Raw genomic sequence first — 57377 nt, forward strand, 5'->3', positions numbered from 1 at the left:
GGCTGATGAGCGGGCCGCCGGCGCGGCTGTCCGCGCTGCCGGCCGGGGCCGCGACGAGCGCGGCCGAGACCGTGGCGAGCGCGACCATGCCGGTCAGCAGCGGTCGTAGCTTCACTGGTTCCTCCGTGGTGGGGAAAGGCATATTGCCTGCACAGTCCCCACCCGCGAGAGGGGTGATGTCGCTGTTTCCCAAGTGACGCATCGTAGCCAGAGAAACCTTTGCCGCTACTTCGGCAGGACGCTCTTCGCCGCCTTCTTCAGCGCGGCACTTGTGGCCTTAGTGGTGAGTCGCACCTTTTCTGCGGACTTCAAGGTGGTTGTCCCGTTGGTTCCGTGGGCCCAGTTCAGCCAGCCCGTCAGCAGGGCGGCGTCCAGCTTCTCCCGATTGGTCTTCTTAGCCTTCAGCACCCGGTACGCGGTGCCCAAAGTCGATGCCTTGGTCAGCTCGGGGAAGACCGTACTGGCCTTCTGCACCAGGCTCAGGTAGCAGGTGAGCGTGGCGTCGGGCAGCTTGCCGGTGCTCCGGTGCAGCTCCACGGCCCATTTCTTGGCCGTCAGGCGGGTGCCGGTCGTGCCGCGCGTACACACCGTGGCGGGGGCCTTGGGGGTGACCGTCACGGTCACGGTCACGGTGAGGGTCGGCAGCGGGACCGGCGTCGGGCTCGTCTCCGACGGCTCGGGCGTCGGCGTGGGGCCGCTGCTGTCCGACGGGTCGGGCTCGGGGTCCGGGTCGGACGGGTCGGGCTCGGGGTCCGGCGCCGGGGTCTGGGTGATGGGCGGCTGCGGCGCGCTGCCGGTCAGCGCGGCGAGCACGTCCAGGCGCGGCGTGGTGACCTGGGTGCCGTCGGAGACCTGATAGACGTACGGGCGGCCGGTCGACTTGAGCTTGTCGATCAGCTCGGTCATCGGGGACTGCGGGGACTGCGCCTTCAGCAGCGCCAGCGCGCCCGCCACGTGCGGAGTCGCCATCGAGGTGCCGCTGTAGACGGCCGTCTGGTTGTCGGGCACCGACGAGTCGATGTCCACACCCGGTGCGAACAGGTCCACCCCGGCGCCCCGGTTGGAGAAGTCCGCGATCGCGTCGCTGTCGTCGTTGGCGCCCACGGCCACCGTGGAGGTGATGCAGGCGGGGAACGAGGTCCCCTCGAAATACTCGTTACCGGCGGCGACCACGGTCGCGATGCCCTTGGCCAGCAGGGCGTCGATCTTCGGCTTGAAGACCGTGCCTTCCTCGCTGTCGTCGCAGGAGCCCTCGGACGGCATGCCGCCCAGGCTCAGGTTCACCGCGGCGATCGGCTGCGTCGAGGCGAGCACGTAGTCCAGGGCCAGCCGCAGCGACGACTCGTACGCCAGCAGGCACGACGCCTCGCCGCAGACCGACTCGTCGTTGACCCGGCTGAACACCTGCACCGCGACGATCCCCGCGCCCGGCGCGACTCCGCCGTTGCCCGCCGCGATGCCCGCGACGTGGGAGCCGTGGTCACACAGGTTCTCCCCGTCGGCCAGGCACTTGGCCGTCATGGCGTCGGCCGCGCCCTTGCCGGTCTGCGTGGTCTGCCCGTTCGGGCACAGCGACTCCACGCCCTCGTCCACCGCGGAGAAGCACGCCTCGTCCACGATCCGGTTGCCGAAGTTCGGGTGGTCCTCGTCGATGCCGGTGTCGAGCACGGCCACCGCCTGGCCGGTGCCGACGAAGCCCTGGGCGTGCGCCTGGTCGGCGCCGATCTGGGTGAGGTTGTTCGCCGCAGTCGGGGGATAGGCGCGATCACGGTGGATCGAGGTGACGCGCGAGTCCGCGGCGAGCGCGGCCAGTTCCTCGGCGGTGCCCTGGACCACCATGAACGGCTGGCTCTCCGGCCGCAGCACGACGTCCACGCTGTCGGCCGCCGCCTGCTTGGCCACCGGCGCGTTCTGCGCCGGGTCGCTGAGCTCGACGATGGCGCGCACGGTGCCGCCGGTGAGCGCCAGGCCGTCCTCGAGCTTCTCCTGGGTCGCGCTCGGCGAGGGTGTCGGGGTAGACAGGGGGTCGTCGGCGAAGGCCGGAGCGGCCGGCACTAAGGCCAGCAGGATCGCGCACACGATCAAGGAGCGAAGTCGCACGATCCCGGAGTTTAAGGGGATTTATCCGGCGCGCACAGGGGTGGAGGGCCCCTCTCAGCGAACTCTCACTCACTTCCCAGCGCGTCGTGACGCAGCCACACGGCGCCCAGCGGCGGAACCCGCAGCGTGGCGGAGTGCGGCAGGCCGTGCCAGGGCTCCTCGACGGCCTGGACCTCACCCATGTTGCCGACCCCGCTGCCCCAGTAGTCGTAGGCGTCGGTGTTGACGATCTCCGTCCACTGCCCGCCGTACGGCAGGCCGAGCCGGTAGTTCTCGTACGGCCCGCCGCTGAAGTTGGCCACGCACGCCACCGCCGACCCGTCGGCCGCGTAGCGGACGAACGAGAAGGTGTTGCCCCGGGCGTCGTCGGCGTCGATCCAGCGGAAGCCCTCGGGTGCCGCGTCCTGCTCCCACAGGGCCGGGGTCTCGCGGTAGAGCCGGTTGAGGTCGCGCACCAGCCGTTGTACGCCGGCGTGCCCGTCGAACTCCAGCACCCACCAGTCGAGCCCGCGCTCCTCCGACCACTCCGAGCCCTGGCCGAACTCGCCGCCCATGAACAGCAGCTGCTTGCCCGGATGCGCCCACATGAACGCGAGCAGGGCCCTGAGCTGGGCGAAGCGCTGCCATTCGTCGCCCGGCATCTTGCCCAGCAGCGAGCCCTTGCCGTGCACGACCTCGTCGTGGGACAGCGGCAGCACGAAGTTCTCGGAGTAGGCGTACATGAGCGAAAAAGTCATCTGATGGTGGTGGTACTGCCGAAATATCGGCTCGTGTCGTAGGTAGCTGAGCGTGTCGTGCATCCAGCCCATGTTCCACTTGAAGCCGAACCCGAGCCCGCCCAGGTGCACGGGTCGTGACACGCCCGGCCACGCCGTCGACTCCTCAGCCACGGTCGTGATGCCCGGAGACTCCCGGTAGCAGACGGAGTTCATCTCCTTGAGGAACTCCACCGCGTCGAGGTTCTCCCTGCCGCCGTAGATGTTCGGCGTCCACTCACCCTCGCGCCGCGAGTAGTCGAGATAGAGCATCGAGGCGACCGCGTCGACCCGCAGCCCGTCGATGTGGAACTCCTTCATCCAGTACAGCGCGTTGGCGACCAGGAAGTTGCGTACCTCCCGGCGGCCGAAGTCGAAGACGTAGGTCCCCCAGTCGGGGTGCTCGCCACGGGCCGGGTCGGCGTGCTCGTACAGCGGCGTGCCGTCGAAGCGCGCCAGCGCCCAGTCGTCCATCGGGAAGTGCGCGGGCACCCAGTCGAGCAGCACCCCGATCCCGGCCTGGTGCATCCGGTCAACCACGTGCCGGAACTCGTCGGGCGTCCCGAATCGGGCCGTCGGCGCGTAGTAGGAGGTCACCTGGTAGCCCCACGACCCGCCGAACGGGTGCTCGGCCACCGGCAGCAGCTCCACATGCGTGAAGCCCATGTCCTGGACGTAGTCGACGAGCTGCTCGGCCAGCTCCAGATAGGACAGACCGGGCCGCCACGACCCCAGGTGCACCTCGTAGACGCTCGCCGGACCCCGCTGCGCGTTCTTCTCGGCGCGCTCGGTCATCCAGGAGTCGTCTTCCCAGGTGTAGGCGGACTGCTCGACCACGGAGGCGGTCTGCGGCGGCACCTCGGTCCGCCTGGCCATCGGGTCGGCCTTGTCCCGCCACACGCCGTCGGCGCCGAGGATGTGGAACTTGTACCGCTCGCCCCGCCCCAGCTCCGGGATGAACAGCTCCCACACGCCGGAACGGCCCAGCGAGCGCATCGGGTAGGCGGTGCCGTCCCAGTGGTTGAAGTCGCCGACGACCCGGACCCCGCGCGCGTTCGGCGCCCAGACGGCGAACGCGGTGCCGTCGACGTCCTCGTGCCGCATCACGCGCGCGCCGAGCACCTCCCACAGCCGCTCGTGGCGCCCCTCGCCGATGAGGTGCAGGTCCACCTCGCCCAGCGTGGGCCAGTGGCGGTAGGGATCACGGACCTGGTACGGCTCGGAGCCCGCGTACTGGACACTGAAGGAGTAGGAGGGCACCTTGTCGAGCCCCTTGACCGTGGCCTCGAAGACCCCGTGGGCCTGGTGCTTGAGATCGTGGGCCGTCCCGTCGTCCAGCACCACGCGGACCCGTTCGGCCAGCGGGCGCAGCGTACGGAAGGTGACACCGCCCTCGACGGGATGTGCTCCCAGCACGGAATGCGGATCGTGGTGTGCTCCGCCCGCGAGTCGGTCGAGCTCTGTCCTCATCGGCATGCTCCCACCCTGCCCTACGTCAGACCTACAACCCAGGCACTGCCCGCATTCACGCAGACAATCACCGAAAGTGCGAAATCTTGGGTTTATCGCGAGCCAGCGACGGGAGTAAATGCCCGCTTTGCGATGGGTTCTGGGTGATCTGTGGGGATGGCATCTACGACCGACGCCGAGGTCAGGAGCGGTCAGCACGGTGATCCGCCGCCGGTGTCAGTCGGCACGGTGGCTCGCCGCCGGTGTCAGGAGCGGTCGGTCACAGTGGTCTGCCGCCGGTCGAGCGCCGTCCGGACCGAGGCCGTGATCCTGTCGACATCGCCGCGTTCCGCCTCGGGCAGTGGGGCGCCCACCGACGCCCTGAGCGCGCCGGCCGTGTCCAGCAGCTCGGCCGCCTCCTCGTGATGACCGCCGAGCGCGTGGGCGCCCGCCAGGCCCTCCAGGGCGAGCGCGATCGCGCGCGGATCGCCCACCCGCCGCGCCACCGCCAGCCCCTCTCGCTGCCACTCCAGCGCGGCCACCGCGTCCCCCCGCTGCTCGGCGACGAACCCCAGCTCGGCCAGGATCAGCGCCGCCCCCGGCTCACCGGCCACCTCACGCACCCAGCGCAACCAGCGGCGCAGCAGCCGTTCCGCCTCATCGAGCCGCCCCTGCCGCCGGGCGACCAGGGCCAGCCCGACCTCGGCGAACTCCTCCAACGGAACATCCGACCGGGCGACGGCCAGCCGCCGGGCCCGCTCGTGCAGCTCCCGCGCCCCGTCGAGGTCCCCGGTCAGCAGCGCCACCCGGCCCAGCCTGGACAGCGCGCCGGACACCTCACTCTGCAGCCCGAGTTCCTCGGCGCCGCGCAGTCCGTCGCGCCGCAGGTCGGCGGCCCGCGCGTAGTCGCCGGTGATCTCGGCCAGCGTGCCGAGGTTCTCGGCGGCCCGCAGCTCGCCCCACCGGTCGCCCACCTCCCGGAACAGCTCCAGCCCCCGCTCCCCGTCCTGCCGCAGCGCCGCCAGATCGCCGCGCAGCAGCGCCCGCCTGGCCCGCAGGCTCAGCGCCGCCGCCGTGCCCCACCGGTCGTCCAGGGTCAGGAAGGACTCAAGCGCGCCGTCCAGCAACGCGTCGGTGACCAGCGGGTCGTCATAGCCGTACAGCGTGAAGGCCAGGAACCACCCCGCCCTGGCCCGGCGCACCGGATCCACGATCGCGGCCGGCAGTTGCTCCACACCGGGGGCCCGCCCCTGCCCGGACAGCATCCGCAGCCCGGCCAGCCAGGCACGGGCCTGCGCGTCGTCGGCGACGGCCAGCACCGCCTCCAGGGTCCGCTGCCCCTCGCCGAGCCTGCCGCGCAGCACCCAGTACCAGGCCAGCGCGTTCACCAGCCGGACCGCCACGTCCGTTGCGCCGCGCCGGAGCGAGGTGTCGATCGCGGCGCGCAGGTTGGCCGCGTCGGCGTCGAGGAGCGCGAGCCAGCGTCGCTGCTCGGGTCCGCGCAGGCCAGGCTCGGCGCGTTCGGCGAGGTCGGCGTGGTGGTGGGCGTGCCGCAGCCGGACCGTCTCCGTCTCACCCGCCTCGGACAGCCGTTCCAGGCAGTACGCGGCCACCGACTCCAGCAGCCGGTACCTGCCGCCGGGGGTCCGTACCACCAGCGACCTGTCCACCAGCCTGGCCAGCAGGTCGAGCACGTCCAGGCCCGGTTCGGCGCAGACCGCCTCGGCGGCTTCGAGCGTGCAGCCGTCGGCGTGCACGGCCAGGCGCCGCAGCACGACCCGCTCGGCGTCGGTCAGCAGCTCCCAGCTCCAGTCGATCATCGCCCGCAGCGTTCGCTGCCGCGCGGGAGCGCCCCGATGGCCCGTGGCGAGCACCCGGAACCGGTCGTCGAGCCGGGCGGCCAGCAGGCGCGGCGTGAGCGCCCGCAGCCGGGTGGCGGCCAGCTCCAGCGCCAGCGGGATGCCGTCGAGCCGCGCGCAGATCTCCGCCACACCGTCGTCGTCCGGCCCGATGCCCGCCCTGGCGGCGAGCAGCCGTGCGGCGGCGTCCGGCCCGAGTGGCGGCACGCTCCACAGGACCTCGCCGGGGAGGCGCAGCGACTCCTGGCTGGTCGCCAGCACGCGCAGCTCGGGCGCGGCCCGCAGTAGCCGCTCGGCCAGCTCGGCGACCTGTTCGACCACGTGCTCGCAGTTGTCGAGGACGAGCAGGGTCGCGCTGGTACGCAGCGCGGCGGCGAGCCGGTCGACCACGGACCCGGGCGCATCATCCCTGACCCCCAGCACGGTCGCCACCACCTCGGCCACCACACCCTCGGCGGGCGGTGCGGGCGGTGCGGGCGGTGCGGACGGTGCGGACGGTGCGGGCGGTGCGGACGGTGCGGACGGTGCGGGCGGTGCGGACGATGTGGCCGAGGCCAGCTCGACCAGCCACACCCCGCCGGGGAACGGCCGGCCGGGCTCGGCCGCCGCCTCCAGGGCCAGCCGAGTCTTGCCGACCCCGCCCGGCCCGGTCAGCGTGACGAGCCGCCCGGCCCGCAGCAGCGACCGCACCTCGGCCACCTCCGAGTCCCGGCCGATCAGCTCGGTCAGCGGGGCGGGCAGATTCGTCCCCGGCGGCCCGGTGGGCGCTCCGGCCCGACCAGAGTCCTGCGGCCCGGTGGGCGCTCCGGGCCCATCGGAATCCTGCGGCCCTCCAAGCGGCGCGGGCGAGCCGGAGTGGGGTGGTGGCGCGGGCGTATGGGGGAGCGGAGAGCCCACCGGCGATGCGGGTGGAGGGGAGCGCGGCGCGTCCACAGGTAGTGCGGGCGGATGGGAGCGCGGCGGGTCCACGGGCGGGTGGGAGCGCGTCCGGTCCATGGGCGGTGCCGGTGGGGCGAGGGTCGGGTCCTGGCGGAGGATCGCGGCGTGCAGCGCCGTCAGTTCGGGCGCCGGGTCGATGCCCAGCTCCTCAGCCAGCAGCCCGCGCAGCTGCGCGTAACCGGCCAGCGCCTCGCTCTGCCGCCCCGCCCGGTACAGCGCCCGCAGGTGCGCGGCCCGCAGCCGCTCCCGCAGCGGGTGCGCGGCCACCAGCTCGGCCAGCTCGGCCGCCAGCGCCCCATGGTCCCCAAGCTCCAGCCGCGCCTCGGCCAGCTCCTCCAGCGCGACCAGCCGCTGTTCCTCCAGCCGGTCGACGGCCGCTCTGGCGAAGTCGCCGAACTCGGCGTACGGAGCCCCCCGCCACAGGCCGAGCGCCTCGGTGAGCAGCGCCTGCCGTACCCGCGCGTCGTCGCTCCGCCCGGCACGGGCGAGCAGGGACTCGAACAGGCCCGCGTCCACCTCCTCAGCGTCCACCGCGAGCAGGTACCCCGGCGGCCGGAAGGCCACCAGTGAGCGGTCGCCGAGTGCCCGGCGCAGCTGGGAGACCTTGACCCGCAGCGCGGCGGGCGCGTCGCCGGGCGGGCGGTCGCCCCACAGGTCCTCGATGAGCCGGTCGGTGGAGACCGGCCGCCCCCGGTGCGCCAGCAGGTCGGCGAGCAGCGCGCGGACCTTGGCCTCGGGCACCTGGACCGGCTGCCCGTCCGGCGTCCACACCGAGAGGGGGCCCAGCACCCCGAATCTCATCAGCCCCCCATAACAAACTCCGAACCCGACCATAACCCCCGGCCAGCAATGTGGAGGCCGTCAACGGAAAGGACTGCTCAGCATGCGTATCTCTATCCTCGGCCTGGGCCTCATGGGCCAGGCCCTGGCCCGGACCCTCGTCGGGGCGGGTCATAGCGTCACCGTATGGAACCGTACGGAAGGCAAGGCAGAGGGCCTGGGCGCCACCGCCGTGGCGACCGCGGCGGAGGCGGTCGAGGCCAGCCCGCTGGTGATCGTCTGCGTGCTCGACTACCCGGCCGTACGGGAACTCCTCGGCTCGGTACGGCTGGACGACCGGGTCCTGCTGAACCTCACCAACGGCAGGCCCGCCGAGGCCCGTGACATGGCGGAGTGGGCGGCCGAGCGCGGCGGCGACTACCTGGACGGCGGCATCATGGCCGTGCCCCAGATGATCGGCACGCCCGGCGCGCTGATCCTCTACAGCGGCTCGCAGACTGCCTTCGAGCGCTACGAGGAGGCGTTGAGCCCGCTGGCCAGGCCCCGCTACCTGGGGGCGGACGCGGGGCTCGCCCCGCTGTACGACCTGGCCATGCTCACCGGCATGTACGGCCAGATCGCCGGGTTCCTGGAGGCGGCGGCGCTGATCGCCTCGGAGAAGCGGCCGGTGACGGAGTTCACCACGGAGCTGCTGGTGCCGTGGATGAACGCGATGGCCGGGCAGAAGCCCCGGTGGGCGGCGGACATCGAGGCGGGCCACTACGCGACCGATGTCTCCAACCTGGAGATCAACCGGGTGGGCATGGTCAACCTGATCCGCGCCTTCGAGGAACAGGGGGTGAAACCGGACCTGCTGCTGCCCATGAGAGATGTCCTCGACCGGCGGGTGGCGGCCGGCCACGGCGCCGAGGGCCTGTCGAGCCTCATCGAAGAGCTGCGTTAGCGAAAGGTCAGCGGCGGAAGGCGGCCATCGGGATGCTGATCCACGAGGGGCGGTTGCGGGCCTCGTAGACCACCTCGTACACCGCCTTCGACAGCTCGAACGCGCGCAGCAGGGCCGCGTCCGCCGAGGTGATCACCCCGCCGCCCTCGGTGTAGCCCTCCAGGAAGGCGGTCCTGTTGCGGTCGGCCCACTCGGCGGCCCGCTCCTCCAGGGGCTCGGGCTGCGAGTGATCGGCCAGCAGGTGCCTGGCCGCGTAGTCGAACGAGCGGAGCATCCCTGCCACGTCGCGCAGCGGGGAGGACAGGGCCCGGCGTTCGGCCAGGGGCTGGCCCGGCTCGCCCTCGAAGTCGAGCACCACCCAGCCGGTCGCGATGCGCATCACCTGGCCCAGGTGGTAGTCCCCGTGCACCCGTTGCACGGGGACCTCGACGGTCAGGTCCTCCACCGCGTGATAGGCGGCCTCCAGCGCGTCGACGTGCTCGCGCAGCTCCGGCACCTCGCCCACGGCCCGGCCCAGCCGCCGCCGGAAGCCCTCGGCCATCCGCTTGACCTCGTGCACCTCGATCAGGTCGGTGGGGAAGGCGGTGGCCAGCTCGTGATGGACGTGGGCGGTGGCCACGCCGAGCCGGTGCGCCTCGCCGGCGAAGTCGCCCCCGACCTCGCCCGCCGACAGCTCGGGCATCGAGCCGTACAGGTCCCGCACGCTGGCCAGGGCCAGGTCCCAGCCGTCGTTGGCGGTGGACAGGTATTCCTGCATGATGGCCAGCGTCGTGGCGGTGCCGTCGAGGTCGGTCTCGATCCAGCCGTACGGCTTGGCGATGTGCGCGGACTCCAGGGCGTCCAGGGCGGTGACGATCTCCAGCTCCGGGTTCACCCCGGGGATCAGGCGGCGGAAGAACTTGCAGATGTAGGCGTCCCCGTACACCAGGGAGGTGTTGGACTGCTCGGCGCCGAGCACCAGGCTGCGCGGCGAGGTGTCGATGGTGACGCCGGGCAGGTGGCGGAAGCGGACGGTGTCCCAGCCGCAGCCCTCGGCCATGCACTCCAGGACCCAGTGGGTCAGGGCTTGGTCGTGGACGGCGTCGTAGACGTACCACTCGGGATGGTCGGGGCCGCCTTCGAAGGCGTAGGGGCCGTGCGTGCCGATCAGCGCGTGTTTCAGCCGGTCGGGCAGCTCGGTCCGCATACCGAGCAGGATCTGGTAGCGGTCTCTCGACGCTCCCTGCCAGACGGACACGATCAGGTGGCGGAGGCCGGGGTCGTCGGCGTCGATCACGACGTCCGACTCGATCGACAGGGAGTCGATCGCGCGCCCCTTGCCGCCGAACCATCGTTGGCGACTGATCCATGCGGCAAGGAGCTCGTCAAGCACGTCTTACTCCTCCTGGGTGATGGCCGGTGGGAGTGTGAACCAATAGAACCCATGCCCGGGAAGCGTCAAAAGATACGGAAGTTCGCCAATTGCCGGGAATGGAACTCCACCCATCGTCTCAACGGGCGAGACGCCGACGAATCTGCGCAGGTCAAGCTCGACCGGCTGAGGGAAGCGCGAGAGGTTGTTGACGCACAACATCCGGTCGTCGCCCAGCTCGCGGACGAACGCCAGCACGCTCGGGTTGGAGGAGTTGAGCTCGGTGAACTCACCCAGGCCGAACACCGGGTGCCGCTTGCGGATCTCGATCATGCGCTTGGTCCAGTGGAGCAGCGAGCCGCCGCTCTTCTGCTGCGCCTCGACGTTGAGCCCCTGGTAGCCGTAGATCGGGTCCATGATCACCGGCAGGTAGAGCCGTCCCGGGTCGCAGTCGGAGAACCCGGCGTTGCGGTCGGGGTCCCACTGCATGGGCGTGCGTACGCCGTCGCGGTCGCCGAGCCAGATGTTGTCGCCCATGCCGATCTCGTCGCCGTAGTAGAGCACCGGCGAGCCGGGCAGTGACAGGAGCAGCGCGGTGAACAGCTCGATCTGGTTGCGGTCGTTCTCCAGCAGGGGCGCCAGGCGCCGCCGGATGCCGACGTTGGCCCGCATGCGCGGGTCCTTGGCGTACTCGGTGTACATGTAGTCGCGTTCCTCGTCCGTGACCATCTCGAGCGTCAGCTCATCGTGGTTGCGGAGGAAGATCCCCCACTGGCAATGTTCCGGAATCTTCGGCGTTTGGGCCAAGATTTCGGAAATGGGGTAGCGCGACTCCCTGCGTACGGCCATGAAGATGCGCGGCATCAGCGGGAAGTGGAACGCCATATGGCACTCGTCGCCCCCGCCCACCGGGTCGCCGAAGTACTCGACCACGTCGGAGGGCCACTGGTTGGCCTCGGCGAGCAGCACCCGGTCGTTGTAGAGCCGGTCGACCTCCTTGCGGATCCGCTTGAGGTAGTCGTGCGTGCGCGGCAGGTTCTCGCAGTTGGTGCCCTCCTCCTCGAAGAGGTACGGCACGGCGTCGAGGCGGAACCCGTCGATGCCCAGGTCGAGCCAGAAGCGCAGCACCTCCAGCATCGCGTCCTGCACGGCCGGGTTCTCGTAGTTGAGGTCCGGCTGGTGGTGGAAGAAGCGATGCCAGTAGTACTGGCCGCGGACCTGGTCATAGGTCCAGTTGGACGTCTCGGTGTCGATGAAGATGATCCGGGCGTCGGGATAGGCGCTGTCGTTGTCCGACCAGACGTAGAAGTCGCCGAACGGCCCCTCCGGGTCGTGGCGCGCGGCCTGGAACCAGGGGTGGGCGTCGCTCGTGTGGTTCATCACCAGGTCGGCGATGACTCGCATGCCGCGTTTGTGGGCCTCGTCGACGAGCTTCACGAAGTCTCCGAGATCGCCGAACTCCGGCAGGATCTTCATGAAGTCGGCGATGTCATAGCCGCCGTCGCGCAGCGGTGACTCGTACAGCGGCAGCAGCCACAGGCAGTCCACGCCGAGCCACTGGAGATAGTCGAGCTTGCTTATCAGGCCCTTGATGTCACCGGTGCCGTCGCCGTTGGAATCGGCGAAGCCCCTGATCAGGACCTCGTAGAAGACCGCGCGCTTGTACCAGTAGGGGTCGCGCGGCTTCTCCTCGTCGAAGGGGTTGGGAATGGGTGTGGAGCTCATGAGCACTCCCTTGGGCTCATGAAGGAGGCGCTTTCACACACGTTGAAGACTCCCCGCTGAATTCTGTGTTCTACCGTGGCGCGGCTCGTACGGTGAAGATGTGGGCTGGCTGGATGTGGGGGTCGAGGCGAACGTAGTTGTTCTGCCGCCAACGGTACGACTCGCCCGACAGTTCGTCGTCGACGACGAACTCGGCATTCCAGTCGAGACCGAGGGCCGGCATGTCCAGCTCGACCGCCGCCTCGTGGGTGTGGTGTGGGTCGAGATTGACAACCGCCAGGACGACATCGCCTAGCCCGTGCCGTCGTGTGGCGGGGTCGTAGGCGCCCGGCAGGCGCTTGGAGAAGCACACCATGTCCGGTTGGTCAACCCGGTGGAACCGTAGATTACGCAACTCCTGCAGTGCCGGATGTGCTCTTCGGAACAAATTCAGGTGGGTGATGAACGGCGCCAGGCTCAACCCTGCCCGCTCTGCCTCCACCCAGTCCCGCGGTTTGTACTGATATTTCTCACTATCTAGATATTCCTCACTACCCGGGCGGACAGGGATATTTTCCCCAAGCTCGTACCCGGAATACACGCCCCAGGTGGGTGAGGCGAGCGCGGCGAGCACCGCACGGATCCGGAAAGCAGGATTTCCGCCGTGTTGCAGGTATTCGTGAAGAATATCCGGTGTGTTAACGAACACATTGGGCCGCAGGAAGTACGACGTCTCCTGGGCGAGCTCGGTGAGGTAGGTCTCCACGTCGTGCTTGGAGTTCTTCCACGTGAAGTACGTGTAGGACTGGTGGTAGCCCACCTTGGCCAGCGTCTGCAGCATCGCCGGCCGGGTGAACGCCTCGGCCAGGAAGATCACGTCCGGGTCGGTCGCGTGGACGTCGGCCAGCAGCCGCTCCCAGAACCCCACCGGCTTGGTGTGCGGGTTGTCCACCCGGAAGATCCGTACGCCGTGATCCATCCAGTGCCGCAGGACCCGTCTCACCTCGATGTAGATGCCCTCAGGGTCCTTGTCGAAGTTGATCGGGTAGATGTCCTGGTACTTCTTCGGCGGGTTCTCGGCGTAGGCGATCGTGCCGTCGGCCCTGATCGTGAACCACTCCGGGTGCTCCTTGACCCACGGATGGTCGGGGGAGCACTGCAGCGCGAAGTCGAGCGCGACCTCCATGCCCAGCTCGCGGGTGCGGCTGACGAACTCGGAGAAGTCCTCGATCGTCCCCAGGTCGGAGTGGATCGTGTCGTGGCCGCCGTCGTCGGAGCCGATCGCCCAGGGCGATCCCGGCTCGTCGGGCTCGGGGCTCAGGGTGTTGTTGCGCCCCTTGCGGAACGTGAGGCCGATGGGATGGATCGGCGGCAGGTAGACGACGTCGAAGCCCATCTTGGCGATGGCGGGCAGACGCTTGGCCGCGGTCTGGAAATTTCCGGACTTGGAGACGCCGGACTCGTTGACGACCGCGCCCTCTGACCTGGGGAAGAACTCATACCAGGAGCCGTACAGCGCCCGGCGCCGGTCCACTCTGATCGTCCGCGACCGCGCCCTGGTCACCAGGGCGCGCAGCGGGTGCGCCTCCAGCAGCGCCGCCGTCTCCGGCAGCTGCGCGATGGACAGCCGGGCCCGGGGGTCCAGCTGCTCGTCGCGGAGCGTGGCGGCGACGGCCAGCAGCGCGGCGCGGTGGCCGCACGTGCTGTCGCCGTTGGTAGTCGGCTTCGCGCTGGTCCGGCCGGTCCTGGTGTGGGCCGCGGGATGCCCGTTCCCGTTGCCGGGGGCGGGACAGTCCGCCTGCCGTACGGCCTTGGCGGCGCGCTCGAACAGCCGGGCGCCCTCCTCGCACATGAGATCGCTGTCCATGCCCCGCGGGATCTTGATCTCCGCGTCGTGCAGCCAGGTAGCGATGGGGTCGCTCCACGCCTCCACCCTGAACAGCCAGTCACCCTCGGCCGGCAGGCACACGTCGAGGCCCCACCTGTCGGTGCCCGGCGCGAGCTCGCGCATCGGTCTCAGGCGGCCTCGCTGTCCATCGGGCGCGGTGAGCACAACGCCCGCGGCCACGGCGTCGTGGCCCTCTCTGAACACGGTCGCCGAGACCTGAAAGGTCTCGCCGGCGACCGCCTTGGCGGGCCACTGCCCGCAGTCGACGACGGGGGAGATGTCCGTGATGGGAATTCGTCCGATCATCGCATTTCAAGGTTGCGACGGCACGCTCGGTACCGCCGGAGGCTTCCGTGGTAGGAACGATCCTTGCATGTAAATTGTGGGCAGCAGTGGAGGACCTCCCGAGTGTCCCCAGGAGAACCAACATTGGTGGAAGTTGCCCCAATATTTCCTCTTCATGCTTCTTTCCGGAAGGGGTTTGAACGGCCTTGCCGAAGGTGAGGGACTGAGAGGTCCCTCCTAGCCCATAGGGTTCGAAAACGTGAGAGCAATCCGCCGGTTCACCGTCCGCACTGTCCTGCCCGCGGAGTTGGCCGCCCTCGGCGAGCTCGTGCACAACTTGCGCTGGTCATGGCACCCGGAGACGACCGACCTCTTCGCCGAGGTCGACCCGCGTCTCTGGGAGCAGGTAGGGCACGACCCCGTCGCCCTCCTGGGCGCCGTCGACCACGCCAGGCTGGCCGAGCTGGCCGCCGATCGCCGATTCCTGCGCCGTCTCGCCGATGCCGCCGACGACCTGCGCGAATACATCACCGCGCCGCGTTGGTACCAGACGCTGCCCGACGCCGCGGGCGCCATCGCCTACTTCTCCCCCGAGTACGGCATCGCCGCCGCACTCCCGCAATACTCCGGCGGCCTGGGCATCCTGGCCGGCGACCACCTCAAGACCGCCAGCGACCTCGGCGTGCCGATCCTCGCGGTCGGCCTGCTCTACCGCCACGGCTACTTCACCCAGTCCCTCTCGCCAGAGGGCTGGCAGCTGGAGCACTACCCGTCACTCGACGCGGGCGGCCTGCCGCTGACCCTCCTGAAGGAGGAGGACGGCACCCCCGTCAAGATCCGCATCTCCCTGCCCGGTGAGCGGGTGCTGCACGCCCAGATCTGGGTGGCGCAGGTGGGCCGGGTGCCGCTGCTGCTCCTCGACTCCGACGTGGCCGACAACGACGCCGCGGCCCGCGACGTCACCGACCGCCTCTACGGCGGCGGCACCGACCACCGGCTGATGCAGGAGCTGCTCCTGGGCGTCGGCGGCGTACGGGCGATCCGCGCCTACTGCCGCATCACCGGGCACGCCGAGCCCGAGGTGTTCCACACCAACGAGGGCCACGCCGGCTTCCTCGGCCTCGAACGCATCCGCGAGCTGACCGAGTCCCGCCTCTCCTTCGACGAGGCGCTGGAGGCCGTACGCGCGGGCACGGTCTTCACCACGCACACGCCGGTGCCCGCGGGCATCGACAGGTTCCCCGTCGACATGATCGAGCGCCAGTTCGGCGGCGACAACGCCTGGCCGACCGTGCCCGTCGAACGCATCCTCGCGCTCGGTGCCGAGGACCAGCCCGGCCGGTTCAACATGGCGATCATGGGCATGCGGCTGGCCCAGCGCGTCAACGGCGTCTCCGTGCTGCACGGCGCGGTCAGCCGCGAGATGTTCAAGAGCCTGTGGCCCGGCTTCGACGTCGACGAGGTGCCGATCGGCTCGATCACCAACGGCGTCCACGCGCCCACCTGGGTCGGCCGCGAGCTCATGGAGCTGGCCGGCCGCGAGCTGCCCTCGCTGATCGAGCGGGCGCGCGGCTGGGAAGGCGTCCAGAAGGTCCCCGACTCCGACCTTTGGGACATCAGGGGCACGCTCCGGCGGCGGCTCGTCGAGGGGGCCAGGGTCAGGCTGCGCAAGTCGTGGCGCGACCGCGGCGCCTCCGACGCCGAACTCGGCTGGATCGACGACGTGCTCGACCCCGACGTGCTGACGATCGGGTTCGCCCGGCGCGTGCCGTCCTACAAGCGGCTCACGCTCATGCTGCGCGACGCCGAACGCCTGTCGGGCCTGCTGCTCGACGCCGACAAGCCGGTCCAGATCGTGATCGCGGGCAAGGCCCACCCCGCCGACGAGGGCGGCAAGAAGCTGATCCAGCAGATCGTCAAGTTCGCCGACCGGCCCGACGTGCGGCACCGCATCGTGTTCCTGCCCGACTACGACATGGCGCTCGGCCAGCTGCTCGTCCAGGGCTGCGACGTGTGGCTGAACAACCCGCTCCGGCCGCTGGAGGCGTCCGGCACCTCGGGCATGAAATCGGCGCTGAACGGCGGGCTCAACCTGTCGATCCGCGACGGCTGGTGGGACGAGTGGTACGACGGCACCAACGGCTGGGCCATCCCCACGGCCGACGGGGTGACCGATCCCGACCGGCGAGACGAGCTGGAGGCCGCCGCCCTCTACGACCTGATCGAGAACGAGGTCGCCGACCGCTTCTACGACCGGGCCGGTGACGGGCTGCCGCGCCGCTGGCTGGAGATGGTCAAGCACACGCTCACCTCGCTCGGCCCCAAGGTGCTCGCGGGCCGGATGCTCCGGGACTACGTGGTGGGCCTCTACCTGCCCGCCGCGCGGGCCGCCCGCGCGCTGTCGGCCGACTCCTCGGCCGCGGCCAAGGCGTTCGCGGCCTGGCGCGTCCGCGTCACGCGGGCCTGGCCGGGCGTCCGGGTCGAGCACGTGGAGTCGTCGGGCATCGGAGACGCGCCCGAGGTCGGCGCGGCGCTCGAAATACGCGCCACGGTCGCGCTCGGCGACCTGGAGCCGGGTGACATCCTGGTCGAGGCCGCCTACGGCCGGGTCGGGCCGCACGACGAGCTGATCCACCCGGCCTACGTCGAGCTGCGGACCGAGGGCGCCGACGACGACGGCCGGGCCCACTACGTGGGTGAGGTGCCGCTGGACCGTACCGGCGCGTTCGGCTACACGGTCCGGGCGGTCCCGCACCACCCGCTGGCCGCCTCCCGCGCCGAGCTCGGCCTCATCACCGTTCCCGAGGAGCCCGCGGGGATGACGAACGGCATGCTCCGCTGAACGAGGTGATCGGGCCGGGTAAGCCGCGCAATAGGGAAAACGCTGGAGGAGCGTCATAATCGAGACCGTGGACGACAGCGCGAACGGCCTGCGGGCAGACACTCTGGTGGCGACGGTCCGCGGCGTGCTTCCGTCCCTGACTCCGGCCGCGCAGACTGTCGCCCGGCTCATCCTGGAGGATCCGGCGACGGTGGCCCGCAGCACGATCACCGAGCTGTCCGCCGCCTCCGGCACCAGCGAGGCGACGATCGTACGTACGGCCAGGCTTCTGGGCTTCGCCGGATACCCGCAGCTGCGCCTCGCCCTGGCCGCGGCGGCCGCCCAGCCGGACCGGCTGGTGCCAGGTGACCTGGCGCCCGACGATCCGCTGTCGGAGGTCATCCAGAAGGTGGCCAGGGCCGAGTCGGAGGCGATCAACGACACGGTCGCCCAGCTCACCTCGGAGCGCCTCGGCCTGGTCGTCGACGCGATCGTCGGCGCCCGGCGGGTGGACGCCTACGGCGTGGGCGCCTCGGGTCTGGTGGCCGAGGACGTGGCGCAGAAGCTGCTGCGCATCGGCCTGTCCAGCCACGCCTTCCAGGACGCCCACCTGGCGCTGACCAGCGCCGTGCTGCTCAAGCCCGGCGACGTGGCGATCGGCATCAGCACGTCGGGCGAGACGCCCGACGTGCTCGAACCGCTGTCGAGGGCGGGGGAGGCCGGCGCGACGACGGTCGCCATCACCAACAACCCCCGCTCGACGATCGCGGAGCTGGCCGAACACGTGCTGATCTCGGCCGGGCGCGAGACGGAGTTCCGTCCCGGCGCCCTGGCCAGCCGGATCAGCCAGCTCCTCGTCGTCGACTGCGTGTTCGTCGGCGTCGCCCAGCGCACCTTCGACTCCTCTCAGGAGGCGCTGCAGAGCACCAGGCGCGCCGTCAAGGAGTTCACCAGGCGAGCGACACCCGCACGTCGTCAGCCTTGACGAACATCACCCGGTGCCCGAACTGGATCTGCAGATACTTCGTCTTGCCCTTGACCACCTTGTGGCTGGCCTCGTCGAAGGTGACCGCCCGGTAATACTCGGTGGCCGCCTTCCCGGCCAGGGTGTACTTCTCACCGGCCGAGAACGTGTACTGCAGCGGGGTCACCGCCTGGTACGGGATGTCGGCCGGGTAGGCCTCCTGCTCCGGGTAGGCCCTGCCGTACACCGGGACGGTCGCCAGACCCGGCTTGGGCGTGACCACCAGGCCCGCTGACGGGACGGCGGTCGGCGCGGAGCGCGGGTTGTAGAACCAGCTCTTCTGGCCGAGGTACCAGATCGCGGTCCAGTCGCCCTGCCGGTCGGCGACGGCGAACCGCTGGCCGGTGCTCGCCCTGGCGCTGTGGTCGTAGACGCTGTAGAGCGAGTCGTTGGTGCCCGTCGGGTGCTTGCCGATGTCCTTGATCAGCGGCGCGTCATCACGCGGCTCGGTGCGCAGCCACACGGTCCCGGCGGGGAGCGGCGGGCAGGCGGCCTCCGGGTTCTTGCGGTCGCAGCCGTAGAAGTACGGCTTGTTGGTGGCGAAGTCGGGCCTGATCATGATGGAGCCGGCCTTGGGGCCGCCGAAACCATGCAGCGGCGCGCCGATCAGGTCGAAGTAGTGCTTCCAGTCCCAGAACGGGCCCGGGTCCTCGTGCATGCCCCGCACCGTGGTCGGCAGCGTGCCAGGTACGTTGTCGTGGCCCAGGATGTGCGCCCGGTCCAGCGGCACGTCGTACCTGGCCGCCAGGTAGCGTACGAGCTTGGCGGACGAGCGGTACATCGCCTCGGTGTACCAGGTGCCGCCTTCGGCCAGGAAGCCTTCGTGCTCGATGCCGATCGACTTGGCGTTGATGTACCAGTTGCCGGCCTGCCAGGCGACGTCCTTGCCCTTGACGTGCTGGGCGATGTGGCCGTCGGTGGAGCGCACAGAGTACTGCCAGCTCGCGCCGTAGTTGACGTCCTGGTTCAGCTTGATCGACGGGAGGAAGTAGCCCTCCATGTCATGGATGACGATGTACTGGATCTTCTGGCTGACGGGCCGGTTGGCCAGGTCGTAGTGGCCGTAGTCGCCGTTCGGCTTCTGCGCGTAGGCCGACGGGATCCACTCGCAGGAGATCGACCTCGGGCACTCGACGCCGTCGGGGCGCGGCGGCCGCAGGCCGAGCTTCTCCAGCCACTTCTCGATCCGCTCCAGGCCGGGGATCGGCGTGAGCTTGACCTGCTGGCCGTCGTCGGTGACCCGCTCTTCCCCGGCCTCGATCGTGCTGTAGACCTCGTCGGCGAAGACCTTGGCCGCCTCGGACTCGTCGGCGCCGGAGTATTTGGCGACCGCGCCGTACCACTCGGCCGGGTCCGCGCTCAGTGGCGCGCCGATCGACTTCTGGTAGTCGGCCAGCAGTGCCGCGCCGCCCCTGATGTTCGTGGCGGGGTCGGACCGGAGCGCCTCGTGGCTCGCGCCGGTCAGCTGGGCGGCCTTCTCCATGGTCTTGAGCGAGGCCGGGATCTCGGTGGGCGCGACCGTCGTCGCGACCGGGGCCAACGGCCGGGACTCGTCGCCGCGCGCGTCCTCCTCACCCTCGCCGTGGTGGTTGGACCCGGTGAAGGCGGCGGCGTCGGTCAGGTGCATGGGGCCGAACCCGGCGTCGTTGCTGGGCTGCCCGGCGTGGGCGTCCCAGCGCGACTCCAGGTAGGAGACACCGAGCAGGACGCTCTCCGGAACCTGGAACTCCTTGGCGGCCGCGGCGAACGCCGCCTGCCGATCCGGGGGTTGCTCGGCAGTGGTGCCGGACGCGGCCGTCATGTTGACTAATGGCAGCAAGGCGACCACCGCGATCGCCAGTGCTCTGCGCATCTACTGCTCCTCGACTGGGGGAAAAGTCGGAGCCAGCGTCTCAACAATTTCCTTCTCTTGGCGAGAGCTTTGCGAAGACATTTTTCAGCACTTATCGCTCTAGGGTGGGGCGGGTGACGTCGATCGTGACCGGTGCGGCCGGATTCATCGGCCGTGCGCTGACGTCGGCCCTGCTCGCGTCCGGCTCCCCGGTCATCGCCATCGACCGCCTGCCCGTCGAGGAACGACCCGGACTCACCGTGATCAAGGCCGACCTGCTCGACCTGGAGCCGGGCGCCTTCTCCGGCGCGGAAGCGGTCTACCACCTGGCCGGGTGCGCAGGTGTGCGCGATGCGGATCCCGAGATCGCCTGGCGGCGTCATCGGGACAACGTGCTCGCGGGCGCGCGGGTGCTGGCCCTCACGCCACCCGGCATCCCGCTCCTGATCACCTCGTCCAGTTCCGTGTACGGCGGAGCGTCCCACGGCCGGCCCAGTGCGGAGTCTGACCCGGTCCGCCCCGTCGGCGGCTACGCCACGAGCAAGGTCGCCCTCGAACGGCTCTGCCTCGACCGCCCCGACATCACGATCGTCCGGCCGTTCACCGTCGCGGGGGAGGGGCAGCGGCCCGACATGGCGCTGTCGCTCTGGTTACGCGCCGCCCAGGAAGGCCGCCCGTTGCGCGTGCTCGGCTCGCTCGACCGTACGCGGGATGTCACCGACGTACGCCAGGCCGCCCGCGCGATGACCGAGCTCATCGGCGCGCCCGGCATCGTGAACCTCGGCACGGGTCGTGGCCACACCCTGCGGGCCATGGCGGAAGCAGTCGCCACGGTGACCGGAGCCAGTCTCGCCTTCGACGTCGTGCCCGCCTCGCCCGAGGAGCCCGGCGACTCACTGGCCGACACCCGGCGCCTCCACTCGCTGCTCGGCTGGACCCCGCGTACCGATCTACTGGACCTGGTCCGGCGCCAGCAGCTTGTAATGTCCTGAGCATGGGTGATTTCGTACGCGTTGAAGTGGCCGACCAGATCGCCACGATCCGGCTTGACCGTCCCAAGATGAACGCCCTCAACGGCCAGATGCAGCACGAGCTCGGCGAAGCCGCCCGAGCCGTCGACGCCGACCCCGAAGTGCGAGCCGTCGTCGTCTACGGCGGCGAGCGGGTCTTCGCGGCCGGCGTCGACATCAAGGAAATGGTCGTCATGTCCTACGCCGACATGGCCGCCCACTCCCGCGGGCTCCAGGGCTGCTTCACCGCGGTGGCCGCCATCGGCAAGCCCGTCATCGCCGCCGTCACCGGTTACGCGCTGGGCGGCGGCTGCGAGCTGGCCCTGTGCGCCGACTTCCGGGTGGCCGGCGAGTCGGCCAAGCTGGGCCAGCCGGAGATCCAGCTCGGCCTCATCCCCGGCGCGGGCGGCACCCAGCGCCTGCCCCGCCTGATCGGGCCCGCGCGGGCCAAGGACCTCATCTACTCAGGCCGCCACGTACCGGCCGCCGAGGCGCTGTCGATCGGGCTGGTGGATCGGGTGGTGCCCGATGCGGAGGTCTATACGGCGGCGCTGGCCTGGGCGGGGACCTTCACGGGCGGGCCCGCGGTGGCGCTGCGGGCCGCCAAGCAGGCGGTGGACCAGGGGGTGGAGGTCGATCTGGACACGGGGCTGGAGATCGAGCGGCTGCAGTTCTCGGGGCTGTTCGCTACGGATGATGCCAAGATCGGGATGCGGGCGTTCACGGACAAGGCCGAGCCGAAGTTCACCGGCCGCTGACGGCTGGCCACCCGTCACTGGCCACCCGTCACTGGCCACCCGTCACTGGCCACCCGTCACTGGCCACTCGTCACTGGCCACTCGTCACTGGCCACTCGTCACTGGCCACTCGTCACTGGCCACTCGTCACTGGCCACTCGCCATCGGCCGCTGACGGACGGCCACTTCCTATCAACCACTCCCATCAACCACTCCCCATCGGCCGCTCCCCATCGGCCATTCGTCGCCGGTCGGCGGCGAATGGCCGCTTCGGGCTGCCGGGGTCGGTGTCGGTCGCCCTTCGGCGGCGGTGGTCGGAGTCCGCGTCGGCGATCATTAGCGGTGGTGGCCGGGGTCGGCCGTCTTTAGCGGTGGTCCCGGGTTGGCCTCGGCCACCCTTAGCGGTAGCCGAGGCCGATGCCAGCCACCTTTGAGAGCTGGTTTTAGGCGTGTCGGCCTGGGATGACGACGGTCGTGAGTGCCCGAGGCTGAAGGACCACGGTCCTACCGGTGACGGGACTCGCGGTGAGCGCGTTGGCGTTGTCGGTCACGTACGCGGTGGCCCGGCCGTACACACCGTGCCACGTCACAGCGGCGGTGCCGGTGTTGAGCACCTCGACCACCTGGGAGCCATCGGGGTTGCGGAACGCTGAAACTTTCAGCGCCGGATCGGCCGCCGCCGCGTCCACCCGTACCGCGCCCGGCCGGATGAACCGGCTGTACGCCGCCAGCGCCCACAGCCGCTTGGAGACGTGATACGTACCCGCGGCCTCGTCGATCTGGAGCAACGCCCGGGTGGCGCCGCGCGAGGCGCCCAGCCAGTAGACGTAGCCGCTGACGTTGCCGAGCGTGAGCGCGTCATGGACGGCCTGCGCGATCGTGAAGCCGTCGTAGCCGCTGCCGTCGTCCCAGCTCTCGTCCCAGGTGGAGCCGTTGGGGTTCCACTCCGACATCCAGGTGTTTCCGCTGGTCGGCAGCGGTCCGTCCACCGGGCTGGCGTACGTGTGGCCGGTGTGCGTCTTCACCCAGCGGCGGGCCTCGGGGTCGGCCTCGATCGCGGCCGTGTACGCCTTGGCCTCGGTCCAGCCGAAGGAGTCGCAGCAGGCCACCTTGAGACCCTTGACGCCCTTGGCGATCGGGCCGAGCACCTTGACGAACTCGGCGGCCTGCTGCGGGGTGAACCGCATGGAGGCGTACGTCGCCGTCCAGTCAGGCTCGTTGGTGAAGCCGAGGTCGGTGATCCTGATGCCCTCGCGGGCGTAGAACTTCGCGTATTGCACCAGGTAACGGGCATAGGCTTGCCGCCACTCCGGCTTGAGCGTGCCGCCGTTCTTGTCGTCGCCGTTGTCCTTCATGTAGGCGGGCGCGCTCCAGGCGTCGGCGTAGAACCGCTCGACCCCGTACCTCTTGGCCGCCTTCGCCACCCAGACCTGGCTGTTGTCCTCGCCGTCCCACACGTACTTGGGCGGCGCGTCCGGCCCGCCCGGGTCTTCCGGCTGGATGGAGACCATCTGGTCGTACGGGCTGCCCACGGGAGCGGAGCCGATGCCGAGCCGCAGAATGCTGAGCCCGGCGCCCTTGTCGCGGTCGAACCACAGGTCGAGGATCTCGCGCCGCTGCCCCTCACTGAGCGCCTTGACCAGCTCGTTGCGGCGGAACGCCTGGGAGATCCCGAACCCGTCGATGTGCTGGTGCCGGACGCGCTCGCGCACGGTGATGGCCGGGGGATCCGCCAGGGCCGGGGCCTGGATGATGGGTAGACCGAGCAGGGTGATCGCGACAACGCCTCGTAACATGCCGCCTCCGAAACTTTCGGAACTGTGATGATAGTTTCGCCCCCGGAACCGTAAACACCCACCGCCCCTTCGTCAACCTCTTCGGTGGCCGCCCACCCGTCCGCAAAGGGCTCGCCGATCGGCGCTTCGCGCTTTGAAGACTCGGCGTTCTTCCTTCGGCGCTTGCGCGCACTGCACGGCCTTCGCTTCGCTCAGACGCTCCCCTGAGCGCGGGCTCCGCCCGCGCGCGCTTCGCCATTGGTTGGCCGGTCCTGCCAGAGACGCGTGACGGGCGAGGTTCCCCGGAGGTTGGCGCACTGCGCCAAGTCAGGATGGAGAACCGCCAGCTACGAGCCGAGTTGGCGTCAGCCCGCGTATGACACCGCGCCGAGCAGAAGATCGCACTCGACTGTCGCTCCACGCCAGCCACCCACTCCGGGCGCCAAACCCGGGCCTCCCGCGAACCGTCCAGCACAACCGCCACGCGCGATCGATCGGGCCGCACCCAGCGATGTCGACGCCTGCCAGTTCGAGGAACTGGTCATTCGGGGACGGCGCCGGCCGAACTGGCCGCGCTCATTGCCACAGCCAGCGCACAGTGTCCCCCGCTCGATGATCCCCCGCTCGATGATCTCCCGGTCATCTCGCGTGCCCCATCAGCAGGGCGCTCCACATGGCATCTGCCACACGAACGGACCATCGATCACTCTCATGAATGACGCTCTTCCCAGCCCGGAAAGCTGTGCGGCGAATGAACCGCAACCCGCCGAGCGCGATCAGTTCGTATACGACCTCATCGCAATCGCAGGTCCACCGCATAACCCTGCCGTCCGCCTCACCTCCGCGTGGAGCGTTCCATACCAACTGGTCGTAGTGTGACTGCACGGCTGATACGTGCGGTGCCCTGCAATGAGGAGGAAACCGCCATGGACTTATCACCCAACTCAACCCCTCATCTGACGCCCGGTGTGCGCGGGCCCGAGCGATGCCGACCATGCGCCCTGCAAACCATCACGAGCCCGCCTCCCCTGTACGGAACGGCGCCCTCAGCGATTCCGCCGCCACAGCACTGGCCGTGAACACCTCAGCCCACACGACGCTCCCGCCCAGCGGACCCGGGTAGACACCCCATCGCGCCGACACCTGCTCCACCAGTCGCAGGCCTCGCCCATGACAGGCGTCGTCATCGGACTCACGAGGCCGGGGAACTGTCCCCGCCCCCTCATCCATCACCTCTATGCGGGACAGCCCATCACTGATCTCCGCAAGCTCCACCACGACCACCCCACCAGGCCGCGCCGAGCGAGTATGCAGAATCGAGTTCGTGACCAACTCGGTCACCACCAGGCAAGCCTCGTCCACGCCCTGATGCCCCGTCCCCGTCAGAGTCAGCTTGAGACACTGCCGGACGATCGGCACCGAACGGTGCAGCCCGGGCACCACGATCTCAACGAGAAGACGCTTGATCACCACGACACCTCCGCTCCCAACGCCGCTTGCCGGAACGCCGCACGGTGCGCGGCCCGGGCAGGCTCCGCCGCAACGTGGCAGGCGTAGAGCACCCGACTTCGCGAAGAATTCCAGCCCACACGCCACCAAAACCACGCACCGTCGCACCACACGACCAAGCCCACCCGGGCTGACACCACGGCCAAGCCATAACCAGCATGGACATCAGCCTTGATCGCATGAACCTCCTCCAAGGCGCGCCGCAGCTCTTGAGCAGCAGTCATGGCAGAGGAAGATGCGGACACCTTGAGCATTCCGGATGTAGCCACGGCACTACCTTTCGGACACCTGATGCCGATGTGGGTGCAAGCACTACGAACCCGAACAGTCACCGTACGTGTTCGCGGGGCGCCGCACGGTCTCGCTCGCATCACCCATCCTGTAGGTTGACAGTCAAATTCGCAATGTCAATCTTTGACTGTTCCGATTAATGGTTGAATGTCCAATGCCGATGGATGGCTCACGGCCACAAGCGATAGCGTTGGGATTGCCATGATCAGCGACAGACACAGCCCGACGGTTCGCCGACGTCGTCTCTCGGCAGAGTTGCGCCGCCTCCGGGACCAGGCCCAGATGACCTCTACCGAGGTCGCCGAGACTTTGGAATGGTCGCGGGGGAAGCTGAGCCGCATTGAGAACGCTCAGTGGCAGCGCCCCAATCCGCGTGACGTTCAAGACCTGCTTGACGTGTACGGAATCTCTGATGCCGAGCAGCGCAATGCGCTCATCACTCTTGCCAGGGAATCCCGCCAGCAGGGTTGGTGGATCGCCTACAAAGATGTCCTCGCGGGTAGCTACATCGACCTAGAGGCTGAAGCGTCTGTCATCCGTACCTTTGAACCGCTCGTGATCCCAGGGCTGCTCCAAACCGCCGACTACGCGGAGCGGACCATGCAGGCCGCTCTTCTGCGCGATCCCGAGGAGATTCCCCGCAGGATAGCGCTACGTATGAACCGCCAAAGCATCCTGACCAAGGATCGACACCCGGCATTCCATGCGATCATTGATGAGGCCGCGCTAATACGCCCAATGGGCACTGTCGCTATCCAATGCGCCCAGCTGCAGAAGCTTGTCGAAGTCGGCTCGCTGGAGCACGTCACACTTCAGGTCATGCCGCTCAGTCTTGGCATGCATCCCGGACTTGCAGGCCAGTTTGTGATCTTGGACTTCCCGGACGATCCCCAAATCGTCTATGTCGAGACAGGAACTGACGGCTTGTATCTGGAGAAACTCGATGAGATCGCCCGTTATACACTGGTTTTTCAGCACCTCTGCTCGACGGCGCTCACTCCAGAAGCATCAGTTGCCTACCTGTCCGACATGATCAGTAAGCTTAAGTGAGGAACCTTCCCATGGATCCCGTTTGGCGGAAGAGTTCACGAAGCCAAGGATCGACCGATAATTGCGTTGAGATCGCCCCGGTCGAGGACATGATTGCCATCCGAGACTCTAAGGATCGACAAGGTCCCAAGCTGATCTTTACAAAGTCCGAGTGGGATGCCTTTGTGGAGGCGATCAAGGCCGGAGAGTTCGACTACATGGCGTAACTCTCGATGTCATCTCGGTGGCGAAGGAAGCGTGAGAATGAGAAAGCAGGAGGGCGCGGAGGCAGAATTCTCCCGTGCGGCCTGGCGCAAGAGCAGCTACAGCAACGCCGGTGGCGACTGTGTCGAAGTCGCCCCTCTGAGCGGGGGCCGCATTGGCGTCCGCGACACCAAGGACCGCAACGGCCCCGTACTCGTGTTCACATCTGACGAGTGGCACGCCTTCCTCAAGGGCACTAAGGGCAGCCAGTTCGACCTGATCTAGCAGGACGCTCCACAACCAACAGCAAAGCGCCCGAGTCGTTTTTACAGCGGTCAGTCCGGAAGCGACACATGATCTGGTCGCTCGTGTGCTTCGTAGTAGCCGAGGCCGGCGACCCCCAGCTCGCGCGCGAGCGCGACGGCCCGCTGTCCGGCGGGCGCTCAAGGCGGCGCTGGCCTGCGGTACGGCATCAGCTGTGGAGCCGTGTATGCCTACCTACGAGACGAGAGAACCACACACTGATTCGGTGACCGCTCGCGGCCAGACGGAAGACATGGACTGATCGACGATCAGCTCTTAGTATGCGAGCAGGCGTACCCATCAAACCAGTCAATTCAGTTCACCGACCGGCAAATCCTCTTCAAAGGGAGACTGATTAATGAGGTCGCGGACCATGAAGCGCATAACCGCCGTCGCCGCCCTATGCGCTCTGTCCTTTGCCACGGTTCAGGCCACCCCGGCGGCAGCTGCTCCCACCTCAGCCCCGACCATCACCTTCTCCTTCTGTAGTACCGTCGGCAGCGTCTACAGGATGACCTGTGAGGCGCAGTGGGAGGGCGGCACGGACCCGGCCACCGCCCAATGGAGCAACGTCTCGAACACTTGGCTCGGCATCAGCCAATACAACTCGGTGACCCGCCGCACTTGGGTGGACGGCAACTGCATACCGGGGGGGTTCTTCGCGGCCAAGGTCACCATCACCGACGCCGCCGGTGCCGTCACCGAGCAGGTCGTCTCCGGCGGCCGCGCCTGCGTCCGTTAGAACCTGTCTTTGGAGATTCAAGATCCGGTGGCCGGGTCTGCCACCGGCGTTTCCATCCAGTCGTGGCGTTCTGCGTGACACTGCAAGCTCAAATTGCGAGCGCGAAGTGAGAGGAGCGCGGGGTGGCGAAGGAGAAAGTAGATCTCTCCCATGCCCAATGGCGCACCAGCAGTTTCAGCGGCTCGAACGGTGAATGTGTGCAGGTTGCCTTCGTTCCCAACCATGTGGCCGTTCGCGACAGCAAGGACCCGCACGGGCCGGTGCTGATCTTCACTTCCGACGAGTGGGCAGCGTTCCTGGCAGGAGCCAAGGACGGCGAGTTCTGAGTAAGGGCATCCGTCCTTGCCGCAGACAGCCATGAACGCCCGGTCGCCCTCTACGGCGATCGGGCGTTCACGTATTGACAGGGAGTCGCAGGCGAGGGCTCCGCTGCGGAATGACCAGGCCAGGCGAGTTAGTGTCTACGCCATGCCTGACGTGATCACGGTCCACCCCGCGGAGCCCGGTGACGGGGACATCCTCGGCGAGATCCACGCCCTGTCTTGGGGCGTCTCGCACGGCCCGTTGTGCACGCCGAAGGTCGCCGCGGCCGGGATCGAGGAGCGGCGCACCAAGTGGCACAGCATTCTGGCCGAGGGCGTGGGCGTGGATGGCATGGATGGCGTGGACACGATCCTGCTGGCGCGCTTGAACGAGCGGCCGGGGGCCTTCGCCCGGTTCGGGGCCTCCACTTCCCGCCCCGGCCTCGCGGAGATCCATACCTTCTTCGCCCACCCGGACGTCTGGGGCAGCGGCATCGCGAAGGCCCTGTTGACGGCCATCTTGGACCGAGTGCGAGGCGCCGCGTACGACGACGTGCATCTGTGGACGCTCCGGGACTCCGCCCAAGCGCGCCGCTTCTACGCCAAGAATGGCTTCGCCGAGACCGGAAGGACCCACGACCACGACTTCGGCGACGGTCCTCCGCTGGCGCTGGTCGAGTTGGAGCGAGCCGTGCCTGGCCGCTGAAACGCTCTATCGGCGACTTCGTCGTGGCCGACGTCCACGACCTGGTAAAGCGTGGACCGGCAGATACCGAACCCGGCGGCGACGGTTTCGGCAGTGAGAAATGGAACCGATTGTCAGCCACTCCTGGGACCATTCAATGATCACTCGACCATGATCTGAGGGCGTTACTCTGGGGAAACTGGGCCATTCGGTCCCCTTGCCGTCGGCTCTGGAGCGCGCCTCGATGAACTGGCTCTATCTCGTGGGGATCGTCGTCTTTCTCCTGGGGTTGATGCTCTCCATCGCATTGCACGAGATCGGCCATCTGGTACCCGCGAAGATCTTCGGCGTGCGGGTAACCCAGTACATGGTCGGCTTCGGCCCGACCGCCTGGTCACGGCGCAAGGGCGAGACAGAGTACGGCATCAAGTGGATCCCGTTCGGCGGCTACATCCGCATGATCGGCATGCTGCCGCCCCGGCCGGGTGACGACCCCACCAAGCTCAGGAGCAACGCCACCGGCCCGTTCCAGGGCCTGATCGAGTCGGCCCGCGACGCCGCGCAGGAAGAGGTGCTGCCCGGCGACGACGACCGCGTCTTCTACCGCAAGAAGTGGTGGCAGAAGGTCATCATCATGTCCGGCGGGCCACTGATGAACTTCGTGCTCGCGTTCGTCTTCTCCACCATCCTGCTGGTCGGCATCGGCCTGCCCGCCGACGCCCCGATCGTCTCGCCCGCCACCCAGGCGTGCGTGATCCCCATTTCCGAGCAGCGCACCGCCTGCAAGCCCGGCGACCAGCTCACCCCGGCCGCGCAGGCGGGCCTCAAGCCGGGCGACCACATGGTCTCCTTCGACAGCGCCACGATCGGCTCCTGGGACGACGCGCGCCGCCGGATCCGGTCCCACGGCCCCGGCCCGGTCAAGCTCGGCATCGTCCGCGACGGCAAACCGATGACGCTCGACGTCACGCTCATCGTCCAAGACCTGCCCAACCCCGAAGACCCCGAGAAGATCGACAAGAACGTCGGCTACCTCGGCGTGCTGCCTACCAAGGTGATGGAGCAGCAGAGCGTCGGCCAGGTGATCGGCTACATGGGCGGCATGACGGCCAGGGCAGCGGGCTCGATCTTCAACCTGCCGGAGAAGATGGTCGGCATCTGGCACGCGGCCTTCTCCGGCGAGGAACGCGACCCAGAGGGCCCGGTGGGCGTGGTCGGCGCGGGCCGCATGGGCGGCGAGATCCTGGCCGCCGACTTGTCCAACGAGGAGAAGATCGCCGTCTTCGTCAACCTGCTGGCCGGCTTCAACCTGGCGATCGGCATGTTCAACCTGATCCCGCTGCTGCCGCTCGACGGCGGGCACATCGCAGGCGGGCTCTGGGAGGGGCTCAAGCGGGCCTACGCCAAGGTCACGCGGCGGCCGGAGCCCAGGTACGTCGACATCGCCAAGGTGCTGCCGCTGACGTACGCGATGGCGCTGGTGATGATGATCATGGCGGGCCTGCTGGTCTACGCCGACCTGGTCAACCCGCTCACGCTCACCCGCTGAGGCCCGCCGTGTGAGCGCTGGAGCGGCTGGCGAGCTCTGCCTGGCCCTGCCCGGGAGCCACGGAACGCCTCAGCCACGACCCGACCACTGCGTCAGCGCCCAGGAATCGGCTCAATCGTCGCGCTGTTCCGCCTCGACGGCGCCGATGAGACAGATCATCGGTGGCGGTGGGAACGGAGCATGTGATCGGTGGCGGCAGCGCCGGATCGGTCACACGCTCCGTCACCGATTACGGCTGGCAGAGCCTCACCGCATAGACCGGATCCCACTGCACGGGATCCTTCATGCCGCCCCTGTACCATCCGATCGGAGTATTCCACTGGTCGAGGAACTGCGCTGTCAAGGACCCATGATTATGAGAGTCGAAGAGCCCCCCGAAGGCATGCAGATCGAACGTGTCGCATCCGGACAGCTTGAAGACCTTGTAGTTACCGGCCACTATCTGGATGGTGCAGAACGCATCACCACATTTGCTCCTGTCGTGAACCTCATCTCGCGCCGATTGGGCACCCGCAGGATTAAAAGGAAAGGTTTTGGTGCGAATGTTTCCGACACCACCCCGGACTGTGACGTTCGGGGTGGCGGCGAGGCCGGTCGACTCCGTCGACTGCGCCGCCGCCGGATAGGCTCCGATCGAAAGGCCTAAGAAGAGCGCAGCGAGCGCGACCATCGACGCCAACGCTCCCCGCAGTGAGTGTCTCGTCGTTTTTACCGCTGTACGCACTGATCGTACCTCTTTCGTTATTCGAATTTTCGAGGTCCAGCATCGTCACTAGTTGCGAATCGCCTCCTTTTCCTGCCATCGCCTAATGCGTGATTGTTAGCCCGCACTGGCAGGTGATGTCGTAGGTCAAGTGTCAAACGTCGGCCAGGGACAGGACAAGGACAAGGCAAGGACATTTCTCTGACATTTCAGCCCTAGCGGCTCGCCCGCACGCCGCCTTTCGCGCGAGTCTGCAGGGGGCGTAGTGGCGATCAACGTGGGCGAACTATTCGTCACGCCGGATTTGAGGGACGAGCTGTTCATTTTGCGTTTGCGTCGGACAATGGCCGACCTGCGCAGCTCCGGCGGCGAACTGGGCCGCCACGCGGGACGTGGCGGGAACAGCAACACCGCCCCGACGCCGCCGATTCGGTCCTTGCCCGAGCGCGGGCCCATGGCCGAACTTCTGGAGACGCTTCCTCAGCGGGAATACACCGACATCACCATCGGGCCGTTCCTGCATGTGTTCGATGGCGTGCTCTTCGGTCTGGTCATCGAACAAGGACGCGGCGACCAAGAAGATGAAGACGACTGGGCTGAGCTCTTTCCAGACCGGCTCGGATTCTGCGAACCCTGGGATGGCCAGTACTCCACCTGACGTCTGGCGACGCGACCATACTTACGCGATCTCGGTGACCTATGTGGACGACGCCGCGATGTCCCAGGCGGCGGCGTTCCAGACGGCGGTGCAGCTCAGCTCTCTCGAGGATCTGGGGGCCCTTGCTTACCTGTCGGTCGGCAAGTATTTTACTAACCGACCGGTAGGCGAACGCGTTCGCGGCAATGCCACTGCGAGTGAGAGGGGAAGGGTCGGTATGGGTTTACGAGTCGTGGGGGCGGGGTTTCCGCGTACGGGGACGACGTCGCTGAAGGCGGCGCTGGAGCAACTGCTCGGGGCGCCCTGCTACCACATGCGGGAAGTGTTCGTGCGACCGGACGACGCCGCGGTGTGGCGTGACGCCTACGCGGGCGTCATGCCGGACTGGCACCGATTCCTCGGAGAGTACGCCGCCGGGGTGGACTGGCCGGTGTCGTGGTTCTGGCGTGAGCTGTCCGCCGAGTTCCCGGACGCGCTGGTGCTGCTGTCACGGCGGGAAAGTCCCGAGCGCTGGTACCAGAGCATGGACCAGACGGTGCTGGAAGGGGCGCGCCGCCTGATGCGCGGCGACTCCAGGCGGCCTCCGACACTCGTCGATATCACCCCTGAGCAGGCCCGCGCCAAGGAGGAGATGATTCAAGCGCTGTTCGGCGGTGCGTTCGAGGACCCCTTCGATCGTGACAGCGTCATCGCGGCCTACGAGCGGCACCTCGCCGTGGTCCGCGCCAGCGTACCGGCGAGCCGGCTGCTGGAATGGCAGCCGGGCGACGGCTGGCAGCCCTTGTGCGCCGCGCTCGACCTCCCGATCCCGGACGAGCCGTTCCCTCACGAGAACAGCACGGCCGACATGCGGGCCAGGATGAACGACATGGGCGGTCAGTGATCTCAGCGCCGCGTCGGATGGCGGCGAGGAGGGACAGTCGGCTCGCATGAGCCCTCGAGGGCCTGGCCGCCGGCCGCGCTCGCGGCCGGCGCCTAGGGCGTGCGTCACGGCCCACGCCACGCGATCACTCGGCCGGTGAAGACAAGTCAGATGAGTGCCGCTCCCTGCCGAAGCCGCTGATCTCCACGTGCATCGCCCGAAGCTCGCCTATCGCGGCCGGAAGATCGCCGTCCTCGGGATAGGCGACGGCGTCCTCCCAGTGAAGATAGATCTGGTCCGACCGGGTCCATGCCAGAAGGTCGACGATCCGCGTGAACGCCGACGGGGCAAACGTCGGAACCGGATCCTCATCGTCGCCCTCGAGGTATGCCGTGGCACGCAGCTTCCGCCCTGCCAGCAGTTGCAGCCAGGCCGCCGCCGCGTAGGCTGACTGGGACACGAGGTGCCGCTCCGGGTCCTGGTCCTCCGAATAGCACAGACCCACCTCGGTCAACTGCTCGTACACCGCGTCGACGTCGACTGGCTCTCCTGCGGCAGCCTTGCGCAGGTCACGCACCGCGTCCGGGGTCGACAGGACAGGGTCGTCGCTCAGCTCCTCGTCCTCTTGCTCGACGCGGTTGAGTAAGGGAGCCATCAGACCATACAGGCAGGCCAACCGTTCCCGAGGATCAAGCCTTTCGGCGAGCTCGTCGATGATTGCCAGCCATTCGTCGTACGTCGTATCCGTCATGCACGCATGGGTACCACGCGGCACTGACAGCCGGCGCACTGCGGGCTTGATGCTCTACAGCAACGTCGTATCCGCTGTCTCCCGCCTGCACGACGTCTGTCTCCCGCCCGTTCGACGTCAGCCCCGGGACGATAGTTCCGCAGGTCAGAGCCTATGTGGCGGCAGGCGGCCGGTGTCACGTCGGTTGACGGCGTCCTACGACGGCCGCGCTCCCCAGGCTCACTCTCCAGACGGCGTGTCGCGCCGCAATGAGATGAACGGTGCCCGGGTGCGCACTAGACTTGGATAATTCGTTATCTTGTACCATTCGTGTTTATGTGGGTAGGTTTGGTCGCATGACCGCATCCAGCACTCCGACCATCGCCGAGGAGTTGCGCGGCGCCGGCCTGCGGGTGACAGCGGCCCGCGTCGCGCTGCTCCAGGCCGTCCGGGACGGTGACCACCTCGGCGTCGAGGCGATCGCCTCCGGGGTGCGCGATCGCGTGGGCCACATCTCGCTGCAAGCCGTCTATGAGGCGCTCCACGCGCTCACCGCGGCGGGACTCGTACGCCGCATCGAACCGGCCGGCAGCCCGGCGCGGTACGAGGGGCGCGTGGGGGACAACCACCACCACGTCGTGTGCCGGTCATGCGGTGCCGTCGCCGACGTCGACTGCGCGGTCGGCGAGGTGCCCTGCCTGACCGCGGCCGACGCCCACGGCTTCTCGATCGACGAGGCCGAGGTCATCTATTGGGGCCTGTGCCCCGGCTGTTCAACCGCCCGTACTTCCTGAGCTGTTCAACGCCCGTACTTCCTGAGCACATGATCCACATAGTCCGGAAGGATTTCCATGACCGAGAACCATGACGCGATCGTCACCGACCCGAAGGCGGAGGGAGCAGGTGGCTGCCCGGTCGCGCACGAGCGCGCCCCGCACCCGACCCAGGGCGGCGGAAACCGCCAGTGGTGGCCGGAGCGGCTCAACCTGCGGATCCTGGCCAAGAACCCCGCCGTGGCCAACCCGCTCGGTGAGGAGTTCGACTACGCCGAGGCGTTCAAGACCCTCGACCTCGCGGCCGTCAAGCGGGACATCGCCGAGGTCCTGACGACCTCGCAGGACTGGTGGCCGGCCGACTTCGGCAACTACGGCCCGTTCATGATCCGGATGGCGTGGCACAGCGCGGGCACGTACCGGATCAGCGACGGCCGCGGTGGCGCCGGGGCCGGCCAGCAGCGCTTCGCCCCCCTCAACAGCTGGCCGGACAACGGCAACCTCGACAAGGCGCGCCGCCTGCTGTGGCCGGTCAAGAAGAAGTACGGTCAGAAGCTCTCCTGGGCCGACCTCATGATCCTCACCGGCAACGTGGCCCTGGAGTCGATGGGCTTCAAGACCTTCGGCTTCGGCGGCGGTCGCGCGGACGTCTGGGAGCCCGACGAGGACGTCTACTGGGGCCCCGAGACCACCTGGCTCGGCGACGAGCGCTACACCGGCGACCGGGAGCTTGAGAGCCCCCTCGGCGCGGTACAGATGGGCCTCATCTACGTCAACCCGGAGGGCCCGAACGGCAACCCGGACCCGCTCGCCTCGGCTCGCGACATCCGTGAGACCTTCCGCCGGATGGCGATGAACGACGAGGAGACGGTCGCCCTGATCGCGGGCGGTCACACCTTCGGCAAGACCCATGGCGCGGGCCCCGCGGACAACGTCGGCGCCGACCCCGAGGCCGCCTCGATCGAGGAGCAGGGCCTCGGCTGGCGCAACTCCTTCGGCACCGGCAAGGGCGCCGACACGATCACCAGCGGCCTTGAGGGCATCTGGACCAACACCCCCGTGACGTGGGACAACAGCTTCTTCGAGATCCTGTTCGGCTACGAGTGGGAGCTGTTCAAGAGCCCCGCCGGCGCCAACCAGTGGCGGCCGAAGGACGGAGCCGGGGCGGACACCGTCCCCGACGCCCACGACCCGTCGAAGCGCGTCGCACCGACGATGCTGACCACCGACCTCGCGCTCCGCGTCGACCCGATCTACGAGCAGATCTCGCGCCGCTTCCTCGAGAACCCCGACGCGTTCGCGGACGCCTTCGCCCGCGCCTGGTACAAGCTCACCCACCGTGATATGGGCCCGATCGTGCGCTACCTCGGCTCTGAGGTCCCGGCCGAGACGCTGCTGTGGCAGGACCCGCTCCCCGCCGTGACGGGCGAGCTCGTCGACGCCGCGGACATCGCCGCACTCAAGGGCCAGATCCTGGCCTCGGGCCTGTCCGTCTCCCAGCTGGTGTCCGCCGCGTGGGCGTCGGCCTCGTCCTTCCGTGGCAGCGACAAGCGCGGCGGCGCCAACGGCGCGCGCGTCCGCCTCCAGCCCCAGAGCGGCTGGGAGGTCAACGACCCCGACCAGCTGGCGATCGTGCTGCGTACCTTGGAGGGCATCCAGAGCACCTTCAACGGTGCCCAGACCGGCGGCAAGCAGATCTCGCTCGCCGACCTGATCGTGCTCGCCGGCGCCGCGGCCGTCGAGCAGGCCGCCAAGACCGCCGGCTTCGACGTGGAGGTCCCCTTCACGCCGGGCCGCGTGGACGCCGCGCAGGAGCAGACGGACGTGGAGTCGTTCGCCGCGATCGAGCCGGTCGCCGACGGGTTCCGCAACTACCTCGGGAAGGGCAACCGGCTGCCGGCCGAGTACCTGCTGCTCGACCGGGCGAACCTGCTGACCCTGAGCGCCCCCGAGATGACGGTCCTCGTCGGTGGTCTGCGCGTCCTGGGTGCGAACCACCAGCAGTCGTCGCTCGGCGTCCTCACCGCGACCCCCGGGTCGCTGACGAACGACTTCTTCGTCAACCTGCTGGACCTGGGTACGACGTGGAAGGCGACGTCCGAGGACGCGACCACGTTCGAGGCCCGCGACGCCGACACGGGCGAGGTCAAGTGGACCGGTAGCCGGGCCGACCTCGTCTTCGGGTCGAACTCCGAGCTGCGCGCGCTCGCGGAGGTCTACGCGAGCGACGACGCGAAGAAGAAGTTCGTCGAGGACTTCGTCGCCGCGTGGGACAAGGTCATGAACCTGGACCGGTTCGACCTCAGCTGATCGTTTCGTTGACGTCCAGGTCGGCCGACATCGGCCGACCTGGACGTTTTGTCATATGAACGGGCAGTACCGGGTAGCCATGCAGGTATGTCACCGGGTGTCGTGAACGACGACCTCTTTCGCGGCGTGCTCGACGAGCTCGGCGCCGTGCTCGCGAAGATCGACGAAGAGTCGATCGACGCGGCCTGCCGGCTGATCGCCGACGCCAGAAAGATCGGCGTCTACGGCTGCGGCCGGGAGGCGCTGCAGATCGAGGGCTTCGCGATGCGCCTGTTCCATCTCGGTCTGCCGGTGGCGGTGGTCGGCGACATGACCATGCCGGCGCTGGGGCGCGAGGACGTCTTCCTGGCCACCTCCGGTCCCGGCGAAGCGTCCACGGTCCTGGCGCTGATGCGGACGGCGACGGCGGCGGGTGCGACGAACCTGCTGCTGACCGCCGAATCCGAGAGCAGCGCGGTGGACCTCGCCGACGCCATGCTCGTGATCCCGGCGCAGACCATGGCAGGCGACCGTCGTACGTCCGTGCTGCCGATGGGGTCGGCCTATGAAGGCGCGCTGTTCGTGCTGTTCGAGGTGATGGTGCTGAAGCTCGGGGCGCTGATCGGCGCCACGGGAGAGGCGATGCGCGCCAGGCACACCAACATGGAGTGATGGGTCACTGGGCCTTGACGGTGGTCTGGCGCATGTACGTGTCGATCAGGGTGAAGGTGGCTCCCGGCTGCTCGATCTGTGGCAGGTGGCCGGCCTCGGGGATGATCTCAAGCTGGGCGTCGCCGAAGGCGGCCGCGTACGCCGCTCCATAGGCGGGGGTGGCGATGCGATCGCTTTCACCCCAGAGCAGCAGGGTGTGCAGGTCGACGCGGGCCAGGCGGTGGGCGAGCTTGGGGTCGTACATGTACGGGTCGCCGGCCAGGACGCGTACGGTGGCCATGTTCGCCTGCCGGACGGCGAGTTGCCCGGCGGGGATGTCGGCGGGATCGACGTAGAAGCGGGCCGAGTCGTGCCAGGAGTACTCGGCGACGCCCCGGGCGTCGAGCGTGAAGATGTCTCTGATCGGCTCGGCTTCGACGTGCACGCCGACAGGGTCGATCAGGACGAGCCCGGTGATGATCCCCGCGTTGTCGTGTACGGCCATCTCGGCGGCGGTCCAGCCGCCGAGTGAGGAGCCGATGACCAGCACGTCGGACAGCTGCCGGTCGTGAAGATAGTGCAGATAGGCGAGGGCGAGATCGTCGATGCCGGTGAACCAGCCGGGGCGGTCGGTGCCGTCCCAGCCGGGGTGCGTGGGGGCGATGGCGTGGCCGGTCCGCGCGACGTGGTCGACGAGCCCGGCGACGGTGGCCGGGCCGCCACCGCCGTGCAGGATCAGGACGGGCCGGCCGGTTCCGGCTTCGGACAAGGTGAGCGGCAGGTCCGGGTAGAGCGCGATGGTGTGGCTTGCCGTAGGCATGGCCAACACCATAACTAAACTTGTTGATATAAGCTAGTTGAGTAGCTGCTAAACTCGATTCGTGTTCGGTGAACTGCAGGTCCTTGGAAGAGCGGTCAAGCAAGCCCAATACCGGCAGCATCGGGCGCTGGACAGCCGGCTCGCCGCCATCGGCACCACGCTGGCCCAGTGGGATGCCCTGCGGGCGATCAGCCGGTCACCTGGGGCACCGGCGCGTGCCCTGGCCTCGGCGACGTTCCAGAGCGAGCAGGCGTTCGGCACACTCGCCGGCCGTCTGATGGCCCAGGGCCTGATCGAGCGCCGGCCAGGCCACGGGCGACGCATCGAGCACCATCTGACAGCGGCCGGGGAGCAGATGCTCGACGCGGGGCACCGGGTCGCCGACGAGGTCCTGACCGACTGCTTTTCCCCCCTGTCGTCAGGCGACCGCGCGACCCTGCTCGATCTCCTGCGGCGCCTCAACGACGGCGGAGACGCCTGACGCCGTACACCACGCGTGTGTGGCGTACGGCGTCAGGCGTCGTCGTTCAGGCGAGTCGCCACTCCTGGTTGCGCTGTCCGATCAGGCAGGTCCACTGATGGACGTTGGCCCCCTCGGCCGTGCTGACGCCCGCCACGTCCAGGCACTTGCCGCTGTGGCGAGCGACGAGGGAGAAGTAGCCGTTGTCCTTCTGGACGAGCTTCCACTCCTGGTTGCGCTGCTGGTTGAGGCAGGTCCACTGGACGACGTTGGCGCCGTCGGCCGTGCTGACACCCGAGACGTCCAGGCACTTGCCGCTGTGCGTCGCGCGGAGGGTGTAGTAGCCGTCGCTGGTCGCCACGAAGTTCCACTCCTGGTTAGCCTGCCCGTTGATGCAGGTCCACTGGTGGACGTTGGCCCCGTCGGCGGTGCTGACGCCCGCCACGTCGAGACACTTGCCGCTGTGACGGGCCACCAGGGTCGCCGAGAACTTGGGAAGGAGCCGCAGCGCCGCGCCGGCGGTGTCGGCGTTCGCCGCCGACGCCGCCGTGAACGGGGCAACGAGCAGAGCGGCCGCGACAGCGACCGCTTGACCAGCGTGAATGAGTGTCATCGAACCTCCTGAGGCGCTCTCGAAAGATCAGCAGGTACGTCGTAACATGAATCACTCAGCGTATCGGCGAGTCGCTATCCGTGATGATATTCGTGTCGCGCGGCGTAGATGAGCTGGTTTACGAGGCGGCGGGTGCCGCGTCCAGGTGGTCCGGGTTCGGGCCGCCTCGCAGGGGTCCATGGGGTTGATCGATCAGGTAGGCCGCCCGGGATTCGCCCGTTCGGTCGGGTGGGTCGCCTGCTCGGTGACCGTCCGCTGGGTGGCTATTCTCCGGTGTGTCCATCCACTGCCTCGCGGAGGAGGTCGGCGTGGCCGTTGTGCCGCGCGTACTCCTCGACCAGATGGAACAGGATCCACCGCAGACTGGGTACCCGGCCGTCGGCCCAGGGGACCACGGCCAGCCGGTCCAGGCCGCCGTCGGCCAGCGCGTCCGCGACCAGGGAGCGGGAGCGGGCCACAGTGTCCTGCCAGAGCGTGCGGAGCTGCTCGGGGGTGTCCTCGGTGGCCGAGTGCCAGTCCCAGTCGATATCGGCGTCCCAGTCGACGGTGTCCCACGGGGGCTCCGGGGCGTTCCCGTACAGCCGCTGGGAGCACCACCAGCTCTCGACATAGGCCAGGTGCTTGAGCATCCCGCCGAGGGTCATCGTCGAGGCGCCGACGGTCGCGTTCAGGCCGGCCGCGTCCAGTCCGGCGCACTTCCACTCCAGGGTCGCGCGCTGGTACTCCAGGTAGCCGAGGAGGGTGGCGGTTTCGTCGGCCGCGACCGGAGGTTCGGGGCGGCCATGTTCGTCCAGGTCGATCACGCGCGGGGAGTTTACCCGTCGGCCCAGAGAGCTTCTAGCGCGGTCCTAGGACAGGCTCGATGCGACAGCGGACGCGGAGCGCCGAGGCTGCCCCACCGCCACGTGTCAGCGACTGCGCGTGAGCTTCAGCACGTCGGTCAGCTGCCGTGTGGTCGGCAGGGTGCGCAACGCCTCGTCGATCTCGCGTTCCGCCCACTCGCGGTGCCGTCGCTCGGCGTGCGGGTCGAGGGCGACGCGGGCCTGGACCAGCAGGAAGTGCAGGTGGGACGCGAGAAGCATGGTGAAGTCCGCCAGGTCCGTGATGCGGCCTGGACCGCCCTCGCTTAGGTACGCCTCGTACATGCCGCGCATGGCTTCGAGGTCGGCGGTCGAGTCGTCGCAGAACCAGTCGAACAGCGCCCGTGCCAGCTCCCGGCTCGGTACGGCCGGTCCGAGGTTGTCCCAGTCGACGACCACGAGCGCACCGGCGGAGTCGGCGAGGACGTTCTCCGGGTGCAGGTCGCGATGGCAGAGGATCAGCTCGGCGGGATCGACCGGCGCGACGGCCGCGCACAGCTCGGGCAGCGTGGCCAGCAGATTGGCGAGTCTCGCGGCCCACACCGCGTCCGACGCGGCCACCTCCGCCCACTCGTGCGTGGTGGGGACGCGGTCGTACCAGCGAGCGGGCGGTCCGCCGTCCGGCTCGACCGTCGCGGCCGGGGCGCACCGGTGCAGACGCGCGATCAGCGCCCCGATCTCTCCCGGCGTGGTCGGCGCCGTCAGCTCGACCGGCCGCAGGTCGATCCAGTCGTACAGGCGCAGCCACGTCCCGCCGGGCGGTTCAAGCAGGTGGCGGCCGTCGCGGTCGGGATGGCTCGCCGGCAGCCGTACCCCCGCCTCGGCCGCCCGCCGCCCGAACGCCAGCTCAGCCTGGATCAACGCCTCCGACGGCGGCTCGGCGAAGATCTCCTTGAGCGCGTAGCGTGCCGGGCCGACGTCCAGCCGCCAGATCTGCCCCAGCGCGCCCCGCGGCCCCGCGGACACCACGACGTCCTCACCCCACCCGAACGCCTCCTGTACGTGCGCTACAAGCTCCTTGACCACGATCAGACTCCTGAAGACAGGCAGGACGACACGATCAGACTCCTGGGGACAGCAGGACGAACGGCGGACGGCGGGTGGACGCGGCGACAATCTGGGCGACACTGCTGCCGCCACCACCGACGACGCCAACGAGATTCACACGGCTGAGTATGGGCGATACGAGTGGTCGGACGCCTGCCGATTTATCCGTCGCGACAGCGGAAGTTGACACCAGTCATATAGCTTGGTTGCCATTCGGAAACAGCGTCCTGGTAGCCGTGGATTTACCACTATCGTGGCGTTTCATGATGCGCGTCCTGGTCCCCGCCCGCCTGCGCAAAGCCGTGCGCACGTGGTTCGATTCCCGCTACATCTCCATCGGCGATCACCGTCAGGACATCAGGGACGCTCTTTGGGAGGTCCAGACCCTGCGCCGGGAGATGGCGAGCCTGCAGGACGAGGTCGAGCGTCTGCGAAACGCCAGACCCACCACCGCCACTCCCACCAGCGCCCCCACGGACAAAGCCCGGCTCGACGACACGCACCGCCTGGCTCAGGAGACGGCCAAGGCGCTGGATGGCGTACTCCAGAACGAGGTCCTCCTCTGGCAGGCGATCGACGACCTCAAGTCACGGACACCGCGTCCTCGTGATGCTGCGCGGACGGAGGATTCGTCATGCGCGTGAGCTGGTCGGGAGGCGAGCTGACGTTCCGGCTCGGGGCTGACGACGAGATCACCGGCAGAGCTGCCGACGAGCACCCGGTCAAGCTGGCCACCAACTCCTGCACCATCGCCGGCGTGCCCGGAGACGCGCACCCCGACCTCTTCGCCGTCGCCGCATGGACAGTGGTGGCGCCGTGGACGCGTAAGGAGATCGTGTTCGACCGGGCCATCTCCCCTGAGGTGGCCGCCGCGTTGCACGACGGGTGGGGGATCGAGGTCGGGCCGGTTGGCGTGGAGGCCCGGCGTACCGGGACGAACCTGGCGATCTCCTACAGCGGTGGCGCGGACTCCGTGGCGGCGGCGACCATCTATCCCGAGGCGCCGTTCGTGCACTTCCGGCGTGTGCCGCACCCCCGCGTGCCGAACCGGTGGCCGCACTACCGCTCCGACGTCCTTGCCAGGCTGGCCAGGCGCACCGGACGGGAACTCACTGTGGTGGACTCCGACCTGGAATTCACGCTGTCCGAGCCCCGGCCCGGATACCCGGAACACCACGCGGTCGCGGCAGGGGCATTACTCCTCGCAGACCAGATGGATCTCGGTGGACTGGCGTTCGGGTATGAACTGGGTTCACGGTGGCTCGGCGGGGATCGCTATCTCCTGCGTTACACGCCCGACAACCTGATGTGGGCGCCGCACGGGGCGTGGGGGCGGTTGTTCGCGGCGGCGGGCGTACACATCGTGCTCCCCGTGGGCGGCGTGAGCGAAGCGGTCACCATGCGACTGGCGCTGAGCTCGGAGCTCAAGGAGCACGTCCGATGGTGTCTGCAGGGCACCGACGGTCCGTGTCGCAGGTGCGGCAAGTGCCTGTACAAGGAGCTCATTCAGGCCGCCGTCGAACGGCGACCGCTCGACACGCCCTTCACCGCCGACGACCCCCGGGTGCGCAAGTGGCTCCAGCCTCCGCCGTACGGGGGACAGGAGATGGTCGAGTACGGCCTGGCGAGGGTGCCCGGCATCGAGGACACGCTGTTCGGGAAGGCGCTCGACTACTTCGACGCCACGGAGGAGTCGACGAGCTGGCTCGACCACTGCTACCCGCCGGCGCTCGACGAGATCCCGGCTCAGTGGCGTGAGCAGGCGACCGGGTTCATGACGTCCAAGGTCGGGCTCATGACCGAGGCCGAGGTCCGCCGGGTGGAGACATGGGGCACGTGACGCTCTCACGCCCAGTTCGATCCCTCTTGCTCGATCTTGCTCGATCCGCCCATGGCCGATACTGCTTCGGCCGATCTGCCGTTGGTCAATACGGTTTCGGCAGATTCGCTGTTGGTCGATACGGTTTCGGCTGGTCCGCCTAAGGCCGATACGCCTTTGGTCGATGCCGGGTGCGCAGGTGAGGGAGTGGGACTGTGAAGGTGTACTTGTCGGTCGACATGGAGGGCGTGACCGGGCTCACCGACCCCGAAGAGATGCACGCGGGCAAGCGGGGCTACGAGCGGGGTTGCGAGCTCATGACCGCCGATGCCAACGCCGCCGTCGAGGGCGCGTTCGAGGCCGGGGCGACCACGGTGCTGGTGAACGACGCTCACGGGTCCACCAAGAATCTGCGGATCGACCTGCTGGACCCGCGCGCCACCCTCATCCGGGGGCCGGGTAAGGCGCAGCGGATGGCGCAGGGGGTCGACGGGTCGTTCCAGGCGGCGTGTTTCGTGGGGTACCACGCCCGCGCGGGGGTGACGAACGGCGTGCTCAACCACACCTGGATGGGCAAGGAGATCCAGAACGTCTACCTCAACGGCGAGGTGTGCGGCGAGACGCGGCTGGTGGCGGCGTGTGCGGGCTTCCACGGTGTTCCGGTGGTGCTGGTGGCCGGGGACGAGGCCGTCGGTGAAGAGGCGCGCGAGTTGCTCGGCGATGTGGAGACGGTGGCGGTCAAGAAGGGGATCGACAAGTTCTCGGCCGAACTGCTGCCGCCGAGCGTTGCCCAGGCTCGGATTCGTGAGGCGACGGCCAGGGCGTTGGGGCGGTTGAGCGACTTCACGCCTTATCGGGTGGCTGCGCCGTACACGCTGGGGGTGGAGTGGAACTCCACTGCCATCGCGGCCGCCGTCGGGCTTGTTCCCGGCGTTAAGGCGGTGGGATCGCGTCACACCGAGTTCACTACCGATGACTTCGCACAGATCATGGCGCTGTTCGGTATCTTCGCCACGATCGGTGGTCAGATCTCCTGCGGCAGCGGCCCCTACGGCTGAACGCCACAGAGAGCAGACGCCGGCTGGTGAATGGCAGGTCAGCGCATGCGGGCCGGTGAGGAGCAAGTCGACGTACGCGGGCGGGTGAGGAGCCGGTTGGCGTGCGTAGGTCGGTGAATGGCCGGTCAGCGTACGCGGGCGGATGAGGAGCCGGTCGGCGTGCGTAGGTCGGTGAACGGCAGGTCGGCACACGCGGGCCCGTGAAGAGCAGGCCGGCACACGCAGGCCGACGGAATAGCGGCCCGCATAGTTGGGAGCGAGTGGCATGGAGGGCGCGGCGCTGACCCGGCGGGGGTTACTCGTCGGTATCGGGGCGGTGGGTGGCGCGGGAGCCATGTACGCCGCCATGGGCGCGCTGGGTCTGGCGCCGTCCCAGCAGGACAAGGACTTCGCCGCCCCCCAGCAGGGCGACTTCTCGCTGCGCGGCAAGGCGGCCGCCAAGGTGGTGATCATTGGGGCGGGTGTCGCCGGGCTGACCGCCGCGTACGAGCTGGGCAAGGCCGGCTACGACTGCACACTGCTGGAGGCCAAGGATCGGGCCGGCGGCCGGAACCTCACGCTGCGCGGCGGTGATCGGCTCACCGAGCTCAACGGTCCCGCGCAGGACGTGAAGTTCGGCGAGGGCGTCTACTTCAACGCGGGCCCGGGGCGGATCGCGCCGTGGATGGTCACCCTGGATTACTGCCGCGAGCTGGGCATCCCGATCGAGACGTTCATCAACAACAACGGCCAGGCGCTCGTCCACACCAATGGGCAGACGATCCGGGCAAGGGCCGCGCGTGCGGATATGTATGGGTATGTGGCGGAGCTGCTGGCCAAAGCGACGAATCTTGGTGCGCTTGACAAGAAGGTCGGCAAGGACGATCAGGAACGACTGCTGGAGTTTCTGCGCAGGTTCGGCGATCTGGGGCCCAAGCTCGACTACGAGGGCTCCGACCGCCGGGGTTTCATGAAATATCCGGCTTTGGACGGCGGTACCCCCATCGCGGCCCCCGGCACCCTGCACGCCGTCCTCGCCGCCGGCACCGGTCGTTCCATCACCAACGACTTCGGCTACGAGCAGTCGACCCCCATGTTGCAGCCGGTCGGCGGCATGGACGCCATTGTCGTCAAGCTCACCGAGGCGGTCGGCGCGGACCGGATCAGGACCGGCGTCAAGGTCACCAAGATCACCAACCTGGCCGACGGTGTCGAGGTGACCTGGGACGGCGGCTCGCTCAAAGCCGACTACTGCATCGCCACCCTGCCGCCCCACCTGCTCGCGAAGATCCCGCACAACCTCGGCGCCCCCGTCACGGCCGCGCTCAAGACGCCCATCCCGGTGGCGAGCGGCAAGATCGGTCTGGAGTACGGCCGGCGCTGGTGGGAGCTGGAAGACCGCATCTACGGCGGCGTGACAGAGACCGACCTGGACATCACCCACATCTGGTACCCCTCGGCCGGCTTCCACGCCCAGCGCGGCGTGCTCGTCGGCTACTACAACACCGACCAGAACGCCGAGCTCTACGGCGCCCTCACCCCGGACGACCGCAGACGCCGCGCCCTCACCCAGGGCAGGAAGATCCACGGCGACAAGTACGGCAAGGACCTGCTCTCCAGCGTCTCCATAGCCTGGGACCGCCAGGAGCACATCCAGGGCGGCTGGGTACGCTGGCCCGCCTTTGATTCGTCCTTCACTCTTCTGCAACGCCCCAGCGGAAGGGTTTACTTCGCGGGCGACTGGCTCACCTATCTGATCGCGTGGCAGGCGGGCTCCATGGAGTCGGCCCGTGGCGCCGTCACCCAGCTGCACCAACGGGTGCTGCAGTCACCGTGACGTCGCGCGCTGCTCAGGTGACCGGCGTAAGGTCCTGGGTGAGCGATCGAGGAGATGGGATGACGTTGGACTGGGTGCCCGCGACCGACCGGACCGACCTGCTGGCCGAGCCGGTGGCCCTTGCCGTGCAGGGGCTGGCGGGCGTCGAGGTGGCCGAGATCGACCCCGAGCTGGCCGATACGGCGGCGTTCTGCGAGCGCTACGGCGTGACGCTCGACGAGTCGGCCAACTGTGTGGTCGTCGCTGCAAAGCGCGGCGGCGAGACGCGCTATGCGGCCTGCATGGTGCTCGCGACGATGCGGGTCGACGTCAACGGCGTCGTACGCAGGCATCTCGACGCGCGCAAGGCGAGCTTCGCCCCGATGGCGGAGGCGGTCGAGCTCACCGGGATGGAATACGGCGGCATCACCCCGCTCGGCCTGCCCGCCGACTGGCCGATCCTGGTGGACACGAAGGTGGCCGAGCACGACAGGGTAGTGATCGGAAGTGGGGTCCGGCGGTCGAAGTTGGCCGTCTCCGGGGCCGCTCTTGCCGGGTTGAAGGGGGCGGAGACCCTCCCCCTGGCCAACTGAAGCCAGAGAACTGACGTCAAAGAAACTGAAGCCAATTCGAGACCGTTGAATGGGAAACCGATGGGCCCCTTCGGGACGTTGTACGAGTGGGAATGTGGCCTCATGGTTCATCTCGTGGGCGGGGATTAAGCCGGTATGGTGCTTCATGCCATGAACGATGACCGACTCGGCCCTTACCGGCTGCTCAGGCGGCTCGGCGAAGGCGGGATGGGCGTTGTCCACCTCGCTGTCGACCCGCAGGGTAGGCAGGTGGCGGTCAAGGTCCTGCGCGCGGAGGTCGCCGGCGACGAGGTCGCCAGGCGGCGTCTGTCGCGTGAAGTCGAGACCATGCGCCGCGCGCGCAGCAAATACATCGCCGAGGTGATCGACGCCGATGTGACGGGTCATCGGCCCTACATCGTCACGCGTTACGTCGCCGGGCGGCCACTCGACGAGATCGTCAAGGACGACGGTCCGCTCGACCTGCCCGCGCTGGTCAGGATCGCGCACGGGGTCGCGACCGCGCTGGCCGCCGTGCACGCGGTCGGCGTGATCCACCGCGACCTCAAGCCGGGCAACGTGCTGATCATCGACGGCGAGCCGGTCCTGATCGACTTCGGCATCGCCCAGGCGGTCGACGCGACCAGGCTGACGCAGACGGGGATGTTCATCGGCACGCCCGGATACCTCGCCCCCGAGATCATCGAGGGTCAGGAGGCCGGGCCCGAGGTCGACATCCACGCCTGGGCGGGCACGCTGCTGTACGCGGGCACCGGCCAGCCGCCCTTCGGCAAGGGCACGCTGGAGATGATCTTCTACAACATCACCGCGGGCAAGGCCGACGTGAGCGCGGCCCCGAAGGAGCTGCAGCCGCTGCTCAAGGCGGCCTTCCAGCGCAACCCCACCAAGCGGCCCAAGGCGGCCGAGCTGGCCGAGCAGACCGCCAGGATGCTGCCCACGCCGCCGGGCGGCATGCGCGACGACATCTCGACCGTGCCCCGGTCCGACCGCTCCAACCCGTCGCTGGAGCTGCCGACGCCGCAGCCGCTGGCCGACAAGCCGTCGTACGACATCTCGACGCCGCCCATGACGCCGCGCCGGCTCGTCGACGGCCAGCTGCGCCAGCAGCCCCCGCACCAGGGCCAGCCGCACCAGGGGGCCGGCCCGAACTGGCAGCCCCAGGGCCAGCCGCCCCAGCCGCCGCCGCAGGAGCAGCAGTACGTCTCGCTGCTCCCCGAGCAGCAGGGCGACCCCTATCCGACCCGCCGGGTGACCCCGGAAGAGCTGCGCAAGATGCAGCGCGAGGCTACCCCACAGCCATGGCAGGCCGCCGGTCAGAGCAACAGCCACATGCCGTCGCCGGCCGACGCCGACGTGCCCACCCGGCGCGTACGCCCCGACCCGCCCGACGTCCCCACCCGCCGGGTACGCCCCGAAGCGCCCGACTACGGACGAGGCAACCCGGTCCAACCGCCGCCCTACATCCCGGTCCAGGGCCAGTTCCCGCACGATCCGCAGGCGCAGTCCTACCTGCCGCACGAGGCGCAGACCAGGAGAGACGCCTACGGGCAGCAGCAGCCCGACCTGCGGACCAAGCGCGAGCCGTTCATCCCGGCGGCCCGCCCCGGGCAGGCACTGCAGCGGTCCCGGGCCTACGGCCTGGCGAGCGCGATGCTGCTGATTATGATGATCATGGTGGCCGTGGTGGCGCCCGTGCTCGTGGGCCTGCTGGTGATCCCGGTCGTGGTGCTGCTCCGCGCGGCCGACCTGGCCCAGCCGGAGCTCGTCGCGCGCCGGTCCACCGGGTCGGCGGCGCTGGACGTGGTGCGCGTCTTCGCCTTCCCCAAAAAACTGGCCAAGTCGGTGGGGATCACGTTCGCGCTCTTCTTCTACGCCCTTATCCTGGGGCTACCGGTGACGCTGCTGCTCACCGTGTTCGTCAAGATGAACCCCTACAACGCCTTGGCCTGGGGCGCGGCGATCGCCCTGTGGACCGTCTGCGCGGGCCCCGGAGTGGAGGGGCCTGGAAGGCAGATGCGCAGAACCCTCTCATCGCTCGTACCCTCGAGAACAGCGGCGATGGTGATGGTGGGAGTTCTCGCGGCGGGGGCCGCGCTCTCCCTGATCCTCGCTTACAGCTCGTTCGACAACGCGAGGAGGGCCGTATGGGCTCCGCTGAACGTCGGACCTGTGGTGACCCAGCTCAACGGACTGAAGGGGAGCACAGGGGGATGACGCCGGGACGGTGGCGATGAGCACGCAGGCGCCGGAACGTCTCGGCCCCTACCGGCTGGTCAGGAAGATCGGCGAGGGCGGCATGGGCGTGGTCCACCTGGGCCTCGACACCGAGGGCCGCGAGGTCGCCATCAAGGTCCTGCACCCGCATGTCGCGGCCGACCTGAAGGCCCGCGACCGGCTGACGCGCGAGGTCGAGACCATGCGCCGGGTGCGCAGCCCGCATGTGGCTGAGGTGCTCGACGCCGAGCTCGTCGGCGGTCAGCCGTACGTCGTGACCCGCTTCGCCCCCGGCCGCACACTCGAGGAGACGGTGCTGGCCGAGGGCGCGCTGGAGGCGCGCGAGGTCATCAGGCTGGCCCAGGGCCTGTGTCAGGCGCTGGTGGCCATCCACGCCGCCGAGGTGATCCACCGCGACTTCAAGCCGTCCAACGTGATGCTGGTCAACGGCGATCCGCTGGTCATCGACTTCGGCATCGCGCACCTGGTCAACGCCACCCGGCTGACCCAGACGGGGATGTTCGTCGGCACGCCCGGTTACCTGGCGCCCGAGATCATCCGCGACTCGGAGATCACCCAGGCGGCCGACGTGCACGCGCTGGCCTCCACGGTGTTCTTCGCCGCGACGGGCGCGCCGCCGTTCGGCACGGGCACGTTCGAGGCGGTCTGCTTCAACATCATGGAAGGGCGCGCGCAGATCGACAAGGCGCCCGCCTGGTTGCGCGGCTGGCTGAGCCGCGCGCTGCGCGTCGAGCCCAGTGCCCGGCCCGGCGCCCAGGAGCTCCTGCGGATGGCCAGGGCGCTGGACCCATCGGTGACCTCGTTCCACGAGACCTCGTCCGACGGGCCGACCGGTACCAAGCGGATGGGCAACCGGACGCGGGTCATGGAGAACTACTCCGACCTGCTGCCCCCGGTCGCGTACGGGACCCCGCCCGCGCCCGCGCGCGAGGAGAAGCCGCCGCGCGAGGAACGGCCGCCGCCCTACGTCCCGGCGCCGATGCCGGAGCGGCACCCGGCCCCGCGCGTCGACCAGCGGGTCGCGGGCTACCCTGCGCCGCCGACGCACCCGCCCGCCTACCGCCCGGCCACTCAGGCGGGTCAGCAGCGGCCGGTCGCGCCGCCGCCTCCCTACACACCGCCGGCCGAGCGCAAGCGCTACCTGGTCGGCAGCCAGTTCGTCGGCCTGCTGCTGCTGGTCACGCTGACCGCGCTGGCCGCCGTGCTGCCCGTCGCGGTGAGCGCGGTGGCCGTCGCGCTGGCGTTGGTGCTGCGGGTGGGCGAATACCTCTTCGGCGACATGGTCAAGCGCCGGCAGGTGCGGGGGAGCAGCGCGGCCGATCCGCTGCTCGTCCTGGTCGGCACGCCGTGGGCGCTGGTCAAGGCCGCGCTCGTGACGCTGGTCCACGTGCCACTGGCGCTGGCGTTCGGCGCCTGCGTCTGGGGTGTGCTGCGCTGGGGCGGCGGGATGAGCGTCAACCACGCCGCCGCGTACGGCGCGGCCGCCTTCACGGCCGGGCTGTTCGTGCTGCCGGGCGGCGGCGCGCCGCGCAAGGCGGTCACGCGCTCGCTCACCGGCATCCTGCGCACTCCCGGTGCGGCCCTGGTCGCCGCCCTGATCGTCGGTACGGCCGCGATGTTCGCGGTGATGTTCGCGTTGGGCCAGACCCCGACGTGGGCGCCCTGGCGGGCTCCGGAGACCGTGATCAACGAGCTGACCAGCGACGCGCGGCGGAGCACGATCGGCTTGATCACCGGCCTGATCAACGATCTGCTCGACGGCGTGGGGATGGGGTTCCTGTCACCCTGGTCGTAAGTGTCTTGGCCCGCTCCGGGGGGAGATAAGGGGTATGAGCGAGCGGCTGGGCCCCTATCAGTTACTCTCCCGGCTCGGGGCGGGCGGGTTCGGTGAGGTGCACCTGGCGCTCGACCCCGAGGGCCGTACGGTGGCGGTCAAGGTCCTGCATCCGCACGTGACGGCCGGCAGCGGCGCGCTGACCCGGCTGGCGCGCGAGGTGGAGACGATGCGGTTAGTGGGCGGGCCGCACGTGGCCGAGGTGCTGGACGCCTCGCTCGACGTCGACAAGCCCTATCTGGTGACCCGGTACGTCCAGGGCAGGCCGCTCAGCGCGGTCCCCACGCCGGTGCCCGAGCTCCGCCAACTGGCCGCCGGGCTGGCCGACGCGTTGCTGGCCATGCACGAGGCGGGCGTCGTGCACCGGGATCTGAAGCCGGCCAACGTGATGATGGCCGAAGGCGAGCCGGTGGTCATCGACTTCGGCATCGCCAGCGCGCTCGACTCCCTCTCGGTGACGGCCTCAGGGGCTGTGGTGGGCACGCCCGGCTATCTGGCGCCCGAGGTGCTGGAGGGCAAGGAGTCGGGGATGCCGGCCGACGTGTTCTCGTTCGGGGCCACGCTGGCCTACGCGGCCACGGGACGGCAGCCGTACGGGCAGGGACCGGCCTCGGCGGTCGCCTACCGCGTCGTGCACCATGACGCCGACCTGGAGGGGGTCCCCGACTGGCTGAGCCCGCTGCTGCGCGAGTGCCTGGCCACTGACCCGCTCGCGCGGCCGACGGCCGCGCAGATCTGCGCCAGGCTCGGCGTCGAGGCCGCCCATTACGCCGTCCGCCCGCCCGCCACGGCCCTGCGCCCCCGGCCCGGCGAGGCGCACGACCTGGAGACCCGGGAGTGGCGGCCGGGTCAGGAGCGGGGCCGTCCGTCGGTCGAGGAGTCCAGGGCCAGGCACCGGGAGAAGGTACGCAGGCGCTGGCTGATCGGCTCCGGGCTGTTCGTGGCGCTGCTGGCCGCCGCCGCGCGGGAGCCGCTGCCGGAGGTGACGCTGTTCCTGCTGGCCGCGTACGCGCTGGTGGCGGTGGCCGACGCGGGGGTGGCGCTGTTCACGCGCGGCCGCTTCAGGATGAGCCGCATCATCTTCGATTTCGCCGGGATGCTCGGCGCGGCAGGGCTCTGCCTGGGGCTGAGCGCGGTCTTCAGCACCTTTACGCTTGCGCTGTTCGCCGGTACGGCGCTGGTGGTCGGCGTCGTCTTCCTGATGTCGGCCTGAACCCTCCAGCGGCCGACCTGAACTCAGTTAGCGGAATAAAGTTCGGTATGGTGGTGGTGCTTTGTCGTAAGCCTTGCTTGCTTGCGCCTAAGCTACTCATGGGTAACATGGCCGCGAGAGCACCCGCTGTCACGGCCCCCATGGGACACCTGGCAGTCTGTCAGCAAGCATCAGGCGCCGAGCGTCGGCGCACGCGAACACGGGAGGTCGGCCACCGGCCATGAACATCGTCGTCTGCGTGAAGCAGGTCCCCGACACGGCGACCGAGCGCAAGCTCCGGTCCGATGACAAGACGCTCGACCGTGACGCCGTCGACGGCGTGGTGAACGAGCTTGACGAGTATGCGGTCGAGGAGGCCCTGAAGCTCAAGGAAGCCCACGGCGGCGAGGTGACCGTTCTCACCATGGGACCGGGCCGGGCCACCGAGACCATCCGCAAGGCCCTGGCCATGGGCGCGGACAAGGCCGTCCACCTGACGGATGACGCGCTGCACGGCTCCGACGCCCTGTCGACCTCCTACGCGATGGCGCAGGTGCTCAAGAAGATCGGCTTCGACCTGGTCATCCTGGGCTCGGAGTCCACCGACGCGCGTACGGGTGTGCTGGCCGCGATGCTGGCCGAGCGCCTGGGCGCACCCCAGCTCACCCTCGCCAAGAAGGTCGACATCGAGGGCTCCGAGATCGTGATCCAGCGGATCACCGACTACGGGTTCGACAAGGTCGCGGCCCGGTTGCCCGCCGTCGTGTCCGTGGTGGAGAAGATCAACGACCCCCGCTACCCGTCCTTCAAGGGCATCATGGCGGCCAAGAAGAAGCCGGTGGAGACGCTGGCCATCGCCGACGCGGAGATCGCGGCCGACCAGGTCGGCCTGGACGCGGCCTGGTCCGAGGTCGTCGAGTTCGCCGCGGCCCCGCCGCGCGCGGCCGGCACGATCGTCAAGGACGAGGGCGACGGAGGCTCGAAGGCCGCCGACTTCCTCGCGTCCAAGAAGTTCATCTGAGCACGGGAGAGACAGCTGATATGTCGGAGATTCTCGTTCTCGTCGAGCACGTCGACGGCGAGGTCAAGAAGGTCACACTCGAACTGCTGACCCTGGCCCGCTCGCTCGGCACACCGGCCGCCGTCTGGGCCGGACCCGGCATCACCGACGCGGCCAAGGCCAGGCTCGCCGAGTATGGTGCCGAGAAGATCTACGTCGCCGGAGCCGACGAGATCGTCGACTACGTCGTCGCGCCCAAGGCCGAGCTGCTCGCCCAGCTGGTGGCCGACAAGTCGCCCGCCGCCGTGCTGGTGGCCGCCACGACCGAGGGCAAGGAGGTCGCCGGCCGGCTCGCGGTCAAGACCGACTCGGGCGTCATCACCGACGCCGTGGGCCTCGGCGAGGGCTTCGTGGCCGACCAGTCCATCTTCGGCGGCGGCGTCAACGTCCGCTCGAAGGTGCGCAAGGGCACGCCGATCGTCGCCGTACGCCCCAACTCCACGGCCCCCGAGGCCGCCGCGGGCGCGGGCACCGAGGAGCAGGTGTCGGTCACGCTGACCGACTCCGCCAAGGCCGCCCGTGTCCTGGAGCGCGTGAAGCAGGAGAAGGGCGCGCGCCCCGAGCTGACCGAGGCCGCGATCGTGGTCTCCGGCGGCCGTGGTGTCGGCTCGGCCGAGAACTTCTCGGTCATCGAGGGTCTGGCCGACGCCCTGGGCGCGGCCGTGGGCGCCTCGCGCGCCGCCACCGACGCGGGCTGGTACCCCCACCAGTTCCAGGTGGGCCAGACGGGCAAGACGGTGTCGCCGCAGCTGTACATCGCGGCCGGCATCTCCGGCGCGATCCAGCACCGGGCCGGGATGCAGACCGCGAAGACCATCGTCGCGATCAACAAGGACCCGGAGGCGCCGATCTTCGAGCTCGCCGACTACGGCGTCGTGGGCGACCTGCACCAGGTAGTGCCGCAGCTCACCGAAGAGGTCACCAAGCGCAAGTAACTCACGGGTCGATGGCGGGGAGCAGGACCTGGAAGGCCGCTCCCCGCCCCGGCGCGGAGCGGACCTCCACGCGTCCCCCGTGGGCGGCGACGATGGAGCGCACGATGGCCAGGCCGAGCCCCGCCCCACCCGTGGACCTGGCCCTGGAGCCGTCGGCGCGGTAGAAGCGGTCGAAGACGCGGGCCGACTCCTCGGCGCTGAGCCCCGGCCCCTCGTCCTCGATGACGAGCACCGCCTGGTCGCCGAGGGTGCCGACACCGATTCTCACCGGGGAGCCGGCCGGGGTGTGGGTGACGGCGTTGCCCACGAGGTTGCTGACCACCTGCCGCAGCCTGGCCTCGTCGCCCAGCACGGGGGCGCTGGCCGCGGGTCCGCCGCCGGGCCCGGTGAACGCGATCGGCCTGGACGGGTCCAGCGCGGCGAAGTCGTGCCGCGCGTCGGCGGCCAGCGTACGCAGGTCCATGGGCGTGAGGTCGAGCCCCGCGGTCGTGGGCTCGTCGAGGAAGGCGAGCAGCAGCAGGTCGTCCACCAGCCGTGCCAGACGTCCGGACTCGCTCTCGATGCGGGCCAGCGCCGCGTCGGCGTCCGTGCCGCCCATGCGATACAGCTCCGAGAACCCCTTGATGCCGAACAGCGGGGTGCGCAGCTCATGGCTGACATCGGCGACGAACCCCCGCATGCGCGCCTCGGACTCGGCGCGGGCGGCGAACCCCTGCTCGATCTGGGCGAGCATGCCGTTCAGCGCGTGCGCGAGCCGCCCGACCTCCGTCCCCGGCATGGCCAGGTACGGTACGCGCCGGGTCAGGTCGCCGCCCGCGATGGCCGCCGCGGTCTCCTCCACCCGCCGCAGCGGCGCGAGCCCGGCCCGGATCGCCACGCCGCCGACGAGAGCGAGCACGGCCAGCAGCACCGAACCCGCGATGAGGCAGACGACCCGCACCCGGTCGATGGTGGCGTCCATGCCGTCGAGCGACAGCGCGACGACGACACTGGCGTGGGCGGAGCCGTCCCGTCCGGCTTTGGGCAGCGCCACCGCCCGCCATCCCGCGCCATCGGCGCCGCTCACGGTGAACGGCCGCCTCGCGCGGGTGGCGACGGCCGCGGAGTCCAGCCGGGGCAGTTCGGGGCGTCCCCCGGTGGTCAGCTCCCGCAGGAGCGTGCCGTCGGCGGACAGGTACGCCGCGTATCCCCGCTCGTCGGGGCCGGGCTGCGACCCGCCCGGCGCCAGGGGGGTGTTCGCCGCGCCCTGTCGCAGCCGGACGGCCAGGTCGGGCGGGATCATGGACAGGGCGCTGCCCATGGGTTCCAGCTTGGCGTCGATCCTGGTCAGCAGCTGGGATTCCAGCTGCTGCACGACCACCGAACTGATCACCACCAGCCCGGCGAACAGCAGCGCCACCGTGATGGCCAGCAGCCTGAGGCGCAGGGACAGGCGCCTGATCATCGCTTCGGCCCGCGCAGCACGTATCCGACGCCGTGCACGGTGTGGATCAGCTTCGTCTCGCCGGTGTCGATCTTGCGGCGCAGGTAACTGACGTAGGTGTCGACGATGCTGGAGTCCCCGGCGAAGTCGTAGCGCCAGACGTGTTCGAGGATCTGCGCCTTGGACAGCACCCGCCCGGCGTTGAGCACGAGATGGAGCAGCAGTCTGAACTCCGTCGGAGACAGCCGTACGGCCTGGCCCGCCCTGGTCACCTGATGGCCCTCGGGATCGACCTCCAGGTCGGCCACGCGCAGCGTGTCGTTGCCGGGAGCCGCGCCCGTGCGCCGGAGTATGGCGCTGATGCGGGCCAGGAGCTCCTCCAGATCGAACGGCTTGGTCACGTAGTCGTCGCCGCCCAGGCGCAGTCCGTTGATCTTGTCCGCCGTGGCGTCGCGGGCCGTCAGGAACAGCACCGGCACGGGACCCGGCCGGCCGTCGCCCCGGGGCAGCAGCCTGAGCCGGCGGATCACCTCGAAACCATCCAGGTCGGGCAGCATTACGTCGAGCAGGACCAAGTCGGGCGGGTCGGCTCGGGCCGACTCCAGCGCCTGGACACCGCTCTCGGCCGAGCTCACAGTGAAGCCCGCGAAGCGCAGGGTCGCCGAGAGCAACTCCCTGACGGTGGGTTCGTCGTCGACCACGAGCAGCCGTTCGCCGTCACCCAACTGCTGTCCTCCCTGTTCTGGCCGAGCCTACGAGCTGATCAGAGATCTCGAGTCTCGAATCGTACGAACGCGACACCAAGCATGACCGCCGTGAACCCGGCGAGGATCCCGAACCCCACCCAAGGGGACAGGCCGGCGTCGGCCCGGCCCGAAGCGGCCGCGAAGGCCGCCACATTCGGCCAGTAGACGCCGAGGACCTCACGCAGCCAGCCGGGAGAGGTCCCGGCGAAGATGGGGAGCAGCAGGAATGCGGTGCTGACGTTCACGGCGGCAGCCGTTCCCCGCAGCAGGACGCCGAGCGCCAGCCCGAAGAGCGCCAGCGACGTGAACACGATCGGGCAGAGTGTCAGGACGCGGACGACGGTGGCGTCACCGAACCAGACGGCCGGCGCCCCGCGAGCTGAGAGCGTCGCCATGCAGGTCAGGACCATCAGCCACACGGCCGCCATGCTCACCGGCAGCGCGACCAGCACGACCATCCCGGCCTTGGCGGTCAGCAGGCGCCGCCGGCCGACGGCCGCGGCGCTCGCGCGGATCGTGCCCGAGCCGTACTCGGACGAGGCCACCAGCGCGCCCAGCCCTGTGATCAATAGCTGCACGATGAACATGCCCCGCGTGGCCGGGTCCATCGGGTCGAAGTCCAGCCGATCCTGCGCCGAGGCACCGCCGTACTGGTTGGCGCTCGCCGTGCCGAACAGCCAGCCGAGCAGGGTCGAGACCGCGACGATCGCGGTGGAGAGGATCGTCGTGGACCGGATGGTGGCGAACTTGGTCCATTCGGCGCGCAGCACGCCCGCGGCGGTCATCGGGCCACTCCGTACTCGACGCTGTCACGGGTGAGCTCCATGAATGCCTCCTCCAGGCTGGTACGGCGCGGGGCGAGCTCGAACAGGGGCACGGCCTCGGTGGCGGCCAGCCGCCCGATGTCGGGCGCGGTCAGGCCGGTCACGATCAGCTCGCCGTCGAGGCCCGCCCGCACCCGGGCTCCGGCCAGCAGCAGCAGCCGGGTGAACATGACGGCCTCAGGTGTACGGACGAGCACCCCCTCGCCGGTGTCGGTGAATGTGGCGGTGTCCGCGTCGGCGATGAGCTTGCCCTTGCCGACGACCACCAGCCGGTCGGCCGTCAGCGCCATCTCGCCCATCAGATGGCTGGAGACCAGCACCGTGCGCCCCTCGGCGGCCAGCCCGCGCATCAGCGTGCGGATCCACAGGACGCCCTCGGGGTCCAGCCCGTTCACCGGTTCGTCGAACAGCAGCACCGGCGGGTCGCCGAGCAGCGCGGCGGCGATGCCGAGCCGCTGGCTCATGCCCAGGGAGAACGTCCCCGCCTTCCTCCTGGCCGCGTCCCGGAGCCCGACCAGGTCGAGCACCTCGGCGACACGCCGGTCATGGATCCCGTTGGTCTGGGCCAGGTAGCGCAGGTGGTTGTAGGCGCTGCGGTGCGGATGCACGGCCTGCGCCTCCAGCAGCGCCCCCACCTCCCGCAGCGGCTGGGGCAGGTCGCGGTACGCCCGCCCGTTGACGGTCACCGAACCCGACGTGGGCAGGTCCAGGCCGACGATCATCCGCATCGTGGTGGATTTGCCCGCGCCGTTCGGGCCGAGGAAGCCCGTGACCAGGCCGGGTCGTACGGTGAAGGTCAGATCGTCCACGGCGAGCACCTCGCCGTAGCGTTTCGTCAGTCCGTTGAGCTGGATCATGCGGCCAGCGTCGTACGCCCGGATGGAGGGCTTCTGGGGAGATCTGTGAGATTCCTGGGAACGCGAGCCTCCGAGCAGCGGATCGGCATGGAGCGTGGCCGGAATCCACAGAGAACTTCCAGATCACGCCTCGGCGAGCGACTCCCGGATCCGGTCCGCGAGCTCCCGGGCCTGGCCGGACGACCAGGGGATCACCCCGTTCTCCGACATGAGCGCGTAATACTGCTGCTCCTCGTAGGGGGTGCCGGGCGGCAGCGGGGCCACGTGCCAGTGCAGGTGCGCGTTGCCCTGCTGGCTGCCGAGCGTGAGCAGGTACGTGCGCTCGGACGGCACCGCCGCCTCGACGGCCAGCGCCACCCGCCGTACGACCCGCATGAGACCGAGGTAGTCGTCCTCGTCGAGATCACGGACCGCGTGCTCGACGTGGGCCTTGGGGCACACCAGGACATAGCCCGGCATCGTGGGGTAGCGGGCCAGGAAGGCCAGGTGGCGCTCGTCCTCGTAGACGATCTCTTCCAGGTCGTAGGTCGGGTCACCGGCCACGATGGCGCAGATGAAGCACGGCCCGCTTTTCACGCGAGCGACGTAGGCCGGTATGTCGAACGGGACGTTCCTCTCAGAGCCCATGCCGCGATCATGCCACCCAGCAGGGCCGCGCCGTGGAGGTCGGCGAGG

General features: G+C 69.1%; 50 protein-coding genes (2 of these 50 only partly in view). 28 read left to right on the plus strand and 22 right to left on the minus strand.

Going from position 1 to position 57377, the window contains the following annotated elements; genetic code table 11:
- From ACQP2T_RS10565 to ACQP2T_RS10580, 4 genes are all read right to left on the minus strand, one after another.
- Nucleotides 1-115, minus strand: partial view of a S8 family peptidase gene (locus ACQP2T_RS10565; RefSeq protein ID WP_433515969.1) — the 5' end (the start) only. It extends 1283 nt beyond the left edge of the window; the window shows 115 of its 1398 coding nt (coding positions 1-115); the start codon lies at nt 113-115; its stop codon lies off the left edge, out of view.
- Between the two features lie 110 nt (nt 116-225).
- Entirely contained in the window at nt 226-2100 is a 1875-nt protein-coding gene (locus ACQP2T_RS10570) for a S8 family peptidase (protein WP_433515970.1), read from the minus strand.
- Between the two features lie 65 nt (nt 2101-2165).
- Nucleotides 2166-4325 (minus strand): 1,4-alpha-glucan branching protein GlgB, encoded by a 2160-nt coding sequence (glgB, locus tag ACQP2T_RS10575; protein ID WP_433519752.1) that lies wholly within the window; start codon nt 4323-4325, stop codon nt 2166-2168.
- Nucleotides 4326-4570: 245 nt separating this feature from the next.
- On the minus strand, nt 4571-7903 hold the full coding sequence (locus ACQP2T_RS10580; protein WP_433515971.1) for an AfsR/SARP family transcriptional regulator: 3333 nt from the start codon (nt 7901-7903) through the stop codon (nt 4571-4573).
- Between the two features lie 82 nt (nt 7904-7985).
- Between ACQP2T_RS10580 and ACQP2T_RS10585 the strand changes: the two genes are divergently transcribed.
- Nucleotides 7986-8825 (plus strand): NAD(P)-dependent oxidoreductase, encoded by an 840-nt coding sequence (locus ACQP2T_RS10585; RefSeq protein WP_433515972.1) that lies wholly within the window; start codon nt 7986-7988, stop codon nt 8823-8825.
- A 7-nt stretch (nt 8826-8832) separates the two neighbouring features.
- On the opposite strand, the gene ACQP2T_RS10590 is transcribed toward ACQP2T_RS10585, so the two are convergent.
- The 3 genes from ACQP2T_RS10590 to ACQP2T_RS10600 form a co-directional block, all read right to left on the minus strand.
- Nucleotides 8833-10197 carry a maltokinase N-terminal cap-like domain-containing protein gene (locus ACQP2T_RS10590; RefSeq protein ID WP_433515973.1) on the minus strand — a complete coding sequence of 455 codons (1365 nt, stop codon included), beginning with the start codon at nt 10195-10197 and terminating at the stop codon, nt 8833-8835.
- Between the two features lie 3 nt (nt 10198-10200).
- Complete coding sequence (gene treS / locus ACQP2T_RS10595; RefSeq protein WP_433515974.1) at nt 10201-11901, minus strand: maltose alpha-D-glucosyltransferase; 1701 nt, start codon at nt 11899-11901, stop codon at nt 10201-10203.
- Between the two features lie 70 nt (nt 11902-11971).
- The gene (locus ACQP2T_RS10600; RefSeq protein ID WP_433515975.1) at nt 11972-14074 is read right to left on the minus strand and encodes an alpha-1,4-glucan--maltose-1-phosphate maltosyltransferase; all 2103 of its coding nucleotides are present in this window, start codon (nt 14072-14074) and stop codon (nt 11972-11974) included.
- Nucleotides 14075-14312: 238 nt separating this feature from the next.
- On the opposite strand from ACQP2T_RS10600, the gene glgP reads away from it, so the two are divergent.
- Together glgP and ACQP2T_RS10610 are read left to right on the plus strand one after the other, a co-directional pair.
- A complete protein-coding gene (glgP, locus tag ACQP2T_RS10605) occupies nt 14313-16895 on the plus strand; it encodes an alpha-glucan family phosphorylase (protein WP_433515976.1) in 2583 nt (860 codons plus the stop codon).
- 67 nt (nt 16896-16962) lie between these two features.
- Nucleotides 16963-17859: a MurR/RpiR family transcriptional regulator gene (locus ACQP2T_RS10610; protein WP_433515977.1), complete on the plus strand. Its 897-nt coding sequence runs from the start codon at nt 16963-16965 to the stop codon at nt 17857-17859.
- Here ACQP2T_RS10610 and ACQP2T_RS10615 read toward each other — a convergent pair.
- Nucleotides 17822-19750: an N-acetylmuramoyl-L-alanine amidase gene (locus tag ACQP2T_RS10615; protein WP_433515978.1), complete on the minus strand. Its 1929-nt coding sequence runs from the start codon at nt 19748-19750 to the stop codon at nt 17822-17824. The two genes, ACQP2T_RS10610 and ACQP2T_RS10615, sit on opposite strands and share 38 nt — an antisense overlap.
- 113 nt (nt 19751-19863) lie before the next feature.
- Between ACQP2T_RS10615 and ACQP2T_RS10620 the strand changes: the two genes are divergently transcribed.
- Together ACQP2T_RS10620 and ACQP2T_RS10625 are read left to right on the plus strand one after the other, a co-directional pair.
- Complete coding sequence (locus ACQP2T_RS10620; RefSeq protein ID WP_433515979.1) at nt 19864-20721, plus strand: NAD-dependent epimerase/dehydratase family protein; 858 nt, start codon at nt 19864-19866, stop codon at nt 20719-20721.
- Between the two features lie 2 nt (nt 20722-20723).
- Nucleotides 20724-21497: an enoyl-CoA hydratase/isomerase family protein gene (locus tag ACQP2T_RS10625; protein WP_363995760.1), complete on the plus strand. Its 774-nt coding sequence runs from the start codon at nt 20724-20726 to the stop codon at nt 21495-21497.
- Nucleotides 21498-21919: 422 nt separating this feature from the next.
- On the opposite strand, the gene ACQP2T_RS10630 is transcribed toward ACQP2T_RS10625, so the two are convergent.
- A complete protein-coding gene (locus tag ACQP2T_RS10630) occupies nt 21920-23272 on the minus strand; it encodes a glycoside hydrolase family 30 protein (protein WP_433515980.1) in 1353 nt (450 codons plus the stop codon).
- Between the two features lie 990 nt (nt 23273-24262).
- A complete protein-coding gene (locus tag ACQP2T_RS10635; protein ID WP_433515981.1) occupies nt 24263-24721 on the minus strand; it encodes an ATP-binding protein in 459 nt (152 codons plus the stop codon).
- 612 nt (nt 24722-25333) lie between these two features.
- Here ACQP2T_RS10635 and ACQP2T_RS10640 point away from each other — a divergent pair.
- The 7 genes from ACQP2T_RS10640 to ACQP2T_RS10670 all read left to right on the plus strand — a co-directional run bounded on the left by ACQP2T_RS10640 (nt 25334) and on the right by ACQP2T_RS10670 (nt 29865).
- Complete coding sequence (locus tag ACQP2T_RS10640; protein WP_433515982.1) at nt 25334-26101, plus strand: helix-turn-helix domain-containing protein; 768 nt, start codon at nt 25334-25336, stop codon at nt 26099-26101.
- Nucleotides 26102-26112: 11 nt separating this feature from the next.
- Complete coding sequence (locus tag ACQP2T_RS10645) at nt 26113-26307, plus strand: DUF397 domain-containing protein (RefSeq protein ID WP_433515983.1); 195 nt, start codon at nt 26113-26115, stop codon at nt 26305-26307.
- Between the two features lie 37 nt (nt 26308-26344).
- Nucleotides 26345-26569 (plus strand): DUF397 domain-containing protein, encoded by a 225-nt coding sequence (locus ACQP2T_RS10650; RefSeq protein WP_433515984.1) that lies wholly within the window; start codon nt 26345-26347, stop codon nt 26567-26569.
- Between the two features lie 391 nt (nt 26570-26960).
- Nucleotides 26961-27329, plus strand: a complete 369-nt coding sequence (locus ACQP2T_RS10655) for a hypothetical protein (RefSeq protein ID WP_433515985.1) — start codon at nt 26961-26963, stop codon at nt 27327-27329.
- A gap of 122 nt (nt 27330-27451) precedes the next feature.
- Nucleotides 27452-27655 (plus strand): DUF397 domain-containing protein, encoded by a 204-nt coding sequence (locus ACQP2T_RS10660; protein ID WP_433515986.1) that lies wholly within the window; start codon nt 27452-27454, stop codon nt 27653-27655.
- A 142-nt stretch (nt 27656-27797) separates the two neighbouring features.
- Nucleotides 27798-28337 (plus strand): N-acetyltransferase family protein, encoded by a 540-nt coding sequence (locus tag ACQP2T_RS10665; protein WP_433515987.1) that lies wholly within the window; start codon nt 27798-27800, stop codon nt 28335-28337.
- A gap of 223 nt (nt 28338-28560) precedes the next feature.
- Nucleotides 28561-29865, plus strand: a complete 1305-nt coding sequence (locus tag ACQP2T_RS10670; RefSeq protein ID WP_433515988.1) for a M50 family metallopeptidase — start codon at nt 28561-28563, stop codon at nt 29863-29865.
- Nucleotides 29866-30094: 229 nt separating this feature from the next.
- Here ACQP2T_RS10670 and ACQP2T_RS10675 read toward each other — a convergent pair whose 3' ends face one another.
- The gene (locus ACQP2T_RS10675) at nt 30095-30535 is read right to left on the minus strand and encodes a hypothetical protein (protein ID WP_433515989.1); all 441 of its coding nucleotides are present in this window, start codon (nt 30533-30535) and stop codon (nt 30095-30097) included.
- A gap of 298 nt (nt 30536-30833) precedes the next feature.
- On the opposite strand from ACQP2T_RS10675, the gene ACQP2T_RS10680 reads away from it, so the two are divergent.
- Both ACQP2T_RS10680 and ACQP2T_RS10685 read left to right on the plus strand, forming a co-directional pair.
- The gene (locus tag ACQP2T_RS10680) at nt 30834-31226 is read left to right on the plus strand and encodes a hypothetical protein (protein ID WP_433515990.1); all 393 of its coding nucleotides are present in this window, start codon (nt 30834-30836) and stop codon (nt 31224-31226) included.
- A gap of 217 nt (nt 31227-31443) precedes the next feature.
- The gene (locus tag ACQP2T_RS10685) at nt 31444-32109 is read left to right on the plus strand and encodes a sulfotransferase family protein (protein ID WP_433515991.1); all 666 of its coding nucleotides are present in this window, start codon (nt 31444-31446) and stop codon (nt 32107-32109) included.
- Nucleotides 32110-32233: 124 nt separating this feature from the next.
- On the opposite strand, the gene ACQP2T_RS10690 is transcribed toward ACQP2T_RS10685, so the two are convergent.
- The gene (locus ACQP2T_RS10690) at nt 32234-32839 is read right to left on the minus strand and encodes a hypothetical protein (protein WP_433515992.1); all 606 of its coding nucleotides are present in this window, start codon (nt 32837-32839) and stop codon (nt 32234-32236) included.
- A gap of 335 nt (nt 32840-33174) precedes the next feature.
- On the opposite strand from ACQP2T_RS10690, the gene ACQP2T_RS10695 reads away from it, so the two are divergent.
- From ACQP2T_RS10695 to ACQP2T_RS10705, 3 genes are all read left to right on the plus strand, one after another.
- A complete protein-coding gene (locus ACQP2T_RS10695; protein WP_433515993.1) occupies nt 33175-33612 on the plus strand; it encodes a Fur family transcriptional regulator in 438 nt (145 codons plus the stop codon).
- A 57-nt stretch (nt 33613-33669) separates the two neighbouring features.
- Nucleotides 33670-35901: a catalase/peroxidase HPI gene (gene katG, locus ACQP2T_RS10700; RefSeq protein WP_433515994.1), complete on the plus strand. Its 2232-nt coding sequence runs from the start codon at nt 33670-33672 to the stop codon at nt 35899-35901.
- A gap of 102 nt (nt 35902-36003) precedes the next feature.
- On the plus strand, nt 36004-36552 hold the full coding sequence (locus tag ACQP2T_RS10705) for an SIS domain-containing protein (RefSeq protein WP_433515995.1): 549 nt from the start codon (nt 36004-36006) through the stop codon (nt 36550-36552).
- Between the two features lie 4 nt (nt 36553-36556).
- Here ACQP2T_RS10705 and ACQP2T_RS10710 read toward each other — a convergent pair whose 3' ends face one another.
- Nucleotides 36557-37351 (minus strand): alpha/beta fold hydrolase, encoded by a 795-nt coding sequence (locus ACQP2T_RS10710; protein WP_433515996.1) that lies wholly within the window; start codon nt 37349-37351, stop codon nt 36557-36559.
- Between the two features lie 61 nt (nt 37352-37412).
- Between ACQP2T_RS10710 and ACQP2T_RS10715 the strand changes: the two genes are divergently transcribed.
- A complete protein-coding gene (locus ACQP2T_RS10715; protein WP_433515997.1) occupies nt 37413-37832 on the plus strand; it encodes a MarR family winged helix-turn-helix transcriptional regulator in 420 nt (139 codons plus the stop codon).
- A gap of 46 nt (nt 37833-37878) precedes the next feature.
- Here the strand turns inward: ACQP2T_RS10715 and ACQP2T_RS10720 are convergent, their stop codons facing one another.
- The 3 genes from ACQP2T_RS10720 to ACQP2T_RS10730 all read right to left on the minus strand — a co-directional run bounded on the left by ACQP2T_RS10720 (nt 37879) and on the right by ACQP2T_RS10730 (nt 40310).
- Nucleotides 37879-38424, minus strand: coding sequence for an RICIN domain-containing protein (locus tag ACQP2T_RS10720; protein WP_433515998.1), 546 nt, complete (start codon nt 38422-38424; stop codon nt 37879-37881).
- 263 nt (nt 38425-38687) lie between these two features.
- Nucleotides 38688-39227: a DinB family protein gene (locus ACQP2T_RS10725; protein ID WP_433515999.1), complete on the minus strand. Its 540-nt coding sequence runs from the start codon at nt 39225-39227 to the stop codon at nt 38688-38690.
- 105 nt (nt 39228-39332) lie between these two features.
- Nucleotides 39333-40310 carry a phosphotransferase enzyme family protein gene (locus tag ACQP2T_RS10730; protein WP_433516000.1) on the minus strand — a complete coding sequence of 326 codons (978 nt, stop codon included), beginning with the start codon at nt 40308-40310 and terminating at the stop codon, nt 39333-39335.
- A 284-nt stretch (nt 40311-40594) separates the two neighbouring features.
- Between ACQP2T_RS10730 and ACQP2T_RS10735 the strand changes: the two genes are divergently transcribed.
- The 10 genes from ACQP2T_RS10735 to ACQP2T_RS10780 all read left to right on the plus strand — a co-directional run bounded on the left by ACQP2T_RS10735 (nt 40595) and on the right by ACQP2T_RS10780 (nt 52852).
- A complete protein-coding gene (locus ACQP2T_RS10735; RefSeq protein ID WP_433516001.1) occupies nt 40595-40975 on the plus strand; it encodes a hypothetical protein in 381 nt (126 codons plus the stop codon).
- Nucleotides 40966-42171, plus strand: coding sequence for a DUF6395 domain-containing protein (locus ACQP2T_RS10740; RefSeq protein WP_433516002.1), 1206 nt, complete (start codon nt 40966-40968; stop codon nt 42169-42171). Before ACQP2T_RS10735 ends, ACQP2T_RS10740 begins: the two co-directional genes overlap by 10 nt.
- A gap of 194 nt (nt 42172-42365) precedes the next feature.
- Entirely contained in the window at nt 42366-43208 is an 843-nt protein-coding gene (locus tag ACQP2T_RS10745; RefSeq protein WP_433516003.1) for a M55 family metallopeptidase, read from the plus strand.
- A gap of 265 nt (nt 43209-43473) precedes the next feature.
- A complete protein-coding gene (locus ACQP2T_RS10750) occupies nt 43474-45024 on the plus strand; it encodes a flavin monoamine oxidase family protein (RefSeq protein WP_433516004.1) in 1551 nt (516 codons plus the stop codon).
- A gap of 59 nt (nt 45025-45083) precedes the next feature.
- On the plus strand, nt 45084-45596 hold the full coding sequence (locus ACQP2T_RS10755) for a YbaK/EbsC family protein (protein ID WP_433516005.1): 513 nt from the start codon (nt 45084-45086) through the stop codon (nt 45594-45596).
- A gap of 150 nt (nt 45597-45746) precedes the next feature.
- Nucleotides 45747-47810: a protein kinase domain-containing protein gene (locus ACQP2T_RS10760; protein WP_433516006.1), complete on the plus strand. Its 2064-nt coding sequence runs from the start codon at nt 45747-45749 to the stop codon at nt 47808-47810.
- 16 nt (nt 47811-47826) lie between these two features.
- The gene (locus ACQP2T_RS10765; RefSeq protein ID WP_433516007.1) at nt 47827-49626 is read left to right on the plus strand and encodes a serine/threonine-protein kinase; all 1800 of its coding nucleotides are present in this window, start codon (nt 47827-47829) and stop codon (nt 49624-49626) included.
- Nucleotides 49627-49660: 34 nt separating this feature from the next.
- Entirely contained in the window at nt 49661-50878 is a 1218-nt protein-coding gene (locus ACQP2T_RS10770; RefSeq protein WP_433516008.1) for a serine/threonine-protein kinase, read from the plus strand.
- A 220-nt stretch (nt 50879-51098) separates the two neighbouring features.
- On the plus strand, nt 51099-51878 hold the full coding sequence (locus ACQP2T_RS10775; protein WP_363995693.1) for an electron transfer flavoprotein subunit beta/FixA family protein: 780 nt from the start codon (nt 51099-51101) through the stop codon (nt 51876-51878).
- A 20-nt stretch (nt 51879-51898) separates the two neighbouring features.
- Entirely contained in the window at nt 51899-52852 is a 954-nt protein-coding gene (locus ACQP2T_RS10780; protein ID WP_433516009.1) for an electron transfer flavoprotein subunit alpha/FixB family protein, read from the plus strand.
- A 1-nt stretch (nt 52853) separates the two neighbouring features.
- Here the strand turns inward: ACQP2T_RS10780 and ACQP2T_RS10785 are convergent, their stop codons facing one another.
- The 6 genes from ACQP2T_RS10785 to ACQP2T_RS10810 form a co-directional block, all read right to left on the minus strand.
- Nucleotides 52854-54296 (minus strand): sensor histidine kinase, encoded by a 1443-nt coding sequence (locus ACQP2T_RS10785; RefSeq protein WP_433516010.1) that lies wholly within the window; start codon nt 54294-54296, stop codon nt 52854-52856.
- Nucleotides 54293-55000 (minus strand): response regulator transcription factor, encoded by a 708-nt coding sequence (locus ACQP2T_RS10790; protein ID WP_433516011.1) that lies wholly within the window; start codon nt 54998-55000, stop codon nt 54293-54295. Before ACQP2T_RS10790 ends, ACQP2T_RS10785 begins: the two co-directional genes overlap by 4 nt.
- Before the next feature lie 38 nt (nt 55001-55038).
- Nucleotides 55039-55806 carry a hypothetical protein gene (locus tag ACQP2T_RS10795; protein ID WP_433516012.1) on the minus strand — a complete coding sequence of 256 codons (768 nt, stop codon included), beginning with the start codon at nt 55804-55806 and terminating at the stop codon, nt 55039-55041.
- Nucleotides 55803-56702, minus strand: a complete 900-nt coding sequence (locus ACQP2T_RS10800; protein WP_433516013.1) for an ABC transporter ATP-binding protein — start codon at nt 56700-56702, stop codon at nt 55803-55805. The genes ACQP2T_RS10795 and ACQP2T_RS10800 overlap by 4 nt, the downstream gene beginning before the upstream one ends.
- A 123-nt stretch (nt 56703-56825) precedes the next feature.
- The gene (locus tag ACQP2T_RS10805; protein ID WP_433516014.1) at nt 56826-57329 is read right to left on the minus strand and encodes an HIT family protein; all 504 of its coding nucleotides are present in this window, start codon (nt 57327-57329) and stop codon (nt 56826-56828) included.
- Nucleotides 57275-57377, minus strand: the 3' portion of a protein-coding gene (locus tag ACQP2T_RS10810) for a rhomboid family intramembrane serine protease (RefSeq protein WP_433516015.1). 572 nt of this gene lie beyond the right edge of the window; only the last 103 of its 675 coding nucleotides appear in the window; its start codon lies off the right edge, out of view — the gene reads right to left on this strand; it ends in the stop codon at nt 57275-57277. The genes ACQP2T_RS10805 and ACQP2T_RS10810 overlap by 55 nt, the downstream gene beginning before the upstream one ends.

This window comes from Nonomuraea sp. CA-143628 (assembly GCF_050942315.1).
Lineage (GTDB): Bacteria > Actinomycetota > Actinomycetes > Streptosporangiales > Streptosporangiaceae > Nonomuraea.

Excerpts from the sequence above, each read along its gene's own strand:
- glgB (WP_433519752.1), bottom strand. The coding sequence starts at position 4,325 with ATGAGGACAGAGCTCGACCGACTCGCGGGCGGAGCACACCACGATCCG.
- ACQP2T_RS10580 (WP_433515971.1), bottom strand. The coding sequence starts at position 7,903 with ATGAGATTCGGGGTGCTGGGCCCCCTCTCGGTGTGGACGCCGGACGGG.
- ACQP2T_RS10585 (WP_433515972.1), top strand. The coding sequence starts at position 7,986 with ATGCGTATCTCTATCCTCGGCCTGGGCCTCATGGGCCAGGCCCTGGCC.
- treS (WP_433515974.1), bottom strand. The coding sequence starts at position 11,901 with ATGAGCTCCACACCCATTCCCAACCCCTTCGACGAGGAGAAGCCGCGC.
- ACQP2T_RS10600 (WP_433515975.1), bottom strand. The coding sequence starts at position 14,074 with ATGATCGGACGAATTCCCATCACGGACATCTCCCCCGTCGTCGACTGC.
- ACQP2T_RS10615 (WP_433515978.1), bottom strand. The coding sequence starts at position 19,750 with ATGCGCAGAGCACTGGCGATCGCGGTGGTCGCCTTGCTGCCATTAGTC.
- ACQP2T_RS10625 (WP_363995760.1), top strand. The coding sequence starts at position 20,724 with ATGGGTGATTTCGTACGCGTTGAAGTGGCCGACCAGATCGCCACGATC.
- ACQP2T_RS10630 (WP_433515980.1), bottom strand. The coding sequence starts at position 23,272 with ATGTTACGAGGCGTTGTCGCGATCACCCTGCTCGGTCTACCCATCATC.
- ACQP2T_RS10640 (WP_433515982.1), top strand. The coding sequence starts at position 25,334 with ATGACCTCTACCGAGGTCGCCGAGACTTTGGAATGGTCGCGGGGGAAG.
- ACQP2T_RS10645 (WP_433515983.1), top strand. The coding sequence starts at position 26,113 with ATGGATCCCGTTTGGCGGAAGAGTTCACGAAGCCAAGGATCGACCGAT.
- ACQP2T_RS10650 (WP_433515984.1), top strand. The coding sequence starts at position 26,345 with ATGAGAAAGCAGGAGGGCGCGGAGGCAGAATTCTCCCGTGCGGCCTGG.
- ACQP2T_RS10655 (WP_433515985.1), top strand. The coding sequence starts at position 26,961 with ATGAAGCGCATAACCGCCGTCGCCGCCCTATGCGCTCTGTCCTTTGCC.
- ACQP2T_RS10665 (WP_433515987.1), top strand. The coding sequence starts at position 27,798 with ATGCCTGACGTGATCACGGTCCACCCCGCGGAGCCCGGTGACGGGGAC.
- ACQP2T_RS10670 (WP_433515988.1), top strand. The coding sequence starts at position 28,561 with ATGAACTGGCTCTATCTCGTGGGGATCGTCGTCTTTCTCCTGGGGTTG.
- ACQP2T_RS10675 (WP_433515989.1), bottom strand. The coding sequence starts at position 30,535 with ATGGTCGCGCTCGCTGCGCTCTTCTTAGGCCTTTCGATCGGAGCCTAT.
- ACQP2T_RS10685 (WP_433515991.1), top strand. The coding sequence starts at position 31,444 with ATGGGTTTACGAGTCGTGGGGGCGGGGTTTCCGCGTACGGGGACGACG.
- ACQP2T_RS10690 (WP_433515992.1), bottom strand. The coding sequence starts at position 32,839 with ATGACGGATACGACGTACGACGAATGGCTGGCAATCATCGACGAGCTC.
- ACQP2T_RS10695 (WP_433515993.1), top strand. The coding sequence starts at position 33,175 with ATGACCGCATCCAGCACTCCGACCATCGCCGAGGAGTTGCGCGGCGCC.
- katG (WP_433515994.1), top strand. The coding sequence starts at position 33,670 with ATGACCGAGAACCATGACGCGATCGTCACCGACCCGAAGGCGGAGGGA.
- ACQP2T_RS10710 (WP_433515996.1), bottom strand. The coding sequence starts at position 37,351 with ATGCCTACGGCAAGCCACACCATCGCGCTCTACCCGGACCTGCCGCTC.
- ACQP2T_RS10720 (WP_433515998.1), bottom strand. The coding sequence starts at position 38,424 with ATGACACTCATTCACGCTGGTCAAGCGGTCGCTGTCGCGGCCGCTCTG.
- ACQP2T_RS10735 (WP_433516001.1), top strand. The coding sequence starts at position 40,595 with ATGATGCGCGTCCTGGTCCCCGCCCGCCTGCGCAAAGCCGTGCGCACG.
- ACQP2T_RS10740 (WP_433516002.1), top strand. The coding sequence starts at position 40,966 with ATGCGCGTGAGCTGGTCGGGAGGCGAGCTGACGTTCCGGCTCGGGGCT.
- ACQP2T_RS10750 (WP_433516004.1), top strand. The coding sequence starts at position 43,474 with ATGGAGGGCGCGGCGCTGACCCGGCGGGGGTTACTCGTCGGTATCGGG.
- ACQP2T_RS10755 (WP_433516005.1), top strand. The coding sequence starts at position 45,084 with ATGACGTTGGACTGGGTGCCCGCGACCGACCGGACCGACCTGCTGGCC.
- ACQP2T_RS10760 (WP_433516006.1), top strand. The coding sequence starts at position 45,747 with ATGAACGATGACCGACTCGGCCCTTACCGGCTGCTCAGGCGGCTCGGC.
- ACQP2T_RS10765 (WP_433516007.1), top strand. The coding sequence starts at position 47,827 with ATGAGCACGCAGGCGCCGGAACGTCTCGGCCCCTACCGGCTGGTCAGG.
- ACQP2T_RS10770 (WP_433516008.1), top strand. The coding sequence starts at position 49,661 with ATGAGCGAGCGGCTGGGCCCCTATCAGTTACTCTCCCGGCTCGGGGCG.
- ACQP2T_RS10775 (WP_363995693.1), top strand. The coding sequence starts at position 51,099 with ATGAACATCGTCGTCTGCGTGAAGCAGGTCCCCGACACGGCGACCGAG.
- ACQP2T_RS10780 (WP_433516009.1), top strand. The coding sequence starts at position 51,899 with ATGTCGGAGATTCTCGTTCTCGTCGAGCACGTCGACGGCGAGGTCAAG.
- ACQP2T_RS10785 (WP_433516010.1), bottom strand. The coding sequence starts at position 54,296 with ATGATCAGGCGCCTGTCCCTGCGCCTCAGGCTGCTGGCCATCACGGTG.
- ACQP2T_RS10795 (WP_433516012.1), bottom strand. The coding sequence starts at position 55,806 with ATGACCGCCGCGGGCGTGCTGCGCGCCGAATGGACCAAGTTCGCCACC.
- ACQP2T_RS10800 (WP_433516013.1), bottom strand. The coding sequence starts at position 56,702 with ATGATCCAGCTCAACGGACTGACGAAACGCTACGGCGAGGTGCTCGCC.
- ACQP2T_RS10805 (WP_433516014.1), bottom strand. The coding sequence starts at position 57,329 with ATGGGCTCTGAGAGGAACGTCCCGTTCGACATACCGGCCTACGTCGCT.